Source organism: Streptomyces sp. NPDC052052, from assembly GCF_040680455.1.
Lineage (GTDB): Bacteria > Actinomycetota > Actinomycetes > Streptomycetales > Streptomycetaceae > Streptomyces.
Map to the genome: position 1 here is coordinate 1 of NZ_JBFAWU010000029.1, position 57,671 is coordinate 57,671.

General features: G+C 70.1%; 48 protein-coding genes (1 of these 48 running past the window's edge). 29 read left to right on the top strand and 19 right to left on the bottom strand.

What is annotated here, in order from left to right; genetic code table 11:
- The first annotated feature begins 197 nt into the window (after window positions 1–197).
- The 6 genes from AB0L71_RS28625 (at window position 198) to AB0L71_RS28650 (ending at window position 8,633) form a co-directional block, all read left to right on the top strand.
- The gene (locus tag AB0L71_RS28625; protein WP_365248286.1) at window positions 198–1,394 is read left to right on the top strand and encodes an ROK family transcriptional regulator; all 1,197 of its coding nucleotides are present in this window, start codon (window positions 198–200) and stop codon (window positions 1,392–1,394) included.
- Window positions 1,395–1,562: 168 nt separating this feature from the next.
- On the top strand, window positions 1,563–2,606 hold the full coding sequence (locus tag AB0L71_RS28630; protein ID WP_365248420.1) for a substrate-binding domain-containing protein: 1,044 nt from the start codon (window positions 1,563–1,565) through the stop codon (window positions 2,604–2,606).
- Between the two features lie 150 nt (window positions 2,607–2,756).
- Complete coding sequence (locus tag AB0L71_RS28635) at window positions 2,757–3,551, top strand: ATP-binding cassette domain-containing protein (protein WP_365248287.1); 795 nt, start codon at window positions 2,757–2,759, stop codon at window positions 3,549–3,551.
- Window positions 3,548–4,846 (top strand): sugar ABC transporter permease, encoded by a 1,299-nt coding sequence (locus tag AB0L71_RS28640; RefSeq protein WP_365248288.1) that lies wholly within the window; start codon window positions 3,548–3,550, stop codon window positions 4,844–4,846. Before AB0L71_RS28635 ends, AB0L71_RS28640 begins: the two co-directional genes overlap by 4 nt.
- A 169-nt stretch (window positions 4,847–5,015) precedes the next feature.
- On the top strand, window positions 5,016–6,938 hold the full coding sequence (gene dxs, locus AB0L71_RS28645; protein WP_365248289.1) for a 1-deoxy-D-xylulose-5-phosphate synthase: 1,923 nt from the start codon (window positions 5,016–5,018) through the stop codon (window positions 6,936–6,938).
- A 183-nt stretch (window positions 6,939–7,121) separates the two neighbouring features.
- The gene (locus tag AB0L71_RS28650) at window positions 7,122–8,633 is read left to right on the top strand and encodes an amino acid permease (RefSeq protein ID WP_365248291.1); all 1,512 of its coding nucleotides are present in this window, start codon (window positions 7,122–7,124) and stop codon (window positions 8,631–8,633) included.
- Here the strand turns inward: AB0L71_RS28650 and AB0L71_RS28655 are convergent.
- Together AB0L71_RS28655 and AB0L71_RS28660 are read right to left on the bottom strand one after the other, a co-directional pair.
- On the bottom strand, window positions 8,608–9,036 hold the full coding sequence (locus AB0L71_RS28655; protein ID WP_365248293.1) for an NTP pyrophosphohydrolase: 429 nt from the start codon (window positions 9,034–9,036) through the stop codon (window positions 8,608–8,610). The two genes, AB0L71_RS28650 and AB0L71_RS28655, sit on opposite strands and share 26 nt — an antisense overlap.
- Before the next feature lie 39 nt (window positions 9,037–9,075).
- The gene (locus tag AB0L71_RS28660) at window positions 9,076–10,161 is read right to left on the bottom strand and encodes an LCP family protein (protein ID WP_365248422.1); all 1,086 of its coding nucleotides are present in this window, start codon (window positions 10,159–10,161) and stop codon (window positions 9,076–9,078) included.
- 194 nt (window positions 10,162–10,355) lie between these two features.
- Between AB0L71_RS28660 and galE the strand changes: the two genes are divergently transcribed.
- From galE to AB0L71_RS28700, 8 genes are all read left to right on the top strand, one after another.
- Window positions 10,356–11,366, top strand: coding sequence for a UDP-glucose 4-epimerase GalE (galE, locus tag AB0L71_RS28665; protein ID WP_365248295.1), 1,011 nt, complete (start codon window positions 10,356–10,358; stop codon window positions 11,364–11,366).
- Between the two features lie 83 nt (window positions 11,367–11,449).
- Window positions 11,450–12,547, top strand: a complete 1,098-nt coding sequence (locus AB0L71_RS28670) for a hypothetical protein (RefSeq protein WP_365248297.1) — start codon at window positions 11,450–11,452, stop codon at window positions 12,545–12,547.
- Window positions 12,544–14,073 (top strand): hypothetical protein, encoded by a 1,530-nt coding sequence (locus AB0L71_RS28675; RefSeq protein ID WP_365248299.1) that lies wholly within the window; start codon window positions 12,544–12,546, stop codon window positions 14,071–14,073. The genes AB0L71_RS28670 and AB0L71_RS28675 overlap by 4 nt, the downstream gene beginning before the upstream one ends.
- 181 nt (window positions 14,074–14,254) lie before the next feature.
- Complete coding sequence (locus tag AB0L71_RS28680; protein ID WP_365248301.1) at window positions 14,255–15,493, top strand: CDP-alcohol phosphatidyltransferase family protein; 1,239 nt, start codon at window positions 14,255–14,257, stop codon at window positions 15,491–15,493.
- A complete protein-coding gene (locus AB0L71_RS28685; protein ID WP_365248303.1) occupies window positions 15,490–20,046 on the top strand; it encodes a glycosyltransferase in 4,557 nt (1,518 codons plus the stop codon). Before AB0L71_RS28680 ends, AB0L71_RS28685 begins: the two co-directional genes overlap by 4 nt.
- Complete coding sequence (locus tag AB0L71_RS28690) at window positions 20,036–20,839, top strand: rhamnogalacturonan acetylesterase (RefSeq protein WP_365248305.1); 804 nt, start codon at window positions 20,036–20,038, stop codon at window positions 20,837–20,839. Before AB0L71_RS28685 ends, AB0L71_RS28690 begins: the two co-directional genes overlap by 11 nt.
- A gap of 13 nt (window positions 20,840–20,852) precedes the next feature.
- Window positions 20,853–21,596 (top strand): hypothetical protein, encoded by a 744-nt coding sequence (locus AB0L71_RS28695; protein ID WP_365248307.1) that lies wholly within the window; start codon window positions 20,853–20,855, stop codon window positions 21,594–21,596.
- Window positions 21,597–21,748: 152 nt separating this feature from the next.
- The gene (locus AB0L71_RS28700) at window positions 21,749–22,897 is read left to right on the top strand and encodes a phosphodiester glycosidase family protein (protein WP_365248309.1); all 1,149 of its coding nucleotides are present in this window, start codon (window positions 21,749–21,751) and stop codon (window positions 22,895–22,897) included.
- Between the two features lie 75 nt (window positions 22,898–22,972).
- On the opposite strand, the gene AB0L71_RS28705 is transcribed toward AB0L71_RS28700, so the two are convergent.
- The 5 genes from AB0L71_RS28705 to AB0L71_RS28725 form a co-directional block, all read right to left on the bottom strand.
- Window positions 22,973–25,102 carry a 3-hydroxyacyl-CoA dehydrogenase NAD-binding domain-containing protein gene (locus tag AB0L71_RS28705; RefSeq protein WP_365248310.1) on the bottom strand — a complete coding sequence of 710 codons (2,130 nt, stop codon included), beginning with the start codon at window positions 25,100–25,102 and terminating at the stop codon, window positions 22,973–22,975.
- Window positions 25,099–26,328 (bottom strand): acetyl-CoA C-acyltransferase, encoded by a 1,230-nt coding sequence (locus AB0L71_RS28710; protein ID WP_365248312.1) that lies wholly within the window; start codon window positions 26,326–26,328, stop codon window positions 25,099–25,101. Before AB0L71_RS28710 ends, AB0L71_RS28705 begins: the two co-directional genes overlap by 4 nt.
- 323 nt (window positions 26,329–26,651) lie before the next feature.
- Window positions 26,652–27,926, bottom strand: coding sequence for a ribonuclease D (locus AB0L71_RS28715; RefSeq protein ID WP_365248314.1), 1,275 nt, complete (start codon window positions 27,924–27,926; stop codon window positions 26,652–26,654).
- A gap of 112 nt (window positions 27,927–28,038) precedes the next feature.
- Window positions 28,039–28,701, bottom strand: coding sequence for a response regulator transcription factor (locus AB0L71_RS28720; RefSeq protein WP_365248316.1), 663 nt, complete (start codon window positions 28,699–28,701; stop codon window positions 28,039–28,041).
- A 259-nt stretch (window positions 28,702–28,960) separates the two neighbouring features.
- Complete coding sequence (locus tag AB0L71_RS28725; RefSeq protein WP_365248318.1) at window positions 28,961–29,620, bottom strand: DUF3000 domain-containing protein; 660 nt, start codon at window positions 29,618–29,620, stop codon at window positions 28,961–28,963.
- Window positions 29,621–29,732: 112 nt separating this feature from the next.
- Here AB0L71_RS28725 and hemE point away from each other — a divergent pair, with 112 nt between their 5' ends.
- Complete coding sequence (gene hemE, locus AB0L71_RS28730; protein WP_365248424.1) at window positions 29,733–30,785, top strand: uroporphyrinogen decarboxylase; 1,053 nt, start codon at window positions 29,733–29,735, stop codon at window positions 30,783–30,785.
- 28 nt (window positions 30,786–30,813) lie between these two features.
- Here the strand turns inward: hemE and AB0L71_RS28735 are convergent, their stop codons facing one another.
- Together AB0L71_RS28735 and AB0L71_RS28740 are read right to left on the bottom strand one after the other, a co-directional pair.
- A complete protein-coding gene (locus tag AB0L71_RS28735; RefSeq protein ID WP_365248320.1) occupies window positions 30,814–32,202 on the bottom strand; it encodes an FAD-dependent oxidoreductase in 1,389 nt (462 codons plus the stop codon).
- 37 nt (window positions 32,203–32,239) lie between these two features.
- Window positions 32,240–33,205: a DUF4349 domain-containing protein gene (locus AB0L71_RS28740; RefSeq protein WP_365248322.1), complete on the bottom strand. Its 966-nt coding sequence runs from the start codon at window positions 33,203–33,205 to the stop codon at window positions 32,240–32,242.
- Between the two features lie 127 nt (window positions 33,206–33,332).
- Here AB0L71_RS28740 and hemG point away from each other — a divergent pair, with 127 nt between their 5' ends.
- Together hemG and hemQ are read left to right on the top strand one after the other, a co-directional pair.
- Window positions 33,333–34,817, top strand: coding sequence for a protoporphyrinogen oxidase (hemG, locus tag AB0L71_RS28745; RefSeq protein ID WP_365248324.1), 1,485 nt, complete (start codon window positions 33,333–33,335; stop codon window positions 34,815–34,817).
- A 4-nt stretch (window positions 34,818–34,821) separates the two neighbouring features.
- Entirely contained in the window at window positions 34,822–35,535 is a 714-nt protein-coding gene (hemQ, locus tag AB0L71_RS28750; protein WP_365248326.1) for a hydrogen peroxide-dependent heme synthase, read from the top strand.
- 248 nt (window positions 35,536–35,783) lie between these two features.
- Here hemQ and AB0L71_RS28755 read toward each other — a convergent pair whose 3' ends face one another.
- The 4 genes from AB0L71_RS28755 to AB0L71_RS28770 all read right to left on the bottom strand — a co-directional run bounded on the left by AB0L71_RS28755 (window position 35,784) and on the right by AB0L71_RS28770 (window position 39,941).
- Window positions 35,784–36,323, bottom strand: coding sequence for a DoxX family protein (locus AB0L71_RS28755; RefSeq protein WP_365248426.1), 540 nt, complete (start codon window positions 36,321–36,323; stop codon window positions 35,784–35,786).
- Between the two features lie 384 nt (window positions 36,324–36,707).
- Window positions 36,708–37,742, bottom strand: a complete 1,035-nt coding sequence (locus AB0L71_RS28760) for a TIGR04222 domain-containing membrane protein (protein ID WP_365248328.1) — start codon at window positions 37,740–37,742, stop codon at window positions 36,708–36,710.
- 5 nt (window positions 37,743–37,747) lie between these two features.
- A complete protein-coding gene (locus AB0L71_RS28765; RefSeq protein WP_365248330.1) occupies window positions 37,748–39,070 on the bottom strand; it encodes a DUF692 domain-containing protein in 1,323 nt (440 codons plus the stop codon).
- Between the two features lie 148 nt (window positions 39,071–39,218).
- On the bottom strand, window positions 39,219–39,941 hold the full coding sequence (locus AB0L71_RS28770; RefSeq protein WP_365248428.1) for an aminoacyl-tRNA hydrolase: 723 nt from the start codon (window positions 39,939–39,941) through the stop codon (window positions 39,219–39,221).
- Between the two features lie 231 nt (window positions 39,942–40,172).
- On the opposite strand from AB0L71_RS28770, the gene AB0L71_RS28775 reads away from it, so the two are divergent.
- Entirely contained in the window at window positions 40,173–40,850 is a 678-nt protein-coding gene (locus AB0L71_RS28775; RefSeq protein ID WP_365248332.1) for an AIM24 family protein, read from the top strand.
- A 78-nt stretch (window positions 40,851–40,928) separates the two neighbouring features.
- Entirely contained in the window at window positions 40,929–41,126 is a 198-nt protein-coding gene (locus tag AB0L71_RS28780; protein ID WP_365248334.1) for a hypothetical protein, read from the top strand.
- An 82-nt stretch (window positions 41,127–41,208) separates the two neighbouring features.
- Here the strand turns inward: AB0L71_RS28780 and AB0L71_RS28785 are convergent, their stop codons facing one another.
- From AB0L71_RS28785 to zapE, 3 genes are all read right to left on the bottom strand, one after another.
- Window positions 41,209–42,588 carry an alkaline phosphatase PhoX gene (locus AB0L71_RS28785; RefSeq protein WP_365248336.1) on the bottom strand — a complete coding sequence of 460 codons (1,380 nt, stop codon included), beginning with the start codon at window positions 42,586–42,588 and terminating at the stop codon, window positions 41,209–41,211.
- A gap of 125 nt (window positions 42,589–42,713) precedes the next feature.
- Complete coding sequence (locus tag AB0L71_RS28790; RefSeq protein ID WP_365248338.1) at window positions 42,714–43,139, bottom strand: OsmC family protein; 426 nt, start codon at window positions 43,137–43,139, stop codon at window positions 42,714–42,716.
- Window positions 43,140–43,246: 107 nt separating this feature from the next.
- Window positions 43,247–44,338, bottom strand: a complete 1,092-nt coding sequence (zapE, locus tag AB0L71_RS28795; RefSeq protein ID WP_365248340.1) for a cell division protein ZapE — start codon at window positions 44,336–44,338, stop codon at window positions 43,247–43,249.
- A gap of 37 nt (window positions 44,339–44,375) precedes the next feature.
- Between zapE and AB0L71_RS28800 the strand changes: the two genes are divergently transcribed.
- From AB0L71_RS28800 to msrB, 4 genes are all read left to right on the top strand, one after another.
- Complete coding sequence (locus tag AB0L71_RS28800; protein WP_365248342.1) at window positions 44,376–45,140, top strand: pyrimidine reductase family protein; 765 nt, start codon at window positions 44,376–44,378, stop codon at window positions 45,138–45,140.
- 148 nt (window positions 45,141–45,288) lie between these two features.
- On the top strand, window positions 45,289–45,741 hold the full coding sequence (locus AB0L71_RS28805; RefSeq protein ID WP_365248430.1) for an indole-3-glycerol phosphate synthase: 453 nt from the start codon (window positions 45,289–45,291) through the stop codon (window positions 45,739–45,741).
- A 208-nt stretch (window positions 45,742–45,949) separates the two neighbouring features.
- Entirely contained in the window at window positions 45,950–47,344 is a 1,395-nt protein-coding gene (gene murC / locus AB0L71_RS28810) for a UDP-N-acetylmuramate--L-alanine ligase (RefSeq protein WP_365248344.1), read from the top strand.
- Between the two features lie 12 nt (window positions 47,345–47,356).
- A complete protein-coding gene (gene msrB / locus AB0L71_RS28815; protein ID WP_365248346.1) occupies window positions 47,357–47,764 on the top strand; it encodes a peptide-methionine (R)-S-oxide reductase MsrB in 408 nt (135 codons plus the stop codon).
- A gap of 34 nt (window positions 47,765–47,798) precedes the next feature.
- On the opposite strand, the gene AB0L71_RS28820 is transcribed toward msrB, so the two are convergent.
- Window positions 47,799–48,269 (bottom strand): hypothetical protein, encoded by a 471-nt coding sequence (locus AB0L71_RS28820; protein WP_365248348.1) that lies wholly within the window; start codon window positions 48,267–48,269, stop codon window positions 47,799–47,801.
- A gap of 205 nt (window positions 48,270–48,474) precedes the next feature.
- A complete protein-coding gene (locus AB0L71_RS28825; protein WP_365248350.1) occupies window positions 48,475–50,907 on the bottom strand; it encodes a GTPase-associated protein 1-related protein in 2,433 nt (810 codons plus the stop codon).
- Window positions 50,908–51,284: 377 nt separating this feature from the next.
- On the opposite strand from AB0L71_RS28825, the gene AB0L71_RS28830 reads away from it, so the two are divergent.
- Window positions 51,285–52,169 carry a peptidase S1 gene (locus AB0L71_RS28830; protein WP_365248352.1) on the top strand — a complete coding sequence of 295 codons (885 nt, stop codon included), beginning with the start codon at window positions 51,285–51,287 and terminating at the stop codon, window positions 52,167–52,169.
- A 560-nt stretch (window positions 52,170–52,729) separates the two neighbouring features.
- Here AB0L71_RS28830 and AB0L71_RS28835 read toward each other — a convergent pair.
- Window positions 52,730–53,047: a beta/gamma crystallin domain-containing protein gene (locus AB0L71_RS28835; protein WP_365248354.1), complete on the bottom strand. Its 318-nt coding sequence runs from the start codon at window positions 53,045–53,047 to the stop codon at window positions 52,730–52,732.
- 503 nt (window positions 53,048–53,550) lie between these two features.
- On the opposite strand from AB0L71_RS28835, the gene AB0L71_RS28840 reads away from it, so the two are divergent.
- The 5 genes from AB0L71_RS28840 to AB0L71_RS28860 all read left to right on the top strand — a co-directional run.
- Complete coding sequence (locus AB0L71_RS28840) at window positions 53,551–54,369, top strand: LLM class F420-dependent oxidoreductase (RefSeq protein WP_365248356.1); 819 nt, start codon at window positions 53,551–53,553, stop codon at window positions 54,367–54,369.
- Between the two features lie 64 nt (window positions 54,370–54,433).
- On the top strand, window positions 54,434–54,862 hold the full coding sequence (locus tag AB0L71_RS28845) for a TIGR03668 family PPOX class F420-dependent oxidoreductase (RefSeq protein ID WP_365248358.1): 429 nt from the start codon (window positions 54,434–54,436) through the stop codon (window positions 54,860–54,862).
- A 276-nt stretch (window positions 54,863–55,138) separates the two neighbouring features.
- The gene (gene tdh / locus AB0L71_RS28850; RefSeq protein WP_365248360.1) at window positions 55,139–56,167 is read left to right on the top strand and encodes an L-threonine 3-dehydrogenase; all 1,029 of its coding nucleotides are present in this window, start codon (window positions 55,139–55,141) and stop codon (window positions 56,165–56,167) included.
- A gap of 105 nt (window positions 56,168–56,272) precedes the next feature.
- The gene (locus AB0L71_RS28855; protein WP_365248362.1) at window positions 56,273–57,466 is read left to right on the top strand and encodes a glycine C-acetyltransferase; all 1,194 of its coding nucleotides are present in this window, start codon (window positions 56,273–56,275) and stop codon (window positions 57,464–57,466) included.
- Window positions 57,467–57,567: 101 nt separating this feature from the next.
- Window positions 57,568–57,671: the 5' end (the start) of a LysR family transcriptional regulator gene (locus AB0L71_RS28860; RefSeq protein ID WP_365248364.1), read on the top strand. Its footprint extends 829 nt past the window's final position; only the first 104 of its 933 coding nucleotides appear in the window; the start codon lies at window positions 57,568–57,570; its stop codon lies off the right edge, out of view.

Below are 57,671 nucleotides of genomic sequence, written 5' to 3' on the forward strand. Positions count from 1 at the left end.
CCCATCGAGGTGCGGCACACGGGGGTTGTCGGCGCCCCAGAGACGCCCCGCCCGTCGCGCATGCGCGACGGGCGGTTCGTCTCTGTGGAGGGGCGCTCATCCGGGGCTTCGCACGCTCAAGGTCTTGACGAAGAGTGTCACAAAACGTTCAGCTTAGAGTTCACATGTTGGAGAAAACGGCAGGAGTGAGAGAGTCCATGGAGACTCCGGGGTCGCAGACATCACTGCATCGCGCCAACCTCGAGCGGGTCGTGCGCGCGGTACGCATGGCCGGCTCGCTCACCCAGGCGGAGATCGCCCGGAGCACCGGCCTGTCGGCGGCCACCGTCTCCAACATCGTTCGCGAACTGAAGGACGGCGGCACGGTCGAGGTCACCCCCACGTCCGCGGGTGGCCGCCGGGCCCGCAGCGTCTCGCTCAGCGGCGACGCGGGCATCGTGATCGGCGTCGACTTCGGGCACACGCATCTGAGGGTGGCGGTCGGCAACCTCGCCCACCAGGTGCTGGCCGAGGAGTCCGAACCGCTCGACGTCGACGCCTCGGCCGCGGAGGGGTTCGGCCGGGCCGAGCGGCTGGTCAAACGGCTCATCGAAGCGACCGGGGTCAGCCCGGGCAAGGTCATCGGGGTCGGCCTCGGTGTTCCCGGCCCGATCGACGTGGAGTCCGGCACGCTGGGCTCCACGTCGATCCTGCCGGGCTGGACGGGCATCAACCCCGGCGAGGAGCTCGCGGCTCGCCTCGGCGTGCCGGTGTACGTCGACAACGACGCCAACCTCGGCGCGCTCGGCGAGCTGGTCTGGGGGAGCGGGCGCGGGGTCAAGGACCTCGCCTACATCAAGGTCGCCAGCGGGGTCGGCGCCGGTCTGATGATCGACGGTCACATCTACCGGGGGCCGGGCGGTACGGCCGGCGAGATCGGGCACATCACGCTCGACGAATCGGGCCCGGTGTGCCGGTGCGGCAACCGGGGATGCCTGGAGACGTTCACGGCCGCGCGGTACGTCCTGCCGCTGCTCACGCCCACGCACGGGCCCGACCTCACCATGGAACGGGTGGTCCAGCTGGCCCGCGGCGGCGATCCGGGCTGCCGCCGGGTGATCGCGGACGTCGGGCGGTACATCGGCAGTGGCGTGGCCAACCTCTGCAATCTGCTCAACCCCAGCCGGGTGGTGCTCGGTGGTTCGCTCGCCGAGGCGGGCGAGCTGGTGCTCGGCCCGATACGCGACTCGGTCTCCCGCTACGCCATTCCCAGCGCCGCCCGGCAGTTGTCGGTGCTGCCCGGGGCGCTCGGCGGCCGGGCCGAGGTGCTGGGGGCGCTGGCCCTGGTGCTGAGCGAGATGGGGGATTCGACCCTCCTGGAGAGCACGCTGTCAACCGCCCCTTCACTTAGATAAGGCATGGCACCGTTGTCGTCTCGTTAATGATTTATTACTTGACGCTGACGCCGCGGCCGCGTTGACTTCCAGTCACCTCGGCCGCACCCCTTGCGGCCGCGTCAGGGAGGCATACCCGAAGTGAATGCAACGACGCGACGCATCGTGATAGTCACAGCCGCTCTGTCCATGGCCGTCTCGCTCGCCGCCTGCGGCAAGGCGGGCGACGACGGGAACTCCGGCGGTGACGGCAAGACCATCGGTCTGCTGCTTCCGGAGAACAAGACCACGCGTTACGAGACGTTCGACCGCCCGATCATCGAGGCGAAGGTCAAGGCGCTCTGCGCCGACTGCACGATCAAGTACAACAACGCCGCACAGGACAGCGAGAACCAGAAGAAGCAGTTCGACGCGCTGGTCACCCAGGGCGTCAAGGTCATCATCCTGGACTCCGTGGACTACAAGGCCACCAAGTCCTGGGTGCAGCAGGCGGACAAGAAGGGCGTCAAGGTCGTCGCGTACGACCGACTGGCCGAGGGGCCGATCTCCGCGTACGTGTCCTACGACAACGAGAAGATCGGCCGGCTCCAGGGCGAGGCCCTGGTCAAGGCGCTCGGTGCCAAGGCCGCGGACAGCAACGTGGTGATGATCAACGGGTCGCCCACCGACCCGAACGCCCCGTTCTTCAAGAAGGGCGCCCACAGCGTCCTGGACACCCAGGTCAAGAAGGTCGTCTACGAGCAGGACATCCCGGACTGGTCGCCGGACGAGGCCAACAAGAAGATGGGCGCCGCCATCGACTCCCTGGGGAAGAACGGCTTCCAGGGCGTCTACTCGGCCAACGACGGCATGGCGGGCGGCATCATCACCGCCCTCAACAAGCAGGGCGTCAAGGTCCCCGTCGGCGGCCAGGACGCCGAACTCGCGGGCCTGCAGCGCATCCTCAAGGGCGACCAGGCCTTCACGATCTACAAGCAGATCAAGCCGGAGGCCGAGACCACCGCCGAGATCGCGGTCAAGCTCCTCAAGGGCGAGGCGTTCGACTCCCTGGCCCCGATCAAGGTCGACAGCCTCTCGGGCGAGTTCACGGGGATTCCGTCCAAGCTGTACGACGCACAGATCGTGACGAAGGAGAACGTCGCCTCCACGATCATCGCGGACCAGGTCTACAAGGCCGAGGAGATCTGCACCCCCGAGTACCAGGCGGCCTGTCAGGCAGCCGGCATCGGGTAACACCCGCACGCAGCATCCGGAAACGCCTGCCGGTCCGGCAGGCCACCAGCCGGTCCGGCCCCCGCCCCGTCCAACGCCCCGCACACAGGGGAGGGGGCCGGACTTTCCTCCTGCACCCTGCAGATCCCCGCCGGTCAGGCGGCGAAGGAGATGATTCGGATGTCCGCTGCGCCCGTGCTGGCGTTGCGCGGAATCTCCAAGCGGTTCGGCGCCGTCCAGGCGCTCACCGATGTGGACCTGGAGATTCACTCCGGCGAGGTGGTCGCCCTGGTCGGCGACAACGGCGCCGGCAAGTCGACCCTCGTCAAGACCATTTCGGGTGTCCACCCGATCGATGAAGGTGCCATCGAGTGGCAGGGCGCGCCGGTCCGGATCAACCGGCCGAACGACGCCCAGGAGCTCGGAGTCGCCACCGTCTACCAGGACCTGGCCCTCTGCGACAACCTCGACGTCGTCGCCAACCTCTTCCTCGGCAGCGAGCTGCGCAGGGCCTCCGTTCTCGACGAGATCGCGATGGAACGGCGTGCCAAGGAACTGCTCGACACCCTGTCCATCCGGATCCCGAGCGTCCGCATCCCGGTCGCCGCCCTGTCGGGAGGTCAGCGCCAAGTCGTCGCCATCGCCCGTGCGTTGATCGGCGACCCCGAGGTCGTCATCCTGGACGAACCGACCGCGGCCCTCGGCGTCGAGCAGACCGCCCAGGTTCTCGACCTCGTGGAGCGCCTGCGCGAGCGCGGCCACGGAGTCATCCTCATCAGCCACAACATGGCCGACGTACGGGCCGTCGCGGACCGGGTCGCGGTCCTCCGCCTGGGCCGCAACAACGGCTTCTTCGACGTCGCGAGCACCTCCCACGAAGAGATCATCGCCGCGATCACCGGCGCCACGGACAATGCCGTCACACGTCGTCAGGCGCGCACGGCCACAAAGGAGGTGGCGAAGTGAGCGACCTCGCCAGCACCCCCGCGACCCCCGCCGAGCAGCCCGCCCCCGAGCCGTCGGCGGCACCCGCACCCGCGGTCGACCCACGGCTCCTGATACGTGAGGAGGGCTTCGCCGGCTACTGGTCGGAGTTCGTCCGGAAGGTGCGCGGCGGCGAACTCGGCTCGCTGCCCGTCCTGGTGGGGCTGATCGTCATCGCGATCGTCTTCCAGTTCCAGAACAGCAACTTCCTCTCCGCGAGCTCCGTCGCCAACATCGCCGTCTACAGCTCCGGCCTCGGCATCATGGCGGTCGGCATCGTCTTCGTCCTGCTGCTCGGCGAGATCGACCTCTCGGTCGGTTCCGTCGCGGGCGTCGGCGCGGCCGTCTGGGCCGTGCTGAACGTCAATCACGGCTGGAACGAGTGGCCGGCGATCATCGTCGCGGTGCTCTGCGGGACGGCTCTCGGCGCCCTGCACGGTTTCTTCTTCGCCAAGATCGGTGTACCGGCGTTCGTCGTCACCCTGGCGGGCTTCCTCGGCTGGAGCGGCTTCCAGGAGTGGCTGATGGGCAAGGAGGGCTCGATCAACACGCCCTCCGGCAGCACCGTCGAGAACCTCACGAACTACTTCTTCGCCGACAAGGCCGCCGGTTACGGGCTCGCCCTGGTCGCCGTGCTGGCCTACGCCGCCTCCCTCCTGGTGGAGAGCAGGCGCCGCAGGGCCGCGAACCTGCCTGCCCGCCCGGTCACCGAGGTCGTGCTGCGCACCGGTGTCATCGCGGTCCTGTGCTTCGTCGTCGCGTACGTCCTGAACGAGCCCGAGGGCGCCCGCGGTCTGCCGCTGGCCCTGGTGCTGTTCCTCGCCGTGCTGGTCGTCGCGGACTTCGTCGCCAGGCGCACCACCTTCGGGCGGCAGGTCTTCGCGGTCGGCGGCAACCCGGAGGCGGCACGCCGCGCCGGTATCGATGTCGACCGGGTCCGGATCATCGTCTTCGCCCTGTCCGGCACCCTGGGCGCCTTCGGCGGCCTGTTCATCGCCAGCCTCTCCGGCGGTGCGACCAAGAGTGTCGGCGGCGGGAACACTCTGATGCTGGTCATCGCCGCGGCGGTGATCGGTGGCACCAGCCTCTTCGGCGGCCGGGGCAAGGTCTGGTCGGCGCTGCTCGGCATGATCGTGATCCAGTCGATCCAGCAGGGCCTGAACATGATCGGTATGGCCAATGCCATCCAGTACATGATCACCGGTGCGGTGCTGCTGGCCGCCGTCGTCATCGACTCGGTCTCCCGCCGCACCCAGAAGACCGCGGGCCGCGCCTGATCCTTCCCTGTGTTACCCCGTGTCCGGCGCCCCGGTCCAGGCGCCGGACACCGTCATATACGGCCGGCGGGTGGGGCAGCACACCCCGCCCGATGCCTGCGGACGGGGACGGAACATTAGACTCATCGGATCGGCACGCTCGACCAGCTCGAAACGCAAGGAGGCACGGGTGGCTCTGCTTACCCGCATCGGAGGACCGCGTGACCTGGACCGGCTCACGCCCGAGCAGCTGGACCAGCTCGCCGAAGAGATCCGGACCTTCCTCGTCGACGCCGTCTCGAAGACCGGTGGCCACCTGGGCCCGAACCTGGGTGTGGTCGAGCTGACCATCGCCCTGCACCGGGTCTTCGAGTCACCGAAGGACAAGGTGCTGTTCGACACCGGCCACCAGAGCTATGTGCACAAGCTCCTCACCGGCCGGCAGGACTTCTCCAGGCTCAAGAGCAAGGGCGGCCTGTCCGGCTACCCCTCCCGCGCCGAGTCCGAGCACGACGTCATCGAGAACTCGCACGCCTCCACCGTGCTCGGCTGGGCCGACGGCCTCGCCAAGGCCAACGAGGTCCTGGGCAGGAACGACCACGTCGTCGCCGTCATCGGGGACGGCGCGCTCACCGGTGGCATGGCCTGGGAGGCGCTGAACAACATCGCCGCCGCCAAGGACCGCCCGCTGGTCATCGTCGTCAACGACAACGAGCGCTCCTACGCCCCGACCATCGGCGGCCTCGCCAACCACCTCGCGACCCTGCGTACCACCGACGGCTACGAGCGCTTCCTGGCCCGCGGCAAGGACATCCTCGAGCGGACCCCTGTCGTCGGCAAACCGCTGTACGAGACGCTGCACGGCGCCAAGAAGGGGCTGAAGGACTTCATCGCCCCGCAGGGCCTGTTCGAGGACCTCGGCCTGAAGTACGTCGGCCCGATCGACGGCCACGACATCGAGGCCCTGGAGTCCGCGCTCCAGCGCGCCAAGCGCTTCCGCGGGCCCGTCATCGTGCACTGCCTCACCGAGAAGGGGCGCGGCTACACCCCCGCCCTGCTCGACGAGGCCGATCGCTTCCACGCCGTGGGCAAGATCCACCCCGACACCGGCCTTCCGGTCGCCGACTCGGGCCTCGACTGGACCTCCGTCTTCGGCGAGGAGATGGTCAAGCTCGGCAAGGAGCGCGAGGACATCGTCGCGATCACCGCGGCCATGCTCCAGCCGGTCGGCCTGACCGGGTTCGAGAAGGCGTTCCCGGACCGGATCTACGACGTCGGCATCGCCGAGCAGCACGGCGCGGTCTCCGCGGCCGGCCTCGCCACCGGCGGACTGCACCCCGTGTTCGCGGTGTACGCCACCTTCCTCAACCGCGCCTTCGACCAGGTCCTGATGGATGTCGCCCTGCACAAGTGCGGTGTGACCTTCGTCCTGGACCGGGCCGGTGTCACCGGTACCGACGGGGCCTCGCACAACGGCATGTGGGACATGTCGATCCTGCAGTGCGTGCCCACGCTCCGGATCGCCGCCCCGCGCGACGCCGACCAGGTCCGCGCCCAGCTGCGCGAGGCCGTCGAGGTCGACGACGCGCCGACCGTGGTCCGCTTCTCCAAGGGTGCCGTCGGCCCGGCGGTCAAGGCCGTCGGAAGGGTCGGCGGCATGGACGTCCTGCGGGAACCCGGCACCGACCGGCCGGACGTCCTTCTGGTCTCCGTCGGTGCGCTCGCCCCGATGTGCCTGGAGATCGCCGGTCTGCTGGACGCCCAGGGCATCTCGACGACCGTCGTCGACCCGCGCTGGGTCAAGCCGGTCGACGAGGCCATGGCCCCGCTCGCCGAGCGGCACCGGGTCGTCGTCACCGTCGAGGACAACAGCAGGGCAGGAGGCGTCGGCTCCGCCGTCGCCCAGGCGCTGCGCGACGCCGGAGTGGACGTGCCGCTGCGGGACTTCGGTATCCCGCCGCGCTTCCTCGACCACGCCTCCCGCGCGGAGGTGCTCGCCGAGATCGGGCTGACCGCACCGGACATCGCCCGCCAGGTCACCGGCCTGGTCGCCAAGCTGGACGGCGGAGCGGGGTCGGACTCCGCCGAGGTGATCGAGCCCGTCCGCGACTGACCGGCGCGGTCCGGTCCCGACGGCCGGCACCCTCTGCCGCCGATGGGCCGGTCGACCCACCCCGTACGGGTGGTTCGACCGGCCCGTTCGCGTGAAATCGCCCGGTATGCGGCACCTTGTCCACTGTGCCCTCCGCGTCGCCCCCGATCATGGCGTCCACGACGAGTGCGTGGAGGTACGCCGGTGACTGCCCAGCGGGACACACCACCCAGCAGAGATGGACTGTTCCGGACAAAGTCGGTCGAACAGTCCATCCGTGACACCGAGGAGCCGGAACACGCGCTCAGGAAGTCCCTCTCCGCGCTGGATCTCACGGTCTTCGGAGTGGGCGTCATCATCGGCACCGGCATCTTCGTGCTCACCGGCAAGGTCGCCAAGGAGACCGCGGGCCCTTCCACCGCCCTCGCCTTCGTGGTGGCGGGCATCGTCTGCGCCCTGGCCGCGCTCTGCTACGCCGAGTTCGCCTCCACCGTCCCGGTCGCCGGCTCCGCCTACACCTTCTCGTACGCCTCGCTCGGCGAGCTGGTCGCCTGGATCATCGGCTGGGACCTGGTGCTGGAGTTCGCCCTGGGCACGGCGGTGGTGGCGGTCGGCTGGTCCGGCTATGTCCGCTCACTGCTGAGCAGCATCGGCTGGAACCTGCCCGGGGTGCTCTCCGGGACCGACGCGACGAAAGGATTCGGCTTCGACATCCTGGCCTTCGTGCTGGTGCTCGTCCTGTCCTTCGTCCTGGTGCTCGGCATGAAGCTCTCGGCCCGGGTCACCTCGATCGTGGTCGCCATCAAGATCGTCGTCGTCCTGATCGTGATCATCGCGGGAGCGTTCTTCGTCAAGGCGAGCAACTACACCCCCTTCATCCCCCCGGCGAAGCCGCAGCCGGCCGGCTCCGGACTCACCGCGACGCTGACCCAGGAGCTCTTCGGCTACGCGCCCACCAACTTCGGTCTCATGGGCATCTTCACCGCCGCCTCCATCGTCTTCTTCGCCTTCATCGGCTTCGACGTGGTGGCGACCGCCGCCGAGGAGACGAAGTTCCCGCAACGTGACGTGCCCCGCGGCATCCTCGCGTCGCTCTTCATCTGCACCGTGCTCTATGTCGGCGTGTCGCTGGTGGTCACGGGCATGGAGCACTACACCGAACTGTCGGTCGAGGCCCCGCTTGCCGATGCCTTCAAGGCCGTCGGCCAGCCCGTCTACGCCGGACTGATCAGCTTCGGCGCCGCGATCGGGCTCACCACGGTCTGCCTCATCCTGCTCCTCGGACAGACCCGGGTGTTCTTCGCGATGAGCCGCGACGGGCTGCTCCCGCGGTTCTTCTCCGTGACGCACCCCCGCTTCCGCACCCCGTACCGCCCGACCATTCTGCTCGGCGTGGTCATCGCGATCGTCGCGGGATTCACCAGCATCAACGAACTGGCGGCGCTGGTGAACATCGGCACGCTCTTCGCGTTCGTCGTGGTGGCCCTGGGTGTCCTGGTGCTGCGCCGCACCCGTCCCGATCTGCACCGCGCGTTCCGCACACCGTGGGTGCCGCTGATCCCGGTCCTCTCGGTGGCCGCCTCGGTCTGGCTGATGCTCAATCTGCCGGTCGAGACCTGGCTGCGGTTCATCCTCTGGATGGCCCTCGGTGTGGTCATCTACTTCGCGTACGGGCGCAGGCACAGCGGGCTCAACGAGCCCGTCGGCCGCCCGTAGACCCGTCGGCGCGCGGCGGCCGTACCGTCCGCGGGCCCACGCACCGCGCCCCGTACGCCTCCACCCGCCGCCGCAGCTCCCGATCGGCGGTGACGACGACACAACTGCGGGCCGCCGGACGGGACATTTCCGCGGCGACCAGTTCGACGATCCGGTCGTCACCGCTGCCCGGCGCCGGTTCCACCCGTACGCCAGGAACCGGCTCGACATCGCGGGCCACGCCCTCGACGACCAGGACCAGTTCGACGGGCCCGGGAAAGGTGTCCTGCTCCTCGGCGGCGAGCGGGACCAGCGCGTCCCGCAGTCGTAGGGTCGCGCCGCGCCGGTCCCGCCACCACCCGTCCGGTACCGACCCGACCGTGTTGGCCGCGTCGACGATCACCAGGGTCGGTTCGTTGCGCATCCCCGAAGGGTGGCATGGGTCCACCGGGGCCGGGGCCCGTCAGCCGCCGGTGGCGGGGGACTTCTTCGCGGACTCCGGGATCGTGGCATCCTCGCGGATCGCCTTCCACAAGGTGTTCGCCTGAGGCTGCGCCGCCACGACCCGGTTCGGATCGACCTTGTCGTACGCCACCGGGAGCATGATCGTCTCCATCGAGGCGGGATCGACGCCCTTCATGGACCGGGCGAACTTCGACAGCGAGGTCAGCGAGGCGAGACCGTCGTCGGTCGTCAGTGACTTGGTCGCCGAGTTGGCGATCCGGTACGTGTTCGTCGGGCTGCTCAGCAGGTCCTGCGACTTGACCTCGCTCAGCAGCGCCAGCAGGAACTGCTGCTGCAGCCCGATGCGGCCGAGGTCGCTGCCGTCGCCGATGCCGTGCCGGGTGCGTACGTACGCCAGCGACTGGGTGCCGTCGAGCCTGTGCTCTCCCGCGGTGAGGTCGAGGCCGGAGGACTTGTCGTGGATGTCCTGCGGAACGTCGACGGTGACGCCGCCGATCGCGTCGACCAGGTCCTTGAACCCCGCGAAGTTGATCTCCAGATAGTGGTCGATCCGGACCTTCGACATCGCCTCGACGGTCTTGACCACACAGGCCGGACCGACCTGTGAGTAGACGGAGTTGAACATCACGCGGTTCGCCGACGGCACGGTCGAACCGTCGGCCTTGGTGCACTCCGGCCTGGTCACCAGGGTGTCCCGGGGTATCGATATGGCGACGGCCCTGGTGCGGCCCTCGGGAATGTGCACCACCATCGCGGTGTCGGACCGGGCGCCGCTGACGTTGCCGCCGCCTCCCAGCTCCTTGTTCTCGGCACCGGCCCGGGAGTCGGAACCGAGGACCAGCAGGTTCTGACCACTGGTCGGCAGCTTCTCGGGGCGGTCGTCCCCGAGTGCCTTGTCGATGTCGACGCCCTTGAGGTTTCCGTCGAGTTTGCTGTAGAGCCAGTAGACCGTGCCACCGCCGGCGAGCAGCAACACGAGCAGGACTCCGAGGGTGATCTTGAGGCCGCGGCGGCGCTTGCGGGGCGCGCCCCTTCGTCCGCTGCTGTGCGAGGCCGGAGAGCTGTCGCCGGTGCCCGTTGTCATGGGGTCGTGGCTCATCGTCGTCGAGTCCTCAATCTCATGGCCCGGCTGGGCGGTGAAGGTGCGTGGGACTCGGGTGGGGGGCGAGGCCGGTCCGTGCATACATGCCTGACCGAGCACTATAGAACAGAGAATCGTTCGAATGTATGTTTTAGTGGCCGGGGTTACGGCCTGCCACCGCGACCTATCATTCGTGCATGACGTGGTTGATTACGGGCGGGGCAGGTTTCATTGGTGCACATGTGGTGCGGGCCATGCGAGAGGCCGGTGAAGAGGTCGTCGTGTACGACGACCTCTCGACGGGAGACCGCTCGCGGATTCCGGCGGACGTGCCGTTCGTCCAGGGATCGACACTCGATGCGGCCCGGCTGCGGCAGACCCTGACGGAATACTCCGTTCACGGTGTGGTCCACCTCGCGGCGAAGAAGCAGGTCGCCGAGTCGGTCGAGCGCCCTCTGTACTACTACCGGGAGAACGTGCACGGTCTGCAGACCCTGCTGGAGGCGGTGGCCGACAGCGATGTGCGCGCCTTCCTGTTCTCGTCCTCGGCGGCCGTCTACGGTATGCCCGACGTACCGCTGGTGACGGAGGACACTCCGTGTGCACCGATCAACCCCTACGGCGAGACCAAACTGGCCGGTGAGTGGATGGTCCGGGCCGCCGGGAAGGCGCACGGCATCACCACCGCCTCCCTGCGGTACTTCAACGTGGCGGGCGCGGCCACACCGCAGCTCGCCGACACCGGGGTCTTCAACCTGGTGCCCATGGTCTTCGAGAAGCTGTCGCAGGGCGCGTCACCGGTCGTCTTCGGCGACGACTACGACACCGGGGACGGCACCTGCGTACGTGACTTCATTCACGTCGACGACATCGCCTCGGCGCATCTCGCAGCGGCCCGCGCACTCCTCGACCGGGAGCCGGGCGCGGACCTGACGGTCAACATCGGCCGCGGCGAGGGCGTCTCGGTGCGCGAGATGATCGAGCTGATCGGCGAGGTGACCGGGTACGCCGCCGAGGCGGCCCCGGTGTCCGCCCCGCGGAGGCCGGGTGACCCGGCCAGGGTCGTCGCGTCCGCCGCCCGGATCCATGCGGAACTGGGCTGGGCCGCCCGGCACGACGCCCGCGAGATGGTGGCGTCGGCGTGGGAGGGCTGGTGCCTCAGGCACCCCGCCGCCCGCCGTACGAATGTGGCGGAAGCACCTGCTTAATCGTTTTTTCGCTTGTCTATGATGGCTCGATCCGGAGCCCCTGCCTCGCACGGGCCTGTTCCCAGGGAGAGTGACGAACAGCGATGCGCAGCGCCTCCCTTCGCGAAGCCGGGCAGCGTAGCGAACCCGCGGCCGCCGCACCGCTCGCCGACGTACGCGGCGGCCCATGGCTGCTGACCGGTCACGACGGCAGAGTGACCGCGTATGTGCACACCGACGGTGCGGTGCTGAGGTGGACGGAGACCACTCCCGGCGGTCCGCGCTGGGACGGACCGGATGTCCTTCCCGCGAAGAACATCACCGATCTCGTGGTGGTGCAGGGGCAGAACAGGTACGCCCATCTGCTGGGACGGCGGGTCCGTCCACGGGCCGACGGCTGGTCGAACGTGGACGTCATGTATGCCACGCAGTACCAGACGGGCCGCCCGATGACGCAGTGGCGCTCGCTGGGCAACCCGTCCAAGGAGATCGCCGAGGCGGTGGAGGCCGGTGTTCCGGCCGCCGCCGTGGCCAGTGACGGCGCGCTGTACGTCTGTGTCCCGACCGGATCCGGGGAAGTGGCCCTGCGCCGCGAGGACACACGGGGCCGGTGGCAGGCATGGAGCCGGCTTCCCGTGGCCGGCACCACCGACGCACCGCTGCCTGCGGCGGCCTCCTCCGGCCTGGTGGAGGTGCTCGTCCCGACCCGTACCGCCGCACTCCATCTGCGGCAGAGCAAGCCCGGCGGCACCCTGGAGCGAGGCCACGACGTTGGCGTGATCCCTCTTCCGGGATCGGTGACCGCTCTGGAGACGGCCCCGGGCCGGCTGACGTACTACCTGACGGACGTGCGGGGTGGCGTTGTCGCCTTCCGCGCGGACAACTGGCCCGTACCGCTGGGCGGCGATCCTGGGGACGGGCACATTGCCGCCCTCCGGACGACGGTGGACGGTTACGACTGCACGGTGCTCGCACTCCGCGGCGCCGACGGCACGGTCCATCTCGGCGTCTGTCCGACCGAGGGCGAGCAGGGCGGAGTGTGGTGGACCGGCACCGGGATGGGCTGTGCCGGCGATCCCGCACTGGCCGCGGATGGTTACGGCCGGGTGGTCGTGGCCGCCGTCGGCCCCGACGGCCGGCCGGCCGTCGCACGGCAGCAGGACGGCGAGGGGCTGACCCTCAGCGACTGGAGGCCGATGTGAGCGCGGCGGCGGCCGAACGGGTCGTGGTGGTCGCTGCGCGCCACCGCGACGCCGTGGCGCTGGTCGCGGCCGAGGAAACCGGTGCGGAGATCGGCGTGCTCTGCGTCGCCGAGGACGACAAGGACGGACGCGCCGCGCTGGACCGGGCGCTTGCGGAAGCCGCACGGCGCGGCTGCCGGGTCCTCGGCGCGCCGAGGACCGTCGGTACGCAGGAGGGCGGCAGCGCGGCGACGCTGCTGCGGGAGCTGCGTGCGCTCCGCCCGCAGCGGGTGCGTCTGCAGGATCCCGATCCGGTCCGTACCGGGTACGACCGTGCACGTGACGTTCCCGTGCACGATGAGCCCGACGCGAACGCTGCCACGGCGCTGGACGCGCTCGCTGCCGCGCGTGAGTACCAGGTGGAGTCGGGGTCCCCGGTCTTCGTGGACTGCCGTCGCGCCGGTGCGGACGAGCGGCTCGGCACCGCATCGACGTTGCGCTATCCGCAGACGACCCACTGGCTCACCGAGGGATTCGACGGCCGGCTCTCCGCCTTCCAGCCCTCGGCGGCCGGGGTGCTGCGTTGGACCCAGACCGAGCGGGGCGGCGCCGCCTGGCAGGGTCCCGAACTGCTTCCCGGCCCGAGGCTGATGCCCGGCCTCCGGGTGGTCCGTGACCTCCAGGGATTCCCGCACCTCTTCGCGCTGCGCCGGACCGGACTCAAGGACGGCGGCGACGACGTCTCGATCGTGCACGCCACCCAGTACCGGACCGGACGTCCCCTCACTCCCTGGCGCTCGCTGGGGAGCCCGAACCCCGGCCACCGGCACAAGAGCCGCGAGGTCGGTTTTCCGGCGGCCGCGTTCGATGCCACGGGTGGTCTCGTCGTGTTCGTACGCAACTTCGGGCACAGCGTCAGCTATCGGTACCAGGGGGCCGACGGGGCCCTGACCCCGTGGGCACACCTGGGAGGCGTCCGCGTGGCGGACGAACTCGTCACCGTCACCACTGCCCAGGGCGAGGTCGAACTCTTCGCGCGGGCACGGGACTCCGCCGCGGTGGTGCGGTGGTACCGCACGGGGCCCGAGGGCACCTGGGTGGAGGACCGGGCCGTGCCGGTCGCGCCCCGTCCGGGATCGATGACGGCCGGACCCGAACCGGGGACGCTCGTCTTCCGCGATCTGCGGACGAACGAGCCGTGTCTCTGGTGGCCGGGCGCGACCGCCCCGGTGCCGCTCGGCGGTACCGACGGCACCGGACCCATCACCGGCGTCCGCGGTGTCGAGGCGGACGGCTGGGCATACTCCCTGCTCATCCGGACCGGTTCCGCGGGTGCCTGTGCTGTCGGGGCGTATGCCGAGGGCAGGGCGGACACGGGTGTGTGGTGGAACGCGCTCGGCGCGGAGTCGACCAGGATGCCTTCGGCTGCCCGGGGGCATACCGGCTTGGTCACGGTGGCGACGTTCACGGCCGGAACACAGTTGACCCTTTCTCACCGAAAGTCACATTCGAGTGGTTTCGACTTCGGGCACTGGTACACAGCGTGACAATTGATCGTCAATCTTGATCATTCTGCGCCAATCTCTCGGTCGAATCCTGTTCAGTTTTTGATAAAGTCTGTGAATCTTCGATGTGAAGGATGCGGGGGTCTCGCGAACAGTCAGACACCCACGACTGCGAACGGTTGGACGGGGGCTTTGTCGCTGTCGTTCTCGTGACTGAGGGGTTATGGCCAAGCTGTCTCTGCGTGCTGTCCAGAAGCTCACCTGCAAGAAGCGTGATGCCTGGTGGACGGTGATCCTGGTCGACCCGGTGGCCACCCGCATGCTCATCGTCATGGCGCGGTTCAAGTTCATCACGCCCAACCGCGTGACCTGGGCGGCACTGTTCGTGGGGCTCGGCTCTGCCGGCTTCTTCCTCAAGGGCGACACGCTGTCCCTCGTCATCGGGGCGGCGCTCTATCACCTGAGCTTCATTCTCGACTGCATCGACGGCAAGCTCGCCAGGCTCAAGGGCAACGGCAGCGTCTTCGGCGGCTGGCTGGATTACGTCTTCGACCGCATCCGCGTCCTGTTCTGCGCCCTCGCCCTGATGGGCGGGCAGTACCTGCGCAACGATGATGAAAGGTTTCTGCTCGCGGCGCTGATGGTCGTCTTCCTCGACATGCTCCGCTACGTCGACGCTCTGCAGATCTACAAGATGCGCATGTCCATGCGTACGAAGATCGAGAAGGTCACCCGTGAACGCAGGGAGGCCGAACTCGCGGCCGCGGGTCTCACGGAGGCGGCGCCCGAGGCGCAGCAGATCCGGTTCATGGAAGACCTGCTGCGGGAAAACCCCGAGGCCGAGGCGGAGACGATCAAGGAGCAGGCGGGCTCCGGCCAGGTCGTCGACCTGCATGCCCAGTTCCGGCACCGCTTCCCCTGGTACCGGAGGGTCCGGCAGGCACTGCTGCGCAGCCGTATCAGGCCGCACCTCATCAGCGGCATCGAGTTCCAGATGTTCGTCTTCATCGTCGGGCCGCTGATCGGGCAGATCCTGTGGACCACGCTGGTATCCGCGATCCTCCTGGGACTTTTCGAGCTGGTCATCATGTACAAGTTCTGGCTCTCCACCCGTGACTTCACCCAGGTGATGGCCGAGCTGAACGAGTCGCCGTCCGAAGCGGGCTCCATCGCCCCTCACCTGCACCGCGGCCGACACCGTCGAGGCGTGCAGGGCGATCCGCTCGCCGACCCGGTGTTCCGGGCCCCGCAGCCCGACGAGGATCCCGGCTTCCAGCCGTATCCCCAGCCCTACCCGACCTACGACCAGCAGGGCTGGACGTCGGTGGATCAGACACAGACCTACGAACAGATTCCGGTGTACGGGTACGACGTTCCGGTTCAGGGACAGCCGTTGTATCCCCCTGCCACCGTTCCGCCGCCGCAGCACGGATACCTGGGCGATCGAGAGGGCGTCGGATGAGCTTCGAGCAGGACACCCCCGACGTCTGGGTGACCGTCGTCATCCCGGCCTACAACGCGGCCACGACGATCGGCAAGGCCCTCCAGTCGGCCGTCAACCAGACCTACGAGCTGGTCGAGGTCGTCATCGTCGACGACGCCTCCACCGACCACACGCTCGATGTCGTCAAGAACTTTGCAGGGAACAACCCTCGTGTCCGGGTGCTGCGCCGCCCCACGAACAGTGGTGGTGTCGGCGCCCCCCGCAACCTGGGCATCGCCCAGGCGGCCGGCCGCTATGTGATGTTCCTCGACGCCGACGACGAGTTGCCGCCCCGCGCCTGCGAACTGCTGCTGGCCGGAGCGCTGGAGTCCGGCAGCGACATCACCGCAGGCAAGGCGGTCCGGGTCAACCGGGCCACCGGCGAGAGCGAGGGCTGGGCCCCCGAGGTGTACGCCATGGGGCGCACCGTGCCCAACCTCGTGGAATTCCCGCTGATGCTCACCGACCCCATCGCGGCGGCGAAGCTGTACAGGGTGGACTTCCTCCGGGACGGCGGGGTCTGGTTCCCCGAGGGCGTCTTCTACGAGGACACGTACTTCTCCACCGTCGCGGGCTGCCTCGCCGAAGGCATCACCGTCATCACGGAGCCGGTGTACCGGTGGATGTGGGAACCCGAGGGCGGCTCGATCACCGGCCGCACGGGCGAGCTGCGCTCCATCAGGGACCGTGTCGCGGTGCACCGCGCCACCGACGCCTTCCTCCTGGACCGCGGCCACTGGCAGCTCAAGGTCCGCAAGGACTCGAAGTTCCTCGCCCACGACCTGCGCCTGTACATGCGAGCGCTCGCGGAGGGCGATCCGGAGTTCCAGCAAGGGTTCGTCGAGATCGCGAGCAACTACCTCTTCTCGATCAGCGAAGAGGCGTTCGAGCTCTGCGACCCGGTCGACCGGGTCCGGGCCTATCTCGTGATGTATCAGGAGATCGAGGCCGCGCTGACCACACTCGACTACGTGCAGCGCAAGAGCGTGCTGTCGTCCTTCCTGGTGGAGGAGGACGGGCGCGTGTACTGGTCGGGCGATCATCTGCACCTGCCGGACGCCCGGCGCATGCTCGACGTGACGGTGCTCGGTCTGTCGGCGGAGAAGCTGGCCCAGGAACCGCTCTTCGCCCAGCTCGACTCATGGACCGTCGACGAGGGGACGTTCCGGTTCGAGGGTGCGCTGCTCAACCGCTTCGGGCGGATCGAGCCCGGCCACGACCTGAAACTGAGCCTCGCCATCCGCAACAGGCACTCCAAGAAGGACGTCACGGTGCCCCTCGCCGGCATCGAGGTCGACGACCGGTTCGTCGACTTCAGCGGCGTGGTCGATCTGCCGTCCGTGCTCGGCGACGAGTTCTCGGAGAGCACCGTCTGGAACGTCTCCGTGATCGTCGAGTGGAACCGCGCCAGGTCCCGGTCCCCGCTCAATGTGCGCGATGTCGAACTCTCCGGCCTGACGTTCACGGCGAACGGGCAGGAGCTGGAGGGCTACCGCACGATCAGCGGCAACCTGGCACTGAGAGAGGCCACGGCCGGGCGCAGGACCTTCGAGTCCGCACAGAACGACCCCGATGCGCCGTGGATGTGGTGGCGCGACAGAAGCCATCCGCCGATCGCCACCCTTGACCACCCGTTCGAAATGGCCGTCGTCGTGCCCTGCTACAACGTCGCCGCCTATCTGGACGACTGCCTCGGCTCGATCGCGGCCCAGGAGGGTTTCGCCGCCACCCAGGTCGTTCTGGTCGACGACGGCGCGACGGACGAGACGCCGCGGATCCTCGACAACTTCGCGCAGCACTACGCGAATGTGACGGTCGTCCACCAGACGAACGGCGGACTCGGGAACGCGCGGAACAACGGCTTGGACCGGGTCACCGCGCCGTACGTCACCTTCCTGGACTCCGACGACATCCTCGGCGAGCGCGCCCTGTCCCTGATGCTGCAGGCGGCGTGGCGAGACGGCTCCGAGGTCGTCATCGGGGACCTGGTGAACTTCCCCGACCGGCCGTACGGTCCCTGGAAGCAGTACTTCGGCCGTGGTGACCGCCGCATCGACGACCTCGCCTCCGTGCCCGACCTGATCTTCAGCGGTTCCGCGTGCAACAAGGTCTTCAGCACCGACCTGTTGCGGCGGCTGGGCGTGCGCTTCGGGGAGGGAGTCCACTTCGAGGACTCCTGGGTGACACTGCCGAGCATGCTCCGGGCGAACGCCATCAGCCTGGTCGACCGGCCGGTGTACTACTACCGTGGGCGTCCCGACGGTTCCTCCATCATGGACTCGCTGTGGAGCAAGCCCGCGAACTACCGGGACCACCTGCGGCTCAACCACTTCCTGCTCGACTACACCGCCGACGAGCGGGCCGCGGTCCGGCACATGTTCCAGCGCTATGTGACGCGTACCTACAAGGGCTTCCTCTGCAACGCCCGTAACGTCATGGGCCGGTCGCAGCTCCAGGAGATGTTCCCGGACATCTGCCGCCACTATGCGCAGATCCCCGACGACGTCATTCTCGAGTACGCGACCAACTCCGCCCAGCAGCTCGACCACTACGCGGCCAAGAGCGGCAACTTCGAGCTCTTCTGCGATCCCGCAGCCGCTCTGGAGAATGCCGCGCCGGCGGTGGAGATCGATGACGACGGCTTCTACCGCACCTTCGACGGGGGTGTTCAGAACACCAGGACCGCCCGCGTCAACGACCCCAACGTCGTGGTGGAATCGGTCCGTACCCGCGACGGCGTGCTGGTCGTGGAAGGGTGCATGGCCTTTCCCGGCATGGACATCAGCGGCCCTTTGGACAACCCCCTGGAGTTCGTCTACCAGACGGCGCACGCCAAGATCGTGGTGCCGCTGCACCAGGTCGCCCGCCGCGACCTGTGGAACTCCCGCAACGGCCGGGACCTGTACGCCGGCTGGTACGCGGAGGTCCCGGTCGCGGACCTCGCGCGCGGCGGCTTCGGCGTCGGCGACTTCCGGCTCCGGGTGCACCGTGTGGACCGGTCGCGGCAGCGCAACGTCATCATGAAGGCGCGTCTTCCGCTGCACCGCCTCAAGGGGCCGGGCCGTATCGCCGGGTACCCCTACATGCTGACCATCGGCGGTCAGGAGACGCTGCATCTGCGTCTCGTCGACCGGGGGATCGGCGCGAGGGCGAAGCACGCCCTGTGGCGGGCGGCCCGTGAGATACGCATTCTCAGGACCCGCAACCCTGGCTGGCGCATGCGCCTGGCGTACTGGCTCGTCCACCCGTTCCTGAACTCGCGCGAGATCTGGCTCATCGGCGAGCGGTCGGACACGGCCCAGGACAACTCGTACCACTTCTTCAAGTGGATGCGGACCCACCGCAAGCGCCGCAAGGCGTACTACGTCATCGACGGAAACTCCCCCGACTATCACAAGGTCGCCCGTTACGGCAGGGTGCTCAAGCTCGGTTCCTTCCGGCACCGGATGTATCTGCTGCATGCGACCAAGCTCATCGGGTCGTACGACTCCGAGTCCTACCTCGTGCCCGAGGGGTACCGGAAGGTGCTCTTCCTGCACCGGTTCGGCGAACTGCTCAGGTACCAGCGTGTGTTCCTGCAGCACGGAGTCATCTACAACGATGTGACCTCCGGGGTCGATCAGCGGATCACCAGTTACGACATGATCGTGACCACGGGGCGCCAGGAGCGCGAATACCTCGCGCACGAGGCGGGCTTCGGCGACCGTGCGGTGCTGGCGGGCCTGCCCCGATTCGACGCACTGAGTCCCGCACCGAGGAAGCGCTCCCGCATTCTGCTCATGCCGACGTGGCGGCAGTGGATCGTGACGGCTTCCTACAAGAAGTCCGCGGGACCCGCCAAGACGGCGTTCACCCAGTCCGAGTACTTCCGCTTCTACCGCTCCCTGCTGGCGGACCGGCGGCTCATCGCGGCCCTGGAACACTTCGGCGTCGACCTGGAATTCTTCCCGCACTACGAGATCCGTCCGTATCTGCATAACTTCCGGATCGATTCCGAAGCGATTGAGGTCGCCGACCCGAAGACACGCAATGTCCAGGAAGCCATGAAGGAGTGCTCCCTCATGGTGACGGACTACTCGTCCGTCTTCTTCGACGTCGCTTACATGGGGATCCCGCTCGTCCACGTGCCCTTCGACGAGGAGGACTTCTACGGGAGGCACTACAAGCGGGGGTACTTCAACCTGACGGAGCACGGCTTCGGCCCGGTCTGCCGCACCGTCGACCAGGCGGTCGACGAGATCATCGCCGCCATGGCCAGGGACTTCACGGTCGAGAGCCCTTACCGGGAGCGTGCCGAGCAGTTCTTCGCGTACCGCGACGACGGCAATTGCGAACGCGTCTACCGGGCGATCGATACGCTGGGGACGGCGAACGCCGCCGACCTCGGCCCCTCGGGACCCGTCGCCGCGTTGCCGATCCCGCGCGCACGGAAGGACCACGAAGTGCTGCGGCGCCTGACCGATGCCGGTGGCACGGCCGTGCACGAGGTGAGCCACGACCCGAACGACGGCAGGTGGGACCGTGCAGTCTGACTGGAGCCTCGACGCGCAGAGACTGCCCTGCAGGATCTTCCTCGCCGGTGACTCGGCGGCAGTGACCCGGGAGGCGAGCAAGGCGCCCATGGCGGGCTGGGGCCAGGTGCTCCACTTCTTCTTCACCTCCGAAGTGGAGGTCGTCAACTGTGCGCGCGCCGGGGCGAGCGCCCGGACCTTCAGCGAACGGGGCCGGCTCGAATGGATCCTGCAGAACCTTCGCCCCGGGGACTATCTGCTCACCTCGTTCGGCATCAATGACGCGAAGCCGGAGGAGTGGCTCCGCACCGAGGCGTACGGCGATTTCCCGCAGTACCTGAGGAAGTTCGTCGACGGGGCGCGGGCATGCAATGCCCACCCGGTGCTGGTCAGCCCGCCCGAACGGGACACCCACGATGTGCACGGCAATATGCCGAGGAGCATCACGGAGTACTCGATGTCGATGAGTGACCTCGCGGCCGAATGCAGCGTGCCGTACATCAATCTCTACGATCAGAGCCACGGGTGGTGGGAGGAGTTGGGACCGGAAGGCGTGCGTCCCTTCTTCATCCACCTCGAACCCCAGGAACATCCGAACTACCCGGATGGCTTCCATGACCCCGGTCACATGACGCCGGAAGGGGCCATCGCGTGTGCGCGCTACGTCGCCTACTCGCTGGTGGAGCAGGGGATCATTCCGCCGCACTGGGCCATCAATCTCGACCGTACGGATTTTCCTCCGGAATGGGTGACCTGGCTCGACGAGGCGGCTCACGCCGAGCTGACCAGGTCGCGCACGGTGGGCTCGAACTGAGAGTCGGACGATCATGAGTACCTTCACCCTGGCCAGACTTCGCAGCGTCCAGCAGGACGATCCCTCGATCGTTGCCCATATGGAGCTCCGGTCCGCCGCGGATCCGCGCCTGCCCGTCCGGCCCGGTCAGCAGATCGACTTCGAATGGCTGCTCACCCCGCAGGGCAACGGGACCCGCTATTACGGGTACCTCATGGCCGACTCGTTCGAATCCGTCGCCACCATGCAGAACATGGCCGGCCTGAGCCTGCTGCCCTCGGGCGACCGGTACGCGACGTCGACGGGGCCCGGCGTCGAGCGCGTCGCCCGGTTCACACTCCGTGTGAACCGGCACGTCGCACCCGATGCCTTCCTCGTCCCCGTCCTGCGCGCCGGCATCATCGCCGACGGCGGAAAGGGACTCACCTCCACCACGTTCTCCTTGAAGGACCACGGCTTCCGGATCGCCGCGCTGCCCCCGCAGGGACGGAGCATGACGGTGGTGCCGGGGCACCGTGGCGTGCTGAGGGACCTCACCGCCGGGCTGGGCGAGGACGTACGGCTGGTCGGTGTCGGCCCCGCCCGGCGTGGGGTGACGAGCGTGGAGGCGGACGGAGCGGTCACGTATCACCCGTTCTCCGGTCAGCGGGGCTACGACTGGTTCGACTACGTGCTCGACCCCGGCGGTGGCCATCTGGTGCGCGGCCGGGTAACGGTCCATGTCGGAGACCTCGGTGCGATACCTGGCGTGCTCGGAGGCCGGACCCCGGGCCGGTGAGTCCGCCCCGGCTCCTTGCCCGATGGTGCGTGGGCCTGCTGGTTCTGGCGGCGGCGGCTTCGGCGTGTACCGGACGTGTCCCCTCGCCGCGCGACGACGCTACCCGCCCCGCGCAGCCGGACGGAGTATGCGGATCCGCAGGGTCGTGCGATGTGGCGGCGGAGCGCATCACGCACCGTCTGGCGGACGGCAAGCGGGTCTCGATCAGCATCCTGACCGTGCGGCAGTCTGCACGCGTCACGGTGGCACCCGTCGTCGGCGACCACCTCGCGACCACCGAGACCGTCGGCCGGATGGCGAAGCAGGCACGAGCCGTCGCCGCCGTGAACGGTTCCTTCTTCGACGCCGCCAAGTCCCCCGCGTTCAGCGGCTATCCGGGAGACCCGCTGGGCATCCTCGTCACTGACGGCGAACTGATCAGCGAGGCGGCGAACGGACGCACCGCGCTGATCCTCCCGGAACCGGGCGCCCCCGCCCGCATCGACGAGGTGCGCTCCGCTCTGCGGCTGTCGGTACCGGACGGAGCGTCACGTGAACTCGACGGCGTCGACCGGGTACCGGGCAGGATCGTCGGCTGCGGAGGCGTGGGGGGCGACCGGCTGGCCGCCACGGGGATGCCGGAGCAGCGGCCCCGCCACAACCAACTCTGCCTGGATGACAGTGAGATCGTCGCCTTCACGCCGGACTGGGGCGTGCATTCCCCACCCGGTGGACCGGGCAGTGTGGAAGCGGTGCTCGACGCGGACGGCCGGGTGACACAGCTCCGCACCCCCGCAGGCGGAGAGATCCCCCGTACCGCCTCCACCCTCGTCGGAGTGGGAGAAGGCGCCGACTGGCTGCGGTCGCACGCGGCACCGGGACAGCCGGTCGCCCGGGACACGAACGTGACGGACACGGCCGGGCGGAACATCCTCGCACCGGGCGTGTCCGTGCTGGGTGCCGGACCCGCACTCCTGCGCCGCGGAAAGGTGTGGATCAACGACGCGGCCAACGGCTTCACGGCCGGTACGGCCGCCGAGCGTCAACCCCGGACGGCGGCCGGGATCAAGAAGGACGGTTCCCTCCTGCTCGTCGTCTTCGACGGCCGTACCTCCGCGAGCGCGGGCGTCACGCTGCGGGAGGCGGCAGTACTCCTGCGCGAACTCGGCGCGGTGGACGCGATGAACCTCGACGGCGGGGGATCGAGCACGATGGTGGTGCGGGACCGGGTGTTCAACCGTCCCGCGGATCCGGGCCGGACCGCCGACCACAGCCAGCGGAAGGTCGCCGTCGCCCTCGCGGTCGTTCCCCGACCGGGCTGATGAGCCGCGCACGACACGAGGAACGGGCCGTACGGAGAACTCTCCGTACGGCCCGTCGCCGTTCTCGGTCAGGTGTTACGCCGGAACGCTGGCCACGCCCTGCGCCAGGAACTTCTTGCCGTTGACGCGCTCCGAGACGCCCTCACGGTCCAGGTACGGCGTGATGCCGCCCAGGTGGAAGGGCCAGCCCGCGCCGGTGATCAGGCAGAGGTCGATGTCCTGGGCCTCGGCGACGACGCCCTCGTCCAGCATCAGGCCGATCTCCTGCGCGACCGCGTCCAGGACCCGGTCGCGGACCTGCTCCTCGGACAGGACGACATCGCCCTGCTTGAGGAGTGCGGCGACCTCCGGGTCCAGCTCGGGCTTGCCGGAGTCGTACACGTAGAAGCCGCGCTTGCCGGCCTTGACGACGGCCGCGAGGTTCTCGGAGACGGTGAAGCGCTCCGGGAAGGCGCGGTTCAGGGTCTCGGAGACGTGCAGACCGATGGGCGGGCCGACCAGCTCCAGCAGCACCAGCGGGGACATCGGCAGACCGAGCGGATCGATGGCCTTCTCCGCGACCTCGACCGGGGTGCCCTCGTCGATGACGTTCTGGATCTCGCCCATGAACCGGGTGAGGATGCGGTTGACGACGAACGCCGGGGCGTCCTTCACCAGTACCGCGGTCTTCTTCAGCTTCCGCGCCACACCGAACGCCGTGGCCAGCGAGGCGTCGTCGGTCTGCTCACCGCGGACGATCTCCAGCAGCGGGAGGATCGCGACCGGGTTGAAGAAGTGGAAGCCGACGACCCGCTCGGGGTGCCGCAGCTTCGACGCCATCTCGGTGACCGAGAGGGACGAGGTGTTGGTGGCGAGGATCGCGTGCGCCGGGGCGACCGCCTCGACCTCCGCGAACACCTGCTGCTTGACGCCGATCTCCTCGAAGACGGCCTCGATGATGAAGTCGGCGTCGGAGAAGCCCTCGGCCTTGTCCAGCACACCGGAGACCAGGGCCTTCAGGCGGTTGGCCTTGTCCTGGTTGATCCGGCCCTTGCCGAGCAGCTTCTCGATCTCGGCGTGGACATAGCCCACGCCCTTGTCGACGCGCTCCTGGTCGATGTCGGTCAGCACGACCGGCACCTCCAGGCGGCGGAGGAACAGCAGGGCCAGCTGCGAGGCCATCAGACCGGCACCGACGACACCGACCTTGGTGACCGGGCGGGCCAGGGACTTGTCCGGAGCCCCGGCCGGGCGCTTGGCACGCTTCTGGACCAGGTTGAAGGCGTAGAGCCCGGAGCGCAGTTCGCCGCCCATGATCAGGTCGGCCAGGGCCTGGTCCTCGGCGTCGAAGCCCGCACCCAGGTCGCCGTTCTTCGCGGCGGCGATGATGTCCAGCGCGCGGTACGCGGCCGGGGCGGCGCCGTGCACCTTGGCGTCGGCGATGGCCCGGCCGCGGGCGACGGCCTGGTCCCAGGCCTCACCGCGGTCGACCTCGGGGCGCTCCACCGTGACCGTGCCGTTCAGCACGTCCGCGGTCCAGATCAGCGACCGCTCCAGGAAGTCCGCACCCTCGAAGAGCGCGTCGGCGATCCCGAGCGCGAAGACCTGCTTGCCCTTGAGCTGGCGGTTCTGGTTCAGCGAGTTCTCGATGATCACCGAGACGGCGCGGTCGGCGCCGATCAGGTTCGGCAGCAGCGCGCAGCCGCCCCAGCCGGGAACCAGGCCGAGGAAGACCTCGGGCAGCGAGAACGCGGGCAGCGCCTTGGAGACGGTGCGGTACGAGCAGTGCAGACCGACCTCGACACCGCCGCCCATCGCCGCGCCGTTGTAGTACGCGAACGTCGGGACCGCGAGGCCGGACAGACGGCGGAAGACGTCGTGGCCGCCCTTGCCGATGGCCAGCGCGTTGTCGCGGTTCTTCAGCAGCTCGACGCCCTTGAGGTCGGCGCCGACCGCGAAGATGAACGGCTTGCCGGTGATGCCGACGCCGGTGATCGCACCCTCGGCGGCCTCCTTCTCGACCTGGTCGATGGCGGCGTTCAGATTCGCCAGCGACTGCGGTCCGAAGGTGGTCGGCTTGGTGTGGTCCAGGCCGTTGTCCAGCGTGATGAGGGCGAAGCGGCCCGCACCGGCCGGAAGGTCCAGGTGGCGTACGTGCGCCTGGGTGACGACCTCGTCGGGGAACAGCTCGGCCGCACCCTTCAGAAGCTGAGTGGTGGAACTCACTTGCTGCCTCCGGCTGCGGTGTCGAAGTTCGGGTTCTCCCAGATGACCGTCGCGCCCATGCCGAAGCCGACGCACATGGTCGTCAGACCGTAGCGGACCTGCGGCTGCTCCTCGAACTGGCGGGCCAGCTGCGTCATCAGACGCACACCGGAGGAGGCGAGCGGGTGGCCGTAGGCGATGGCACCGCCGTACTGGTTGACGCGCGCGTCGTCGTCGGCGATGCCGTAGTGGTCGAGGAAGGCGAGCACCTGCACGGCGAACGCCTCGTTGATCTCGAACAGGCCGATGTCGTCGATGGTCAGCCCGGCCTTGGCGAGGGCCTTCTCGGTCGACGGGATCGGGCCGTAGCCCATGACCTCCGGCTCGACACCGACGAAGGCGTACGACACCAGGCGCATCTTGACCGGGAGGCCCAGCTCGCGGGCGACGTCCTCGGCGGCGAGCAGCGAGGCGGTCGCGCCGTCGTTGAGCCCTGCGGCGTTACCGGCGGTGACGCGGCCGTGGGCGCGGAACGGGGTCTTCAGACCGGCCAGGGACTCCAGCGTGGTGCCCGGACGCATCGGCTCGTCGGCGGTGACCAGGCCCCAGCCCGTCTCGCCGGCCTCCGCGTTGGTGCGGCGCACCGAGATCGGGACCAGGTCCTGCTGGATCTTGCCGTTGGCGTACGCCTTGGCGGCCTTCTCCTGCGAACGGACCGCGTACGCGTCCGCGCGGTCCTTGGTGATCTGCGGGTACCGGTCGTGCAGGTTCTCCGCGGTCATGCCCATGAACAGGGCGGACTCGTCGACCAGCTTCTCCGACACGAAGCGCGGGTTCGGGTCGACTCCCTCGCCCATCGGGTGGCGGCCCATGTGCTCGACCCCACCGGCCACCACGACGTCGTACGCGCCGAAGGCGATGGAGCCGGCCGTCGTGGTGACGGCGGTCATGGCTCCGGCACACATGCGGTCGATGGAGTAGCCGGGGACGGACTGCGGCAGACCGGCCAGGATTCCGGCGGTACGGCCCAGCGTCAGGCCCTGGTCGCCGATCTGGGTGGTCGCGGCGATGGCGACCTCGTCGATCCGCGCGGGGTCCAGCGCCGGGTTGCGGCGCAGCAGCTCCCGGATGGCCTTCACGACGAGATCGTCGGCGCGGGTCTCGTGGTAGATGCCCTTCGGGCCCGCTTTGCCGAACGGGGTACGGACGCCGTCGACGAAGACGACGTCCCGGATGGTACGAGGCACGATGGCTCTCCTCCAGGGTGCGGGATGGCACTGCTGCGGGGCACGCCTGAAGGCGCGCCGCTCCCCTCATGCTACTTGCGGGTAACCAGACTGCCCAGCCCTTGTGTCCGGAGCGGCGAAGGTCACATGCGGGCGGGCGGGTGACGGGGCCGCCCCTGCCCTGTCGCGGCCCGGCATGGAGGCCGGCACCGGGCGGGTCGGTGAGCCGTACCGGAACGCCGAACGCCGGACGGGGCGGTGGGAACGGCCCGTCCGGCGATCGAGGACAGTGCGCGGCCCGAGCCGCGCACGTCGGCGTGATGACGTCCCTGGTCGGCGGCGCCTCAGGACGCCGACGCGAGCGCGCGGACCAGGAGCGGGGTCACCTGCTCGATCTGCCAGTGCCGCGCCCCGTACGCGGTGAGCAGGGACTCGACGGAGTCGGCGGTCGGATTCTTCGGCGGTTCCCAGCAGACCCGGCGCACCGTGTCCGGTGTGATCAGGTTCTCCTGCGGCATGTGCAGCTGCTCGGCGAGCCGGGACACCGCCGCGCGGGCGGCCGAGAGCCGGGCCGCTGCCGCCGGGTCCTTCTCCGCCCAGGCGCGGGGCGGCGGCGGACCGGCGAGGGCCTGACCGGGCTGCGGGAGCTCGGCGTCCGGCAGTGCCTTGGCCCGGTCGACGGCCGCCTGCCACTGCTCCAGCTGGCGCCGTCCCATGCGGTGACCGAACCCGGGCAGCGCGGTGAGGGCGTGGGTGTTCGCCGGGAGCGCGAGCGCCGCCTCGACGATCGCGGCGTCGCTCAGCACCTTGCCGGGGGAGACGTCCCGGCGCTGGGCGACCTGGTCGCGCGCGAGCCACAGTTCCCGCACCACCGCCATCTGACGGCGGCGGCGGACCTTGTGCATGCCGGAGGTGCGGCGCCAGGGGTCCTTGCGCGGGGGAGCGGGCGGTGCCGAGGCGATGGCGTCGAACTCCTCGCGCGCCCACTCCAGCTTGCCCTGCCGGTCGAGCTCCTCCTCCAGGGCGTTGCGCAGATCGATCAGTAGCTCGACATCGAGTGCCGCGTAGCGCAGCCAGGGGTCGGGCAGCGGGCGGGTGGACCAGTCGACGGCGGAGTGGCCCTTCTCCAGCGAGTACCCGAGCACGCTCTCGACCATGGCTCCGAGGCCCACCCGCGGGAAGCCGGCCAGGCGTCCGGCCAGCTCCGTGTCGAAGAGGCCGGTGGGGGTCATCCCTATCTCGCGCAGACAGGGCAGGTCCTGGGTGGCGGCGTGCAGGATCCACTCGCTGCCGCACAGGACCTCGCCGAGTCCCGACAGATCGGGACAGCCGACCGGGTCGATCAGGGCGCTGCCCGCGCCGTCGCGCCGCAGCTGCACGAGGTAGGCGCGCTGGCCGTAGCGGTAGCCGGAGGCCCGCTCGGCGTCGACGGCCACCGGGCCGGAGCCCGCGGCGAAGGCGGCGATCACCCGGGCCAGGGCGTCGTCGGACGCCACCACCGGGGGAATGCCCTCTCGCGGTTCGAGCAGGGGGATCGGCGCCGGGGCGACGTCGGCCGGGGGAGCGCCCCCGGTGGTTCGCAGTGGAGTGTCTGCTGCGGTCTCTTGGGCGTCGGTCACGTGTCAAGGGTATCCGGGTATGCGCGACGCCCGTCGACGGAACGTTCCGCCGACGGGCGTCGGTGTATGTGAACCAGCCGGTCCGCAGTGAGGCCCGGCCAGGGGTGGGGGGTCAGTGGATGATGCCCGTGCGCAGGGCGACGGCGACCATTCCTGCGCGGTCACCGGTGCCGAGCTTGCGGGCGATGCGGGCGAGGTGGCTCTTCACGGTCAGGGCGGACAGGCCCATCGAGACGCCGATGGCCTTGTTGGACTGGCCCTCGGCGACCAGCCGGAGGACCTCGACCTCGCGGCCGGAGAGTTCGCGGTAGCCGCCCGGGTGGCTCGGGGCGCCGGGGGGCCGGCGGTGCATACGGGCGGCATGGGCACCGATGGGGGCGGCGCCGGGACGGGTGGGATGGCCGATATTGGTTCGGGTGCCGGTGACGACGTAGCCCTTCACGCCGCCCGCGAGGGCGTTGCGTACGGCGCCGATGTCGTCGGCGGCGGAGAGGGCGAGGCCGTTCGGCCAGCCGGCGGCTCGGGTCTCGGACAACAGGGTCAGCCCGGAACCGTCGGGCAGATGGACGTCGGCTACGCAGATGTCGCGTGGATTGCCGACGCGGGGACGGGCCTCCGCGATGGACGACGCCTCGATGACGTCACGTACTCCGAGGGCCCACAGATGGCGGGTGACGGTGGAACGGACGCGTGGGTCGGCCACGACGACCATGGCCGTCGGCTTGTTCGGGCGGTAGGCGACCAGGCTTGCGGGCTGCTCTAGGAGAACGGACACCAGGCCTCCTGGGGAGTGGCGGAACGGGCCGGCTCGGGGATGAAGCCGGGGCGAGCCGTGCTTGAAGGGTCATTGACCTCTTCGGCAGCAGACCCGTGGTCCTTTAGAGGAAGATCACTATTTGGTGAGTAACAATTCGGGCAAATCGGACGCGCGATCGATTGTACGACAAGAATCTTGGTGATTTTAGGACAAATGTGACGCGTCGTTACAGAAGAGGCCAAAGCTTAGGTCGGATTCAGGACAAAATCAGAAACCTTCACGGCCCCTGCGGACCGCGCCGCTGAGGGAGGGTCACCACCGAGGCATCGGACGGTCCGGACGGCGGCAGGCCGGCGATCTGGCACAGCAGATCACCCCACGCCATCAGATGGGCCGCCGTGTCCGGCACCCCGTCGCGGCCCTCGCGCGGCGTCCACGACGCCCGGATCTCGATCTGTGTCGCGGGACGTCTCGTGGCCAGTGCACCGAAGTAGTGCGACCCCGCCAGGGTCACCGTGCCGCCCGCCTCGCCGTACGACAGCCCGCGCGCCTCCAGGGCGCCGGTCAGCCAGGACCAGCAGACCTCCGGAAGCAGCGGATCGGATGCCATCTCCGGTTCCAGCTCGGCCCGGACCAGCGTCACCAGACGGAAGGTCCCGTGCCAGGTCTCGTGCCCGTCCGGATCGTGGAGCAGCACGAGGCGGCCGTCGGCGAGATCCTCCTCGTCCTCGACGACCGCGGCCTCCAGGGCATAGGCGTACGGAGCGAGCCGTTTGGGCGGCCGCATCGGCTCCACTTCCAGCTCGGGGCGCAGCCGGGCCGAGCACAACGCGTCCACCGCCGATCGGAATGCGGGTGGGACGGAACCACCCTCCGCGCTGTCCTTGCAGTCAGCGCCATCGGATTGATCGGAGAACTGTTCCTGAGCCGCGGCCATGCGGGGAAGAGTAGGCGGAACCGGAGCGTCGTGCAGGGAGGGACACCCTGGCGGGCCCGGCTCCTTCCGGCTTCGTGCGAAGATTCTCGGTGTGAGTGCCAACGATCGCCCCATGGGCCAGCAGACGAAGACCTCCGCCACCCATGAGTCGGCGTTCCTCAAGGCATGCCGGCGCGAGCCCGTGCCGCACACGCCGGTCTGGTTCATGCGCCAGGCCGGGCGTTCGCTGCCCGAGTACCTGAAGGTCCGCGAGGGCATCCCGATGCTCGACTCCTGCATGATGCCGGAGCTGGTCGCGGAGATCACCATGCAGCCCGTGCGCCGGCACAAGGTCGACGCCGCGATCTACTTCAGCGACATCGTCGTCCCGCTCAAGGCCATCGGCATCGACCTGGACATCAAGCCCGGCGTCGGCCCGGTGGTCGCCGAGCCGATACGCAGCCGTGCCGACCTCGCCCGGCTGCGCGACCTCACGCCCGAGGACGTCCCCTACGTCACCGAGGCGATCGGACTGCTCACCGCCGAACTGGGCGCCACCCCGCTCATCGGCTTCGCGGGCGCGCCGTTCACGCTCGCGAGCTACCTCGTGGAGGGCGGCCCGTCCCGCAACCACGAGCACACCAAGGCCCTGATGTACGGCGACCCGCAGCTCTGGGCGGATCTGCTCGACCGGCTCGCCGAGATCACCGGCGCCTTCCTCAAGGTGCAGATCGAGGCCGGCGCCTCCGCCGTCCAGCTCTTCGACTCCTGGGTGGGTGCGCTGTCCCCCGCCGACTACCGCCGTTCGGTGCTCCCCGCGTCGGCGAAGGTCTTCGAGGCCGTCGCATCGTACGAGGTCCCGCGCATCCACTTCGGCGTCGGCACCGGCGAACTCCTCGGCCTGATGGGCGAGGCGGGCGCGGACGTCGTCGGCGTCGACTGGCGCGTCCCGCTGGACGAGGCCGCCCGCCGGGTCGGCCCCGGCAAGGCGCTCCAGGGCAACCTCGACCCCGCGGTGCTCTTCGCGCCGACGGCGGCGGTCGAGCAGAAGACCCAGGAGGTGCTGGACGCCGCGGCGGGCCTGGAGGGCCACGTCTTCAACCTGGGCCACGGCGTGATGCCGTCGATGAACCCGGACGCGCTGACCCGCCTCGTGGAGTTCGTGCACGAAAGGACCGCACACTGAGCCGCGGCGGACGCCGGGCACCGCACACTCAGGCGGTCCCCGCCCGGCGCAGCGCCTTCACCGTCTTGCGGGCCGCCACCAGGACCGGGTCCCAGACCGGTGAGAACGGCGGGGCGTAGCCCAGGTCGAGGGTGGTCATGTGGTCCACCGTCATCCCCGCCGTGAGCGCCACGGCCGCGATGTCCACGCGCTTGGCGGCTCCCTCCCGGCCCACGATCTGCACGCCGAGGAGCCGCCCCGTGCGGTACTCGGCGAGCATCTTCACCGTCATGGGCTGCGCCCCCGGGTAGTAGCCCGCGCGGCCCGTCGACTCGATCGTCGCGGTGACGAACCGCAGGCCCACCGCGCGGGCGTCCTTCTCCCGCAGCCCGGTGCGGGCGATCTCCAGGTCGCACACCTTGCTCACCGCCGTACCCACCACCCCCGGGAAGGTGCCGTAGCCGCCGCCGACACCGGCCCCGATGATCTGGCCGTGCTTGTTGGCATGCGTACCCAGCGCGATGTGGCGGGTGCGGCCGGCCACCAGGTCGAGGACCTCGACGCAGTCGCCGCCCGCCCAGATGTTGTCGTGCCCGACGACCCGCATCGACAGATCCGTGAGCAGCCCGCCGTGCGGCCCCAACGGCAGGCCGACGGCCCGCGCCAGCGTCGTCTCCGGCTCGACACCGATACCGAGCACCACCACGTCCGCCGGATACGAGGTGTCGCCCGCGGCGACCGCGCGGACCCGGCCGTCCGGGCCGGTGCGGATCGCGGTGACCTCGGCCCGGTTGACCGTGGTGATGCCCAGCCCGTCCATCGCCTCGTGGACCAGCCGTCCCATGTCGGGATCGAGCGTGGCCATCGGCTGCTCGCCGCGATTGAGGACGGTCACCTCGAAGCCGTGCTTCAGCAGCGCCTCCGCCATCTCGACGCCGATGTAGCCCGCCCCCACGACGACCGCCCGCCGGTGCCCCGGCGCCACCCGGTCCAGGGAATCCAGGAGCGCCTGCCCGTCGTCCAGCGTCTGCACCCCGTGCACCCCGGGGGCATCCATGCCGGGCAGGGGCGGACGCACCGGACGGGCTCCCGTCGCGATCACCAGCTTGTCGAAGCCCGTCCAGTACGACTCACCGTTCTCCCGGTCCAGGGCCCGCACCCGCTGCCCGGCCACGTCGATCTCCGTGACCTCGGTGCGCATCCGCAGATCCATGCCCCGGGCCCGGTGCTCCTCGGGCGTACGGGCGATGAGGGCGTCCCGCTCGGTGACATCGCCACCGACCCAGTACGGGATGCCGCAGGCCGAGTACGAGGTGAAATGGCCCCGCTCGAAGACGACGATGCCCAGCTCGTCGGGGCCCTTGAGCCTGCGGGCCTGGGACGCGGCGGACATGCCTGCCGCGTCACCGCCGATGACCACCAGTCGCTCCGCCGTCATGCCAGGTCCCTTCGACATCGAGTCCGAAGGGACCACGCTACGACGCCGGAGTCGGGGACGAGGACTCCGACGGCTCGGGCACCCGCGGCGCACGCCGTCCCGGCAGCCGGGAGCGCAGCAGCCGCCACAGCAGCAGGAGCACGGCGGCCGAGGCCAGGAACGGGGCCGCGGCGCCCACCGCCATCGTGAGCCAGCGCAGCATCGTGACGAACGCGTCCCAGCCGCCGCCCAGCGCGTCCAGGAACCCGGGATCGTCGTCGCTCTCCGTCGCCGCCTCCGGCTCGGTGAGGTCGAGCGTGATCGTGGCGAGCGTGGTGCGGTCCTTCAGCGAGTCCTGCCGGGCGAGCAGCGACTCCAAGGTGGCCTGACGACTGCTCAGTTCACCTTCCAGGGCGACCACGTCGGTGATCTTCTCGGCCCGGTTCATCAGGGTGCGCACTCGTGCCACACTCGCCCGCTGGGTGGCGATCCGGCTCGCCACGTCGACCACCTGGTCGGTGACGTCCTTCGCGGACGACGTACGGGACAACAGCTTCCCGGTACCCGCGAGTTCCCGCAGCGCCGCGGCGTACTCACCCTGCGGGACGCGCAGCTCCAGACGCGACACCTGATGGGAGTCGTCGATCCGCTCGGTCTCCTCACTGGCCACCAGGCCGCCCGCACGCTCCGCGACCGAACGGGCGGCCGCGACGGCCTTCGGCACGCTCTTCACCTCCACGGAGAGCGAGGCGGTACGGATGACGTGCGTGGCCGCGGGCAGGGAGACGGACTTCTTCGCCGTTGCCGACGAACTGTCGGTATCCTGCGCCGACTTTTCGGCCCCGGAGGCCGCGGCACCCTGCGCGCCCGACCCGGCCCGGACCGCACTCTTGCTGTCTCCGGCATCCGAGTCGCTCGCACCGCTGCAGCCGCTCAGGGTCAGGAGGCCGGCCAGGAGTCCGGCGGCCAGGATCGTGCGTGAACGACGGCCGGACGAACGGCTGCGATGGCGGTCTGTCTGCATAACTGCTCCCCCAGGACGGGTGGTTGATGGTGCCGCTTCGACGTGCCGGGCCCGGGTCCGGGTTTCCCGATCCGGGTTTCGAAGTGGTCACGTTCAGGACTCGGAAGAGGTTTGAGAGAGTGGAGGCATGCAGCGTTCAACAAACCGCGCAGACACAGCCACGGGCCATGTCGTCGTCATCGGCGGAGGCATCGCCGGTCTCGCCGCCGCGCACCGACTCCTCGGAGCCGGGCTGCGGGTCACCGTCCTGGAGTCCTCCGGCCGGCTCGGCGGCAAGCTCATGACCGGTGAGATCGCGGGGACCCAGGTCGACCTCGGCGCCGAGTCGATGCTCGCCAGGCGCCCGGAAGCGGTCGCCCTGGCCCGCGACGTCGGGCTCGCCGACCGCCTCCAGCCGCCCGCGACCGCCACCGCATCGGTCTGGACGCGGGACGCCCTGCGCCCCATGCCCAAGGGACATGTGATGGGCGTCCCGGGCGATCCGGCGGTGCTCGAGGGACTGCTCTCGCCCCAGGGCCTCGCGCGCATCGCGCAGGAGCGCGACCTCACCCCCACCCCCGTCGGCGACGACGTCGCGGTCGGCGCGTATGTCGCCGACCGGCTGGGCCGCGAGGTCGTCGACCGGCTCGTGGAACCGCTGCTCGGCGGTGTGTACGCGGGCGACGCGTACCGGATCTCGATGCGCGCCGCCGTCCCGCAGCTCTTCGAGGTGGCGCGGGAGGGCGGCTCGCTGCTCGACGGTGTGCGCCGCATCCAGGAGCAGGCCGCCGCCCGGCAGCAGACCGGACCGGTCTTCCAGGGCATCGACGGCGGCATCGGCACCCTGCCGGACGCGGTCGCCGACGCCGTGCGCGCGGCCGGCGGCGAGATCCTGACAGCCACCCCCGCCCTCGGCCTCACCCGCGGCACCGACGGCTGGTCCGTCCGCACGGACGCCCGGGTGTTCACCGCCGACGGCGTCGTGCTGGCCACTCCCGCCTGGTCCGCCTCCACCCTGCTGGCCGCCGAGTGCCCGGCCGCCTCCACCGAGCTCGCCGGCGTCGAGTACGCGTCGATGGCGCTCGTCACCCTGGCGTTCCGCCGCTCCGACGTGACCGCCACCGCCCTGGACGGGCGCTCCGGCTTCCTCGTGCCACCGGTCGACGGCCGCACCATCAAGGCGTCCACCTTCTCCACCCACAAGTGGAACTGGGTCGCCGACAGCGCCCCCGATCTGTTCGTCCTGCGCACCTCCGTCGGCCGCTACGGCGAGGAGGACCACCTGCACCGCGAGGACAGCGAGCTCGTCGACGTGTCGCTGCGCGACCTGGCCGAGGCGACCGGTCTGGCCGCGAAGCCCGTGGACAGCGAGGTCACCCGGTGGATCGGCGGACTGCCCCAGTACCCCGTGGGCCACCTCTCCCGGGTCGCCCGGATCCGCGACGAGGTCGCCAAGCTGCCGGGCCTGAGGGTCTGCGGAGCCGTGTACGACGGTGTCGGCATCCCGGCGTGCATCGCGAGCGCCCACCGGGCAGCGGACGAGATCGTCGCCGGACTGACCGGCGGGATGGCGGAGGAGATCACCGACATGCCGACCCCGGTTCCAGGCACACGGAGCGAGGCGGGACAATAGCCGTATGAGTGCGCCTGAGAAGCTCCCCAACGCCGGTAAGAAGGCCAAGGACCTCAACGAGGTCATCCGCTACACGCTGTGGTCCGTCTTCAAGCTGCGCGACGTCCTGCCCGTGGACCGGGCCGGCTACGCCGACGAGGTCCAGGAGTTGTTCGACCAGCTCGCGGCGAAGGACGTCACCGTCCGCGGGACCTACGACGTCTCCGGGCTGCGGGCCGACGCCGACATCATGATCTGGTGGCACGCCGAGACCGCGGACGAGCTGCAGGAGGCGTACAACCTCTTCCGGCGCACCAAGCTGGGCCGGGCACTGGAGCCGGTCTGGTCGAACATGGCGCTGCACCGCCCCGCCGAGTTCAACAAGTCGCACATCCCGGCGTTCCTGGCCGACGAGACGCCGCGCAACTACATCAGCGTCTACCCCTTCGTGCGCTCCTACGACTGGTACCTGCTGCCGGACGAGGACCGCCGCCGGATGCTCGCGGACCACGGGAAGATGGCCCGTGGCTACCCCGACGTCCGGGCCAACACCGTCGCCTCCTTCTCGCTCGGCGACTACGAGTGGGTCCTGGCCTTCGAGGCGGACGAGCTGTACCGCATCGTCGACCTGATGCGTCACCTGCGGGGCTCCGAGGCGCGGATGCACGTCCGCGAGGAGGTTCCGTTCTACACCGGGCGCAGGAAGTCGGTCGCAGACCTGGTGGCCGGGCTCGCGTAGCGAGCGCGCTCAGGCCACCCCAGCCCGGAAGGTCAGAAGACGGGAACCGGCGCGCTCCGCGCCTGCCCGTCGTTCCAGCGACACCGGGTTCGGTTTCGGGTCCGCCACAGGTCACGACCTGCGGCGGACCCGTTTTTCATGGAGCGGCACGCGGGGTGCGGTGGCCGTCCGCGCCCCGTGCGCGCGTCCCGCCCGAACGGGACAGCCGTCCTTCCGCGCAGGTCACCAGCAAAAAGGCGGGACAGCCTTCACAGGCTCAACGCGAGCCCCGCGGTGATACCGCCGACGCACAGCGCGAAGGCGGCTTCCCGCCAGCCGCCCTTGCCCCAGCGGAAGGGCCGGTCGAGCGCCAGGCGTCCGGGCCCGATGGCAGCGAGGGCGAGTGCGGTGACGGCGATGCAGATGTTGTACTCCAGGCCACCCTGAGTCACCCACAGACCGTTGGCCGCGGCGACGGTCACCATGGCGTTGATCATCACACCGATCAGGGCGGCCGCGGCCAGCGGTGTGAACAGGCCCAGGGCCAGACCGATGCCTCCCAGGAACTCGGAGGCACCGCCGATGGCGGCGTAGAGCGTTCCGGGATGGTAACCGAGCGCGGCGAACACCTTGCCCGTGGCCGTGAGGCCCTCGCCACCGAATATTCCGAAGAGTTTCTGACAACCGTGTCCTGCCAGCAGCAGGCCGAAAGTGATCCTGAGAAGGAGAAGTCCGCAGTCGGCGGCGGACACCCGTGCGGCCGGGGCCCGGTCCACCGGCTCGGGTGGGGCACGCAACTGCTCGACGATCGATTTCACCGGGGGCTCTCTTCTGCTCCGGGCTCCCGGGCGGTGCCGAAATACCGCCGGGGAGACGGCGGGGCGGGATGGTCGGTCACCATGGCGCCTGTGGGACAACGCCAGATGCGAAGAGCGCGGCATCACCACAACGCAGTCGCAGGGGGACATCGACTGGACGGGCGTCACCGTGCTCGCGGCGGTCCGGTCGGGCCGCCGGTCATGGTTTCGTCATGACACGGACTGACCTCGGCTCGTCGTTCTCATCGTCACTCCTTTCGTCCTCCGCCGTCGAGCCTGCGGCGCGGGGGTCCATGCGATACCGGCACAGACAGGTATCCATGGGTCCGTTGAGCGGGCGGAGGGTGCGCCGGCGCGGACCGGGGCCGCCGTCGCTCAGGTGCTGCTGCCGCAGCTGGAACTGCTTCCGCCCCCGCAACTGCTGCTTCCGCAGCTGGAGCCGCTGGAGCAGCTGCCGCCGCTCGAACCGCCGCAGCTCGCCCCGGAACCGCAACCGCCGCCCCCGCCTCCGCTGTCGTGCGCGCTTCCGCAGCCGCCGTTTCCGGGGCCCGTACCGGCGCACCACACCGTCGGGGCGACGAACATCCCGGAGGAGCCGGCAGAGCCGGAGGCACCGGAGGAAGAGGACGAGAACGAGCTCGAGTGCGGAGGCCGCCCCGGCTGGGGCATGCGGGCCGCCGCGACCAGCTGCGCCTGGAGTACGGGATCGGGCAGGGCCCGCAGTCCCTGCATGGCCACCAGGCGAGCCGGATCTGCAAGGTGCGCGTGGGCCGCGCGGTACGCATCGGCTGCCCGGCGTCCGGCTCTGGTGACCCGTCCCCGGGCGACAGCGGCGCAGACGAAGCCGATCGGGATGCCGATCACGAGGGCCGGCAGCACTCTGAAGGCGAACGGTACGGAGAAGTCCGGGCCGGCCGAGGTGTCGGCCAGGATCTCCGTTGCCGTCAGCACGACCGCGACGGGAATGGCCAGCACACAGAACACCCCCTGCGCGAGGCCCCAACGGCACCATCTGCGGCCCGTTGCGGGCGGGGCCAGCAGCCCCCGGGCCGCGAGCCCGTCGCCGATCTCCTGCACCGCAGGGTGGCGCATCACCGCCTCGCGCAAGGCGCGCAGTGCGCCGCTGGCCGCCCCGGCGTGCTCCTGGAGCACCGCGCGCTCCACCGGGTCCCGGGCGTCCGCCCGCTGGACGGAGACGATGCCGGGACCGCCGACCATGAGCCGTCCGTCCGTATGCATCGCCGTGAGAGCGGTGTCGACCACCCGGCCCGGACCGCCGTTCAGAAAGGCGACCTCGAAGTGGTCGTGGACGGGGCCGTCGGACCCGCCGCGGGCGCGTACGAGCCCCACGATCAGGAGGACCGAGGAGACCGCGACGCCGAGGTCGACGAGCAGGGCGAGGGTGGGCATGACGGTCACCTCCCGGCCAGTGCCGCACGGGCCGCCCGGACCAGCCGCGTGGCGCGGCGCGGCGGTCGGGCACCGGCCCGGTCCTGCCACCAGTGGGTCAGCCGTCGTCGTGCCCGGTCGTCGGCGGGCAGGCCTGCGATCAGCAGCCCTTCGGCGAAGTTCAGCGCATCGCGCCGGTAGCCGCCGGACATCGGACGGGTCCTGGCGTACGCGAGGAAGGCGTCCCGGTAACCGGCTCCCAGGATCTGCGGGAGTTCGGGTGCCACCTTGGCGACGACCCCGGCCCGCTTGGCGGCCAGCGCGTGGCTCTGGACGGCGAGACGGCGGTGGTCGAAGCCCTGCGGGACGGGTGTGCCCGCGACGAGGGCGGAGAGCAGCGCGGTCTGGGCGACCGCGACCCGGTCGCGCACGGCTTCCAGGGACGTGCCGGTCCGCCGCCGCGGCGCGGGGGAGGAGACGGACCGCCCGCCCCGGACCGGCGACACGCCGCAGTCACGGACCGGGGCCGCCGCCCGGTCCAACGTGGTGCGGATCGCGGTCAGTTCGCCCGCGAGTTCCTCGGCCGGCGGGAAGTCGTCGTCCCGCTCCAGGAGCACGCCCGGCGGGTCGACCCGGGAACGGAGTTCGGCGAGGACGTCGAGCACGGGCTCGGTGACCGGGTGGGCATGCGTGTCGTGCCAGACACCGTCCTTCTCGACGCCGCCCGCCACATGCACGTACGCGATGGCCTCCACCGGCAGCTCGTCCAGCGCGGCGGCCGGGTCCTCGCCACGGTTGACGTGGTTGGTGTGGAGATTGGCGACGTCGATCAGCAGCCGGACCCCGGTGCGCTCGACCAGCTCCGCCAGGAACTGGCCCTCGGTCAGCTCCTCGCCGGGCCAGGAGATCAGAGCCGCGATGTTCTCCAGCGCCAGCGGCACCGGCAGCGAGTCCTGCGCGATCCGCACGTTCTCGCACAGCACGTCCAATGCGTCCCAGATCCGTGGCACCGGCAGCAGATGGCCCGCTTCCAGCCCCGGCGAACCGGTGCGCGGACCCCCGGCCCGTACGAACGCGATGTGCTCGGTGACCAGCGGGGTGCCGAGCAGTTCCGCGCGGGCGGCGAGATCCGCGAGCCGGCCGGGGTCGGGGCGCTCGACGCCGCCGAGGCCGAGCGAGACCCCGTGCGGTACGACGGTGACACCCCGCTCCCTGAGCCGTACCAGCGCATCGGGCAGATGGTCGGGGCAGAGGTTCTCCGCGACCGTCTCCACCCAGTCGATGCCCGGCAGCGTCTCGATGGTGTCCGCGATCTCCGGCCGCCAGCCGATGCCTATTCCCAGCCTCATGTCGTCCCCCTCCGCCGTTCCGTGCAGGACTCATGGCCCTGACGGCGGGCGGCGAATCCGAGGGAGGGGACGTTCAGAGGATGATTTGAGGTTCCAGCGTGGCTTCGGCGCTGCGGCGCTGCGGTGCAGCGGAGGGCCGGCTGCCGGATCAGCGTAGGGCGGGATGGTCGGCGACCACCGTGCACGACCCCGGAGCGATCTCGGTGAACCCCGCGTCACGCACCACCGGCAGACCGCTCGCCGTGAGCTGCTGCCAGCGTCCCGCGTCCGCGGTCGCCACCGACAGCGGGAAACCCGCCTCACGCCAGGCCGTGCGCTCCGCCGGGGACAGCTCCCACCAGGCGAGCTGCGCGCCGTGTCCGGCCTGCGCCATCGCCTTGCCCGCCGACATGTCCAGCTGCGGGTTCAGCCACAGCACCGGGCCGGTGGGATCGGGTGCGGCCGGCGGCTCGGGGTCGTCCAGATCCGTCCCCGACACCTGGAGCTTCGCCAGCTCCTTCGGCCAGCCGTCCAGCGGCACCGGCGGATAGACCCGTACCTCGGCGCTCTCACCCGTGACCGTGATGCCCGGCAGCGCGGACGCCTTGCGCCACTCGGCGCCGCGCGCCCGCCGGACCACCTTGCGGATCCGGGCGTCCTGCCAGTCCCGCATCAGCTGCGCCCACTCGCCCTCGCCGTCCGAGCGCTCGTCGGAGAGCATCACGAGCACCGCGCGGGCGGCGGTCCGCAGCGCGTCGGTACGGGCCGGGGGAGCCGTCTTCTCGATGTGCACGACCAGCGGCAGCACGTACTGCGGAGCCTCGTCGCGGCGGGTCCGTCCGTCCCGGAACGGGCTCTCCGCCGCAGGCGGGCAGGGCAGGACGGGCGTCAGGGACGGGGAAGGGGATGCGGAGGTGTCGTGGTCGTTCACCCGTCCCAGTCTGCCAGCTGGGCGGGGGGCCGATTCCCGGCGGATCCCGGCGCGGCTCGGCGGACCTTGGCGGGCGGACCTTGGCGGGCGGACCTTGGCAGGTGGACCCGGCGGACCCGGCGGCCCCGGCGGACTTTGGCAGACCCGGGCGGACCTTGGCGGAACGAATCGCTCCGGGTGACCATGCACCGCATGAAGAGCGATCTCTTTTCCAGTGAGCACATGGCGCAGCCGGCAACCGCCCCCGGAATGTCCCTGCAGAACGCCAAATCCATCACATACGCCGTCAACGGCGAGATGCACGCCCGTCAGGGATCCATGGTCGCCTTCCGTGGCGATCTGCAGTTCGAGCGCAAGGGGCAGGGGATCGGCGGCATGCTCAAGCGCGCCGTCACCGGAGAGGGGCTCCCGCTGATGGCGGTGCGCGGCCAGGGCGAGGTCTGGTTCGCGCACGAGGCGGCCAACTGTTTCATCGTGGAGATGGAGCAGGGCGACGTCCTCACCATCAACGGCCGCAATGTGCTCTGTTTCGACACCACGCTCTCCTACGAGATCAAGACCGTGAAGGGTGCCGGGATGACCGGCGGGGGCATCTTCAACACGGTCTTCACCGGATACGGCAAGCTCGGCCTGATGTGTGAGGGTCACCCGATCGTGATACCGGTCACGCCCCAACAGCCGGTCTGCGTCGACACGGACGCGGTGGTCGGCTGGAGCGCCAACCTGGCGACATCGCTGCACCGCTCGCAGAGCTTCGGCTCGATGATGCGCGGCGGCTCCGGGGAGGCCGTCCAACTGCGGCTGGACGGGGAGGGATTCGTGATCGTGCGGCCCAGCGAGCTCAAGTCCGAGAAGGCGTCGGCCAACTGATCCCGAGCGGGACGGGCCGCCGGTGCGGCCCGGACGGACGGGTCCGCCCCGCTGCGTGACTTCAGTACCTTCGTACGCATGGATGACGAGTCGTACTGCGGGACCTCCGACACGGCCGCCGAGCCCGCCGACGGGACGGAGACCGTCGAGGGACCCCCGTACGCGGAGTGCGTGCTGTGCCGGAAGCCGACCGAGTACCCGGACTCGGTCAAGGGCAGCACGCTCTGCCCGGTCTGCGCATGGCAGGAGGCCCAGCGCACGGCGTGCTCAGGCTGAGACCTCCCGCCCGGGCGGGAGGTACTCCGGCCGGAGACGTGCGGTCCTGCCGCGGCCCCGGCCGGACTGGTGCCTCAGCGTGTCAGCGCCACGGCCCCGTCACCGCGAACGTCGTCCCCGGCGTATAGCAGTTGACGAACATCGTCCCGCCGTCCGGAGCGAAGGTGACCCCGGCGAACTCGCCCCATGCGGGTTCCTCGGGCGTCCCGATGTTCTGCCGGCCCCGCGCCATCGGGTACACCTCGCCGCCCCGCGTCAGGCCGAACACATGCTGGGCGCCGTCGCCGTCCTCACACACCATCAGGCCGCCGTCGGAGGCCAGGCAGATGTTGTCGGGCGACTCGCCCGGCAGCTGGACGTCCGTAGCGGGACCGAAGACGATCACCAGGGTCAGACGGCGCCGCTGCGGCTCGTACCGCCACACCTGTCCGTAGTGGTCGGCGGCGGAACCCTGCGAACTGTGCGCGAAACTGGAGACGAAGTAGACCGCGGACCCGCCCCAGTAGCAGCCCTCCAGCTTCTGCGCGTGGGTGATGCCCTTCGGGCCGAAGTCCTGGAAGCGGATCGGGGTTTCGGCCGCCTGTGGATCCGGTACGGGAACCCACTCGATGCCCTCGAAACGCGCACCGGTCTCCTGGACGGCGGAGAGGTCAGGGATCCCCGGCACCCGCATGGCCTCCAGATGACCTCCGGCCCGCAGCGAGCCCGTCCCGCCCAACGGCTTGTCCGGCAGGAAGCGGTAGAACAGCCCGAAGGGCTTGTCGAACGCGTCCTCCGTCTCGTACACGATCCCGTTGCCCGGGTCGATCGCGATCGCCTCGTGCTGGAAGCGGCCCATCGCGGTGAGCGGTACGGCACCGGTGCGGTGCGGATCGGCGCCGTCCACCTCGAAGATGAAGCCGTGGTCCTTGGTGTAGCCGTTGGTGCCGGCCTTGTCCTCGGTCTCCTCGCAGGTCAGCCAGGTGTTCCAGGGGGTACGGCCACCCGCGCAGTTCACCGCCGTACCGGCGATGGCGACGCGTTCGCCGAGGACATTGTTCCGGCCGTCCAGCTCCAGGGCCGTACAGCCGCCCTTGCCCATCGGGTCGTAGGTGAGACCCTCGACGGTCGGGACCGGGATCCTTCCAGTGGCGCGGTTCTCGTGGTTGCGGATGAGCCGGACCTGGCCGTGCCGGCCGGCGAAGGCGGCCATGCCGTCGTGGTTGCTGGGCACCTGGCCCTCGCCGGAGCGGAGCGGGTCGCCCTCCCGGGACAGGACTCGGTAGCTGAAGCCCTGCGGGAGGTCGAGCAGACCGTCCGGATCGGGCACGAGCGGGCCGTAGCCGCTGTGACCGCGGGCGGCGGCGGTACCCGCGAAGAGTTCGCGCAGAGCCCCGGTGAAGGCGATCGAGGCCACGGCCGCGCCGCTGGTGGTCAGGACCTGTCGTCGTGTCGCGAGCCGTCGTACTGCTGCTGATGACATGAGGCAACTCCCTGCTGGCGGACAGGAGAAGTGACCCGCATGTGTGTACCACGCGTATGGTCGCGCGGAAACCATGCGGGTCACCGAACCCCCTGCGTGTCACGGGCCCACAGGGGCCCGTGGGGTCAGGCCAGGGACGCGCTGAGCGTGATCTTCGTGCCCGTGAGCGCCTGGCTGACCGGGCAGTTGGCCTTGGCGTCCTCGGCTGCCTTGACGAAGTCCGCCTCGTCGATGCCCGGCACCTCGCCCTGGACGGTGAGGTGGATGCCGGTGATGCCGGTGCCGGGCTGGAAGGTGACCTCGGCCTGGGTGTTCAGCCGGGTCGGCGGGGTGCCGGCCTTGGCCAGGCCGTTGGACAGCGCCATCGAGAAGCAGCTGGAGTGGGCCGCCGCGATGAGCTCCTCGGGGCTGGTCTTGCCGTTCGCCTTCTCCGCGCGGGAGGGCCAGGAGACCTCGTAGTCGCCGATGCCGGAGGAGTCGAAGGTGACGACACCCTTGCCCTCGATCAGGTTGCCTTCCCAGACCGTGTGCGCCTGACGTGTGGTGGCCATGATGGATCCCTTCGAACGGTGTGCGCGGTTTCACGGGAGTCCCGAGGCGCCCGGGGGTGCCTCGGGCGTACCGTCCGGATCTGCTCCGGGCGGTACGCCCCCTGAACCTACTGGGCCACCAGACCCTTTGCGTCGCGGGCGAGCGCGGTCAGCCGGGAGATCGCCCGGAAGTACTTCTTGCGGTACCCGCCGTTCAGCATCTCCTCGCTGAACAACTTGTCGAACGGGACTCCGGAGGCGAGCACCGGAACCTCCCGGTCGTACAGCCGGTCGGCGAGGACGACGAGCCGCAGCGCGGTCGACTGGTCGGGCACCGGCTGGACATCGGTGAGGCAGACCGCCCGCAGGTCGTCCGTCAGCGCGCCGTAGCGGCTCGGGTGGACCCGGGAGAGGTGCTGGAGGAGCGAGGGGAAATCGTCCAGGGCGGCGCCCTCGGTGGCGTACGCGGCCTTGGTGACCTGTTCGTCGGAGTACGGGGCGGGGGCTGCGGGCAGCCCGCGGTGGCGGTAGTCCTCGCCGTCGATCCGCAGCGGCCGGAAGTGCGCCGACAGCCCCTGGATCTCGCGCAGGAAGTCGGCGGCGGCGAACCGGCCCTCGCCGAGCTTGCCGGGCAGCGTGTTGGAGGTGGCGGCGAGCGCGACCCCGGCCTCGACCAGCCGGCTCAGCAGGGAGGACACCAGCACCGTGTCGCCCGGGTCGTCCAGCTCGAACTCGTCGATGCACAGCAGCCGGTGCCCGCTCAGCGTCCGCACGGTCTGCTGGAAGCCCAGCGCGCCGACCAGGTTCGTCAGCTCGACGAACGTGCCGAAGGCCTTCAGCGAGGGCGCGGCGGGGGTGGCGTGCCAGAGGGAGGCCAGCAGGTGGGTCTTGCCGACGCCGTATCCGCCGTCGAGGTAGACCCCGAGGGGCGCCGCGGGCGCGGTCGGCTTCCTGCCGAACCACTTGCGCTTGCCGGACCCCGTGGCATGCGCCCCGCCGAGCCCGGACGCGAATCCGCTCAGGACCTCGACCGCCTCGGACTGGCTCGATTGCCTGGGGTCCGGGACGTACGTATCGAAGCGCACGGAGTCGAAGCGAGGCGGCGGCACCATCTCGGCGACCAGGCGGTCGGCGGGGACGTGCGGCTCGCGGGCGCACAGGGACAGCGGGGCCGTTTCGGCTATGGGGCTCTGCCCCGGCACGGCGGTGGAGGACGACACAACTCTCCACTTTAAGGGCCATGCCAGACTGCAGGACATGCGACGCCTCTTCCCTGTGACCGACCTGACACCGGCTGACGACGAGGGGGAATGGAGTCTGGACGCCCTGGCCGAGGCCTACGCGTACCCCGAGCAGGACGGCCCCTGGCTGCGCGCCAACATGGTGTCGACGCTGGACGGCGCCGCCCAGCACGACGGGCGCTCCCAGCCGATCTCCAGCGAGAGCGACATGCGGATCTTCGGCACCCTGCGCGCGCTGGCCGACGCGGTCGTGGTGGGGGCGGAGACGGTACGCCTGGAGGGCTACCGGCCCGCCAGGGCCCGCGAGGCCTTCGCTGCCCGCAGGGCAGCGGCCGGGCAGGGCCCCGCACCGGCGATCGCCGTGGTGAGCGGCAGCCTGGATCTGGACTTCACGCTGCCGCTCTTCGTCGCGCCGCTCGTCCCGACCCTGGTACTGACCGGCGCCGGAGCCCCGGCGGCCCGGATCGAGGCGGCGCGGAAGGCGGGCGCCGAGGTGGTGGTCGCGGGGGAGGGCAGCCGGGTGGACCCCGCCCGAGCCGTGCGGGAGCTGGCGGACCGGGGGCTCCGGCGGCTGCTGACCGAGGGCGGCCCGAGGATGCTGGGCCAGTTCGTGGCGGCCGGAGTGCTGGACGAGATGTGCCTGACCCTCTCGCCGATGCTGACCGCCGGAGACGCGCAGCGGATCGCAGGGGGACGCTCGGTGGCGGTGCCGGAACGATTCACCCTGATGTCGATCCTGGAAGAAGCCGGGTTTCTCTTCACCCGTTACCGTCGGATCTGACCATCATCGGAATATTCCGTTCCGGTTAGCTTCCGATGGGCACAATGGATCTCGCAGACCCCGTGCGAGCACGGGGAAGGACGGTTCAGCAGAGACTGGCGACGGTTACCGAAGCAGAAGGGCGCCCGTGGTGTTCACCAGCGTTTTGATGATCGAGAAGCCCCTCACTTCCGAGGACGTCGAATTCGTCACCACCCTGCACGGAGAGGAACAGGCCTCGTTCGTGGTGCTCATGCAGCCGCGTGGTGACCAGGCCGATGTGCTGTTGCGGGCCATCGACGACCTGGCCATGGGCGAACTGAAGGAAGCCGCCCGGGAGGGGGAGGAACCGGAGGGCAGAGATGCCAGAAAGTCGGCCGAACTGGCGCTCGAGGTGTCTCTCGAGGCCCTGCGCCAGGCGGGCTGCGAAGCGGTCGGACAGGTGGTCGAGGACCACCCGCTGGACAAGCTGAAGTCCGTCGTCGACGACGCGGAGGCGGACGAGGTCATCGTGCTGACCGCGCCGCACTACGTGGAGGAGTTCTTCCACCGGGACTGGGCGTCCAGGGCCCGGCACAAGGTCGGCGTACCGGTGCTCAAGCTTTTCGCGCACAGCGAATAAGGGCTGTCCCGTAATCCCCGGTGGATGAGCGCGCGGCGTCAGATGCGGTGCATCGCAAGGCGGAGGGTCGTCCTCATACCGGGTCGTATTCGGGCGAGCCCGACAACGCTGCGAGGTGCCGTAGCTGTCGTCGGGCGCCCGCCGGGGATTACGGGACAGCCCTTAGGCTGGGCGGGTACTCGTTTCGAACTTCTGGGGAGACACACACATGGCACCCGGTATTCCTGCCGCCATGGAACGGCCGCACTTCATCGGCATCGGCGGCGCCGGGATGTCGGGCATCGCGAAGATCCTCGCCCAGCGCGGAGCGAAGGTCGCGGGCAGCGACGCCAAGGAATCGGGAACCGCCGAGGCGCTCAGGGCGCTGGGGGCGACCGTCCACATCGGGCACTCCGCCGCGCACCTGGCGGACGACGCCTCGTGCGTGGTCGTCTCCAGCGCCATCCGCCCCGACAACCCGGAGCTGGTGCGCGCCGCCGAGCTGTCGATCCCCGTCGTACACCGCTCCGACGCGCTCGCCTCCCTGATGGAGGACCTGCGCGCGATCGCGGTGGCCGGTACGCACGGCAAGACGACCACCACCTCGATGCTGGCCGTCGCCCTGTCCGCCCTGGACCTCGACCCGTCGTACGCCATCGGCGGCGACCTCGCGGGCCCCGGCACCAACGCCGAGCACGGCGAGGGCCGGATCTTCGTCGCCGAGGCGGACGAGAGCGACCGCAGCTTCCAGAAGTACGACCCCGAGGTGGCGATCGTCCTCAATGTCGAGCTGGACCACCACGCGAACTACGCCTCGATGGACGAGATCTACGAGTCCTTCGAGACGTTCGCCGGAAAGATCGTCCCCGACGGCACCCTGGTGATCTCCGCCGACCAGGCCGGCGCCGTCGAGCTGACCGAGCGGGTACGCGCCCGGTCCGCGGTGAAGGTCGTGACCTACGGCGAGGCGGAGACCGCCGACGTACGCGTCCACAAGATCACCCCGCGGGGCCTGACCAGCGAGGTCACGGTCGTCCTCAACGGGAAGTTCCTCACCTTCGCGGTCTCCGTGCCCGGCCGCCACTACGCCCTCAACGCCGTCGCCGCCCTCGCGGCCGGTGTCGCCCTCGGCATCCCGGCCCACAACCTCGCCTCGGCCCTCGGCAAGTACACCGGCGTCAAGCGCCGCCTCCAGCTCAAGGGCGAGGCCGCGGGCGTGCAGGTCGTCGACTCCTACGCCCACCACCCCACCGAGATGACCGCCGACCTCGAAGCGATGCGCGGCGCGGCGTCGGACGCCCGCCTCCTGGTCGTCTTCCAGCCCCACCTCTTCTCCCGCACCCAGGAGCTCGGCACCGAGATGGGCCAGGCCCTCGCACTGGCCGACGCCTCCGTGGTCCTGGACATCTACCCGGCCCGCGAGGACCCGATCCCGGGCATCACCAGCGACCTGATCATCGACGCGGCACGGGCCGCGGGCGCCGACGTCACCGCCGTCCACGACAAGGCGGCGGTCCCCGAGGCCGTCGCGGGAATGGCGAAGCCCGGTGACCTCGTTCTCACCATGGGCGCGGGCGACGTCACGGACCTCGGCCCGCAGATCCTGGACCACCTGTCGAGCTGAGGGAGCGGCGACGTGGCGTACGACATCGAGAAGCCGGACGAGCAGTGGCGGGCCGAGCTGACCCCCGCGGAGTACGCGGTCCTGCGGCAGGCCGGCACCGAACCCGCCTTCGTCGGTGAATACACCGACACCAGGACGACGGGCGTGTACTCCTGCCGCGCCTGTGGCGCGGAGCTGTTCCGCTCCGACACCAAGTTCGCGTCGCACTGCGGCTGGCCGTCCTTCTACGACCCGAAGGACACGGACGCGGTCGAACTGCTCCAGGACCGCAGCCACGGCATGGTTCGCACCGAGGTCCGCTGCGCCCGCTGCGGATCGCACCTCGGCCATGTCTTCGAGGGCGAGGGCTACCCGACCCCGACGGACCAGCGGTACTGCATCAACTCCATCTCGCTGCGGCTGACGCCCGACGAGGGCTGACGGCCACCACCTGAGCGAGGGCTGACGCCGGGCGTCAGCCCTCGCCCCCGTCCTCGGCGCTCTCCGGACGCAGCAGCGGATGGGCGACCCCCGGAAAGACCCGGGCCCGCACCACGGGTTCCGCGGACCCGCCACGGGTCACCGTCTCGGCGACACCCCACGGCCGGCCGGGCAGCACGACCGTCAGGATGTACGAGGACGCGCACCCCAGGCAGTCGTAGCGGTCCGCCCAGCTCTCCACCTCCGTGACACTGCCGGGGTAGCGCGCCACGTGCCGGTGCAGCGCGTGGCAGCGCTCGCACCGCTCGCCGGGCTCGCACGTACCACCGCAGGGGCAGGGGACGTCGAGCGAGTCGGCGGGATGCCAGCGCTGGGTGCGGACGGCCTCCCGCGTGGCGCCCATGTCCTTCATCGCCTTCAGATTGCGCGCGGCGACGTTGTACGACTCGCCGGTCGCGGCCATCCGGTCGCGGATGACGTCCTTGCGTCCGCGGTTCGTCGTCATCTGTTTCCTCCTGGGGGTGTCACGCAGCCCGCCGGGAGCGCACGAGATCGACAGGTCACATCGAGATGTCCCACGGTACCGGTCGCCCCGGACCGGCCATGCCCCGCAGTGTTCCCGGCGCCATGACCCGCAGGAGCCCCGGGCCGGACAGCCGCCGCTCCCACGACCGTCCCCGTGTGACCCACGGCCCCATGGCCGCCCCTACCTACGACCGCCGCACCCGTGCCGTGAGCCTGCTGCCGAGCCGGCGGCCGAAGCCGCCCGGCCGGTTCCAGGCCCGGAACGCCTCCGCCGTGCGGCTGCTGCTCGTGCGCCCGGCCGCCTCCTCGACGGCGGCCACCGCGCCGGCGGACAGGCCGCGCACCACCGGCCGCAGCACCTCCTCCAGCAGCGCCGCCCGGGTCTCTCCCCAGGCGCGGCCCGCGTGCGGATGGGAGGTCCAGACGGTGAAGCAGTCGGCCACATAGCCGGGTTCGGACCGCAGCCGGGCGAGCACGGTGTCATGGCGGGCCGCCGTGCCGTAGGCCGCGATGAGGTCCGCGTCGCCGCTGTGGACGAAGGCGTACAGCTCGGCCTCCGGCCGGTCCGGCGCGAGCAGCACCCGGGCCAGCGTGCCGAACGCCTGGTCGCGCACGCCCGGCTCCACCGGTTCGGCCCCGGCGCACAGCGTCCGGGCCCGTTCGGCCCAGCCGGGCTCCGCCGTCCCCGACCGGAGGTCCCGCGCGAACTCCAGGAGCAGCAGGGCGCCGCGTACCCGCGCGTCGAGCTCCTGCGGGAAGCCGCGCAACAGGTCGTGGGCGAGCTCGGGGGCCTCCTCGTCGTCGGCGGGGGCAGCGAGCGCCGCCGCGACGAGCACGGACCAGGTGCCGGCCGTGCGGTGCGCGTCGGAGGTGGTGGCGTCCAGCACCAGACGGGCCTCGCCAGCCGTCGGTGTCCCGTCGCCCCAGACCAGCCCCACCGCGGTCCGGAGTACCAACGGTTCCGTGAACGGGGACATGCCCCCGGCACGGAGCACCGCGTGCAGCGCCTGCACCCGGTCGCCGCCATCCGCCACGATGCCGGGCGCCGCCGCGCACATCCGCAGATGCGGCAACGCCTGGGTCCCGGTGAACGGCAGGGCGACACCCGCCAGCAGCCGCTCCGTCGCCGCCGGGTCCTGCGGGGCGATCCGGTCCAGTTCGCCCAGCAGCGCGGTACGGACGTCGAACTGTTCGTCCAGGAGGCCGAGCAGCAACGGCCCGCAGTCGCCCGCCCCTTCGGCCAGCAGCGAACGGGCCATGCGGCGTACGACAGCGGGCAGCAGGTCGGCGCAGTCCACGCCGAGCAGCCGTGCGATCCGCAGCAACTGCACGGTCCGCGCCACACCGCGACCGGGCACGGCGGGCGCACCGGTGGCGAGTTCGGCACGGAGGTCGTCGCCCAGGGTGGCGACGAGGGTGGCGGCGACGCGTTCCCCGGTCGGTCCGTCGAAGACCGACCGCGCGGGCGGTTCGACGCCGACATCGCCCCCACGCACTGTCTCCGTCACCAGCAGGGCGGCGAGCGAGGCGGTCACGGTGGCCGGGGAGCGCCCGTCGAGCGCGGACAACAGCCGTGCCACAGCGGCCAGTTCGGTGTCCGTCCGGTCGAGCCCGGGGGCGGTCAGCGCGTCGGCCAGCCGCCGCGTCCGTTCCTCGTCCAGCGCATACGGCCGCTCGGCGGCCCAGTCCGCTGCCGCGGCCCGCTCGACGGAGCCGAGCACCACGCCCGCACAGAGCGCCGTGACGGCGAGCGGTCCGGCGGCGAAGGGCTCGCCCGGAAGCCCGGCCGCCACCCGGAACAGCTCCGGGGACCGGTTCCGCCAGATGCGGGCACAGGTCTCGGCCCAGGCGTCGTCCACCGGTCCCGCCGGGCGCGACCCCGCGCAGTTGTGCACCCGGAGCAGGCCCCCGTCGTCGGAACCGGTCTCCACGGCGTCGCCCGGCAGCACCCCGACGATCCGGTGCGGGCAGTCCGTCGGACGCCGGGTATAGGTGGTGAAGGTCAACTGCTGGGCGCTGTCCGGCGGAAGCACGGCCGTGGCGAGGGCGATCCACCGGGCCACGTCGGCGCTCTGCCGCTCGACCAGCACGATCCGCGCCGGGACTGGTTCCTGGCTCACCCGGCGCAGGTCGGCGAAGACTGCCGCCAGCCAGGGGCTCCGGGAGACCGCGAAGTCGTTCAGTGTCTCCGGCCCGAACGCGGCAGAGGCGGGCAGTGCGGCCAGTCGGCCGGGTGCGGAGCCGTCCGGTGGTGTGGAGGCCCAGCTCGGCGACCGCCACGCCGTGATCGGCAGCGCGTCGCCCGGCAGCCGGGTCCCGGCCGGGAGATGTACCGCGTGCGCGTGGAAACGACCGGTGCCGGGGCCGCCGAGTGCCACGGTGCGGCTCAGCAGATGACTTCCGTCGGACAGTGCGCTGAAGGAGAACGCCTCGGGAAACGAACGGAGTTCGGCGTTCTTCGGGTGATACGGGGCGTCGGTCGGCGGCTCGTAGGCGAGAAGCTGCTCGGCCTCGGCCAGGACCGGTGTGGGTATCCCGGCGCTGACCGCCGTGAACCGCGCACCGCTCCCGTCGTTTCCCGCAGAGGCAGAGGTGTAGTGCAACTGCGCGAGGCTCATGCTTCGGCCCTCTTCGTCCTTGCCGCGAACGTCCCCGTACCGTCAGCACGCTCGCTCCGTCGGCCGTCCGTCGAGGGCAGGGCCGTCCGGGCGCAGCGACGACCCCGGCGGGGAGCGGTCCGCAATCGCGGGAGCGACGCTATCAAGGCGCGACCCTCCCGCACGCCCCCTGCTGAAAGATCAACGGAGCGACCCGGCGGGGAAGCTCGGTTCACAGGGGAGGCGCACAGAACGGCCCTGCCCAGTGCGCCCTCGTCACTCCAATGGCCGTCGCCCCAACGCACCCACCCGATCGTTGGTCGTCTTCGGATTGACCAATCCCCCGTGGGCGCCGCGTTCCGGGCCCAAGGGTCCCTCTCCGTAAAGGAGTTATTCCGTTGAACCTCAAGACTCTCTCTGCGGTGGCCGCCGTTCTCGCCCTCGCCGGTCTCGCCGGCGCGTCCACGGCCGGTGCGGCGCCCGGCACGGTTTCCGGCGACGGCGGAAACCGCATCGGCGTCCTGAAGGACAACGGCGACGCCCTCGTCAAGGCGGGCGGCCTCAGCGCCACCTGGGTCAAGGAGCACGGCAACGTCAAGCAGATCACTCTGTCCGGCAACCGCATCGGTGTTCTCACGGGTGACGGCATCGCCTGGGTGAAGGAGGGCGGCCTCAGCGCGACCTGGGTTCGCGAGGCCGACGACGTGAAGCAGATCGCGCTCTCCGGCAACCGTATCGGCGTCCTGAAGGACAACGGCGACGCGTACGTGAAGGAGGGTGGCCTCAGCGCCAGTTGGGTTCTGGAAGCGGGCAACGTCAAGGAATTGGAGCTCTCGGGCAACCGCATCGGCGTGGTGAAGGGCAACGGTGACGCGTACGTGAAGGAGGGCGGCCTCAGCGCGACGTGGGTCAAGGAGTCCGGCAACGTCATCGGCATCGACCTGTCGGGCAACCGGATCGGTGTGCTCACGGGCAACGGTGTCGCCTGGGTCAAGGAGGGCGGTCTGAGCGCGACGTGGGTCCGGGAGTCCGACGACATCATCCAGCTCGAACTGTCGGGCAACCGGATCGGTGTGCTGAAGGACAACGGTGATGCGTACGTGAAGGAGGGCGGCCTCAGCGCGACCTGGGTCCACGAGTACACCCACACCATCCAGATCGCCCTGTCCGGCAATCGCATCGGCGTCCTCAAGGGTGACGGTGACGCGCGGGTCAAGGAGGGCGGCCTGAGCGCGACCTGGGTCCTGGAGGCCAACCACGTCACCGAGCTGGCGCTGTCCTGATGCCCGCTGACGTCATCGCCCGACGGCCGGCCTGACACCCGCCGTGCCGCGCAACGGAGTTGATCCGATGCGCGGCATGGCGCAGTGTCGTTCGGAAGCTGTGTGCGTCAGCCGCTGAGCGCATACGCCACGAAGCCGGTCCAGGCGGCGGGGGAGAGGGCGAGCTGAGGGGACGTGCTCGACCTTGGAGGCGGTGGGGCAGGTGGCGAACTCTACGCAGGAGTCGCTGTCGCCGCCGCTGTAGGCGGACTTGGGAGTCGTACGACAACGCCACCGGCCTTGACCGCGCCAGATGGCGAGGCTGCCGGTGGTCCTGACCTGCTTGTGCAGCGCACTGGTCTCGATCGGCTGCACGGGAGCGAACTCACTGCGGGCTGACGGGCCGGCGGTACACCGAAGCTCCGGCGATCCACGATGACCTGGGAAGGTCACCCATTCGGCCGGAGCTTCGTTGCGTCCGTGACGGGCCGGTGCGGACTCCTCAGCCTGTCAGGGCCTGGGCACTCACACACCCGCCGGGACTTCTGGAAGTTTCTGTAGGAATTCTCTGTAGGAATTCCTTAGAGGATTTCGATAGCATCGACCTTCGGGGTATTCGAATACTTGATATTATTCCACCGGGCGATTTTCACTACATCGCCATTGGCGTCGTAGTACTTCACGTCGTTGTTCCCCGTGGAGATCTGGTCGACCCACCATCCGCCGAAGTCGATCTTCCCTCGGTTCGCGTAGCAGTCCACGCTGTCGCGCCCGTTGCTGTGCGACCAGATCTTCAAGAAACCCGCGTCGGGGTCGCAGGTGACGTGGTCGATGGCGGAAGCGGTTCCGGTTGGTCCGGCCATGGTGAACACGGCAGCTACGGCAAGAGCTGCGCCCATGGTGCGTGCAAAATTCCTCGTCCTTAGGAACACATTTTCCCCTTGAGTCGAATATGGAACCAAGGGCCCACTCCGTCATTGTGGGCACATCGGTGCTTCACGGGCATCTTACGAAGCAATCCATCCCTCCAGGAGACTTCTGGAGGGAATCACCTGAACGTGAATATCCGACCGTGGGTGTCACGGCTCGGCGTATCCATGAACCCGCAATCGCGGGTAAATGCGCGGCTTAAAAATTCTGAACATTTTAGTGGTCGCGTGCGGAAATTCTTCGGGCTGGTCGGGCGTCAGGTCCGCCGGACCGGAACCCTTCGAAGCCGAAGCCGAAGCCGAAGCCGAAGCCGAAGCCGAAGCCTCGCTGTGCGGCTCAGTCCGTACGCCGTGATGGTTCACCCGGGTGGTCATAGGGGCGGGAGCACTTAGGACGGGTAGTCAGGAGAGCGCCACGGTAAGCCCTTTCCGCTTCTGCGCTCGTCCCGTCACCGACCTTCGGAGGAGTCGTCGTGAAATTCGGAGTCTCGACGTTCATCACCGACCAGGGCATCAGCCCGACCGCGCTCGGAACCGCCCTGGAAGAGCGTTCGTTCGACTCGTTGTTCATCGCCGAGCACACCCACATCCCCGTGAACCGCCAGACCCCCTACCCGGGCGGGGGCGACCTGCCGGACATCTACTACCGCACCCTGGACCCCTTCGTCGCCCTGACCGCCATCGGAGTGGTGACCGAGCGGCTGCTGCTGGGTACCGGCATCGCGCTGATCCCGGAGCGCGACCCGATCATCACGGCGAAGGAAGTGGCCTCGCTCGACCTGGTCTCCGGCGGCCGAGTGATTCTCGGTGTCGGTGTCGGCTGGAACCGCGAGGAGATGAGGAACCACGGAACCGACCCCGCCACACGTGGCCGGCTCACCGACGAGCGGCTGCTTGCCATGCGTGAGCTGTGGATCGAGGAGAAGGCCGAGTTCCACGGCGATTTCGTGGACTTCGACCCGGTCTTCTCCTGGCCCAAGCCCGTGCAGCGCCCCCATCCGCCGATCTACGTCGGCGGCGGCGAGGGGGCGTTCCGGCGGGTGGCGCGGTTCGGGGACGCGTGGCTGGCCAACGGCGTGGTGCCGCAGGAGCTGGGCCCGCAGATCGAGCGGCTGAACGCCCTTGCCGACCGGGAGGTGCCGGTGACGGTGTACGGGGTCCCCGGCGATCCCGAGCAGATCGAGGCTTATCGCGAGTTGGGGGTCGAGCGGCTGCTGTTCTCCCTGCCGACGATGCCCGAAGCGGAGACGCTGGAGCACCTGGACCGACTGGCCGACATCATGGCCCGGTAACGGTGAGGTGCGGGACGCCCTTGCGCCTCGGGCCCGTCCGCCGGCCTGGCCGGGAGCGGGTGCGATGCCTGATCTGACGAGCGCCGAGGCGAGGGAGCGGTTCGCCGTGGCGCGCGTCGCACATCTTGCGACGGCCGACGCGGCGGGCCGTCCGCACCTGGTCCCGGTGGTGTTCGCTCTGGACGGCGATGTGGTGGTCCTGGCCGTGGACCACAAACCGAAGCGGACGATAAGGCTGAAACGCCTGGCCAACATCGCCGCCAACCCGTCCGTCTGCCTGCTCACCGACCACTACGAGGACGACTGGGACCGCCTGTGGTGGGCGCGGGCCGATGGCAGAGCCCGCGTGTCCGGGCGGCGGGACCGGTCCTCCGAAGCGGCCCGCGGCGTCGGCCTGCTGACGGCGAAGTACCCGCAGTACGCCGAGCGGCCGCCCGACGGGCCGGTGGTCGAGGTCTCGGTACTGCGCTGGAGCGGCTGGCGCGCCTCCTGATCAGACCTGCCGGCAGGGCGCGCGACGCGCACCGGTGACGGCGCTGTGCACAGCCGACGCTCCGGCATGAAGCACAGCTGCGGGCGCGTTTAAGAAAACCTCGATGGACCTGTGGCGCGGGGTGCGGCAGATTTCTCTGTGACGGCAGAGGATGGTGCGCGGCAGCCGATCGACGCACGCTGCCATGCCGTCCCCCTCTTCTCCCCGGGCCGCAGGCTTCCCCCAAGCTGCCCCGGCCCGGGGTACTCAACGCGTACAGCACAGGGAGCCGCAGCCGTGAAGGCACTCGTGAAGCAGAAGGCCGAGCCGGGACTCTGGCTGATGGACGTGCCGGAGCCGGAGATCGGTCCCTCGGACGTGCTGATCAAGGTGCTCCGCACCGGCATCTGCGGCACCGATCTGCACATCCGGAACTACGACGGCTGGGCCCAGCAGTCCGTACGCACCCCGCTCGTCCTCGGACACGAGTTCGTCGGCGAGGTGGCGGAGATCGGCGCGGACGTGGTCGACATCAGCGTCGGCGACCTGGTCAGCGGCGAGGGCCACCTGGTCTGCGGGAAGTGCCGCAACTGCCTGGCGGGCCGCCGCCACCTGTGCCGTTCCACGCTCGGACTGGGCGTCGGCCGGGACGGGGCGTTCGCTGAGTACGTCGCCCTGCCCGCGTCCAACGTCTGGGTGCACCGGGTTCCCGTCGACCTCGACGTCGCCGCGATCTTCGACCCGTTCGGCAACGCCGTGCACACCGCACTGTCGTTCCCGCTGGTCGGCGAGGACGTACTGATCACCGGCGCCGGCCCGATCGGCATCATGGCCGCCGCCGTCGCCCGGCACGCCGGCGCCCGCCACGTCGTCATCACCGACGTCAGCGAGGCCCGGCTGGAACTGGCCAGGAAGGTCGGCGTCAGCCTCGCCCTCAACGTTGCCGAGGAGACCGTCGCCGAAGGCCAGCAGCGCCTCGGACTGCGCGAGGGATTCGACATCGGCCTGGAGATGTCCGGCCGGCCCGAGGCGATGCGCGAGATGCTCGCGAACATGACCCACGGCGGCCGGATCGCCATGCTCGGACTGCCGTCCGAGGAGTTCGCCGTCGACTGGTCCCGCATCGTCACCTCGATGATCACCCTCAAGGGCATCTACGGCCGTGAGATGTTCGAGACCTGGTACGCCATGTCCGTCCTGCTGGAGGGCGGCCTCGACCTCGCCCCCGTGATCACCGGCCGGTACGGGTACCGGGACTTCGAGGCGGCCTTCGACGACGCGGCGAGCGGGCGCGGCGGCAAGGTCATCCTCGACTGGACCGCCTGAGCCCCGCGACCGCCGAGACCCGAGATCGCCGAAACTCGCGAGCGCCGAGACCCGCGACCGCCTGAGCCCTCCGACCGCCTCCGTACTCAGCTGGGAGACACCCCCATGTTCGACTCCGTCCGCGACGACATGCGCACCACCCTCGACGAGATCCAGGCCGCCGGACTCCACAAGCCCGAGCGTGTGATCGGCACCCCGCAGTCCGCGAGCGTCGCCGTCACCGCCGGCGGCCGCCCCGGTGAGGTGCTCAACTTCTGCGCCAACAACTACCTGGGCCTCGCCGACCACCCCGAGGTGATCGCCGCCGCCCACGAGGCCCTGGACCGCTGGGGCTACGGCATGGCCTCGGTCCGCTTCATCTGCGGCACCCAGGAGGTCCACAAGGAGCTGGAACAGCGGCTCTCCGCGTTCCTCGGCCAGGAGGACACGATCCTCTACTCCTCCTGCTTCGACGCCAACGGCGGCGTCTTCGAGACCCTGCTCGGCCCGGAGGACGCGGTCATCTCCGACGCCCTCAACCACGCCTCCATCATCGACGGCATCCGCCTCTCCAAGGCCAAGCGCTTCCGCTACGCCAACCGCGACATGGCCGACCTGGAGATGCAGCTGAAGGAGGCGTCCGGGGCCCGGCGCCGGCTCGTCGTCACCGACGGCGTCTTCTCCATGGACGGTTACGTCGCCCCGCTGCGCGAGATCTGCGACCTGGCCGAGCGCTACGACGCCATGGTCATGGTCGACGACTCGCACGCGGTCGGCTTCGTCGGCCCCGGCGGACGCGGCACGCCCGAACTGCACGACGTGATGGACCGTGTCGACATCATCACCGGCACCCTCGGCAAGGCGCTCGGCGGCGCGTCCGGCGGCTATGTCGCGGCCCGCTCCGAGATCGTCGCCCTGCTGCGCCAGCGTTCCCGCCCGTACCTCTTCTCCAACTCGCTCGCCCCGGTCATCGCGGCGGCCTCGCTCAAGGTCCTGGACCTGCTGGAGGCCGCGGGCGACCTGCGCGAGCAGCTCAACGCCAACACCGCGCTCTTCCGTAACCGGATGACCGAGGAGGGCTTCGACATCCTGCCCGGCGACCACGCCATCGCCCCCGTCATGATCGGGGACGCGGCGAAGGCAGGCCGGATGGCGGAGCTGCTCCTGGAGCGCGGTGTGTACGTGATCGGGTTCTCCTACCCGGTCGTCCCGCAGGGTGCGGCCCGGATCCGCGTCCAGCTCTCCGCCGCGCACTCCACGGCGGACGTCAACCGCGCCGTGGACGCCTTCGTCGACGCGCGGGCCGCGCTGGGGGAGTAGCCGGCAGAGCAGCGGCGCCGGGAACCAGGCGCGGGACGAGCCCGGCCCCGGGAACCTCACCCGGGGCCGGGCTCCCTTCGTGACCTGGGACAATGGGGAACATGATCGATGCACGACGGCTGCGCATTCTCCGTGCGGTGGCGGACCACCGCACCGTGACCGCCGCAGCCGCCGCGCTGTATCTGACGCCCTCCGCGGTCTCCCA

Coding starts and splice junctions, on each gene's coding strand:
- AB0L71_RS28625 (WP_365248286.1), top strand. CDS start 198: ATGGAGACTCCGGGGTCGCAGACATCACTGCATCGCGCCAACCTCGAG.
- AB0L71_RS28630 (WP_365248420.1), top strand. CDS start 1,563: ATGGCCGTCTCGCTCGCCGCCTGCGGCAAGGCGGGCGACGACGGGAAC.
- AB0L71_RS28635 (WP_365248287.1), top strand. CDS start 2,757: ATGATTCGGATGTCCGCTGCGCCCGTGCTGGCGTTGCGCGGAATCTCC.
- AB0L71_RS28655 (WP_365248293.1), bottom strand. CDS start 9,036: ATGCGCAACGAACCGACCCTGGTGATCGTCGACGCGGCCAACACGGTC.
- AB0L71_RS28660 (WP_365248422.1), bottom strand. CDS start 10,161: ATGACAACGGGCACCGGCGACAGCTCTCCGGCCTCGCACAGCAGCGGA.
- galE (WP_365248295.1), top strand. CDS start 10,356: ATGACGTGGTTGATTACGGGCGGGGCAGGTTTCATTGGTGCACATGTG.
- AB0L71_RS28670 (WP_365248297.1), top strand. CDS start 11,450: ATGCGCAGCGCCTCCCTTCGCGAAGCCGGGCAGCGTAGCGAACCCGCG.
- AB0L71_RS28680 (WP_365248301.1), top strand. CDS start 14,255: ATGGCCAAGCTGTCTCTGCGTGCTGTCCAGAAGCTCACCTGCAAGAAG.
- AB0L71_RS28685 (WP_365248303.1), top strand. CDS start 15,490: ATGAGCTTCGAGCAGGACACCCCCGACGTCTGGGTGACCGTCGTCATC.
- AB0L71_RS28695 (WP_365248307.1), top strand. CDS start 20,853: ATGAGTACCTTCACCCTGGCCAGACTTCGCAGCGTCCAGCAGGACGAT.
- AB0L71_RS28725 (WP_365248318.1), bottom strand. CDS start 29,620: ATGGCCGCGGCTCAGGAACAGTTCTCCGATCAATCCGATGGCGCTGAC.
- hemE (WP_365248424.1), top strand. CDS start 29,733: ATGGGCCAGCAGACGAAGACCTCCGCCACCCATGAGTCGGCGTTCCTC.
- AB0L71_RS28735 (WP_365248320.1), bottom strand. CDS start 32,202: ATGACGGCGGAGCGACTGGTGGTCATCGGCGGTGACGCGGCAGGCATG.
- AB0L71_RS28740 (WP_365248322.1), bottom strand. CDS start 33,205: ATGCAGACAGACCGCCATCGCAGCCGTTCGTCCGGCCGTCGTTCACGC.
- hemG (WP_365248324.1), top strand. CDS start 33,333: ATGCAGCGTTCAACAAACCGCGCAGACACAGCCACGGGCCATGTCGTC.
- hemQ (WP_365248326.1), top strand. CDS start 34,822: ATGAGTGCGCCTGAGAAGCTCCCCAACGCCGGTAAGAAGGCCAAGGAC.
- AB0L71_RS28760 (WP_365248328.1), bottom strand. CDS start 37,742: ATGCCCACCCTCGCCCTGCTCGTCGACCTCGGCGTCGCGGTCTCCTCG.
- AB0L71_RS28765 (WP_365248330.1), bottom strand. CDS start 39,070: ATGAGGCTGGGAATAGGCATCGGCTGGCGGCCGGAGATCGCGGACACC.
- AB0L71_RS28775 (WP_365248332.1), top strand. CDS start 40,173: ATGAAGAGCGATCTCTTTTCCAGTGAGCACATGGCGCAGCCGGCAACC.
- AB0L71_RS28780 (WP_365248334.1), top strand. CDS start 40,929: ATGGATGACGAGTCGTACTGCGGGACCTCCGACACGGCCGCCGAGCCC.
- AB0L71_RS28785 (WP_365248336.1), bottom strand. CDS start 42,588: ATGTCATCAGCAGCAGTACGACGGCTCGCGACACGACGACAGGTCCTG.
- AB0L71_RS28790 (WP_365248338.1), bottom strand. CDS start 43,139: ATGGCCACCACACGTCAGGCGCACACGGTCTGGGAAGGCAACCTGATC.
- AB0L71_RS28800 (WP_365248342.1), top strand. CDS start 44,376: ATGCGACGCCTCTTCCCTGTGACCGACCTGACACCGGCTGACGACGAG.
- AB0L71_RS28805 (WP_365248430.1), top strand. CDS start 45,289: ATGATCGAGAAGCCCCTCACTTCCGAGGACGTCGAATTCGTCACCACC.
- murC (WP_365248344.1), top strand. CDS start 45,950: ATGGCACCCGGTATTCCTGCCGCCATGGAACGGCCGCACTTCATCGGC.
- AB0L71_RS28820 (WP_365248348.1), bottom strand. CDS start 48,269: ATGACGACGAACCGCGGACGCAAGGACGTCATCCGCGACCGGATGGCC.
- AB0L71_RS28825 (WP_365248350.1), bottom strand. CDS start 50,907: ATGAGCCTCGCGCAGTTGCACTACACCTCTGCCTCTGCGGGAAACGAC.
- AB0L71_RS28835 (WP_365248354.1), bottom strand. CDS start 53,047: ATGGGCGCAGCTCTTGCCGTAGCTGCCGTGTTCACCATGGCCGGACCA.
- AB0L71_RS28845 (WP_365248358.1), top strand. CDS start 54,434: ATGCCTGATCTGACGAGCGCCGAGGCGAGGGAGCGGTTCGCCGTGGCG.
- AB0L71_RS28855 (WP_365248362.1), top strand. CDS start 56,273: ATGTTCGACTCCGTCCGCGACGACATGCGCACCACCCTCGACGAGATC.